This window comes from Kitasatospora sp. NPDC101801 (assembly GCF_044766665.1).
GTDB lineage: Bacteria > Actinomycetota > Actinomycetes > Streptomycetales > Streptomycetaceae > Kitasatospora.
This window is the reverse complement of sequence record NZ_JBIWML010000001.1, coordinates 510188-566889: the sequence shown is the minus strand read 5'-3', so window position 1 is coordinate 566889 and position 56702 is coordinate 510188. Positions and strand designations below refer to the sequence as shown.

General features: G+C 72.6%; 52 protein-coding genes (2 of these 52 running past the window's edge). 33 read left to right on the top strand and 19 right to left on the bottom strand.

What is annotated here, in order from left to right:
* A protein-coding gene (locus ACIRPK_RS02515) for a nitronate monooxygenase (RefSeq protein WP_403031799.1) crosses the window boundary here: on the top strand, positions 1–244 show its 3' portion. The gene continues 788 nt to the left of window position 1, outside the view; only the last 244 of its 1032 coding nucleotides appear in the window; the start codon falls outside the window, past its left edge; the stop codon is at positions 242–244.
* Here the strand turns inward: ACIRPK_RS02515 and ACIRPK_RS02510 are convergent.
* Together ACIRPK_RS02510 and ACIRPK_RS02505 are read right to left on the bottom strand one after the other, a co-directional pair.
* Positions 223–594 (bottom strand): MerR family transcriptional regulator, encoded by a 372-nt coding sequence (locus tag ACIRPK_RS02510; RefSeq protein ID WP_403031796.1) that lies wholly within the window; start codon positions 592–594, stop codon positions 223–225. The two genes, ACIRPK_RS02515 and ACIRPK_RS02510, sit on opposite strands and share 22 nt — an antisense overlap.
* A gap of 59 nt (positions 595–653) precedes the next feature.
* Positions 654–2096: an aminopeptidase P family protein gene (locus ACIRPK_RS02505; protein WP_403031793.1), complete on the bottom strand. Its 1443-nt coding sequence runs from the start codon at positions 2094–2096 to the stop codon at positions 654–656.
* A 258-nt stretch (positions 2097–2354) separates the two neighbouring features.
* Here ACIRPK_RS02505 and ACIRPK_RS02500 point away from each other — a divergent pair, with 258 nt between their 5' ends.
* The 7 genes from ACIRPK_RS02500 (at position 2355) to ACIRPK_RS02470 (ending at position 12550) form a co-directional block, all read left to right on the top strand.
* A complete protein-coding gene (locus tag ACIRPK_RS02500) occupies positions 2355–4091 on the top strand; it encodes an ABC transporter substrate-binding protein (RefSeq protein ID WP_403031790.1) in 1737 nt (578 codons plus the stop codon).
* 13 nt (positions 4092–4104) lie between these two features.
* Entirely contained in the window at positions 4105–5094 is a 990-nt protein-coding gene (locus ACIRPK_RS02495; protein ID WP_403031787.1) for an ABC transporter permease, read from the top strand.
* A complete protein-coding gene (locus ACIRPK_RS02490; RefSeq protein WP_403031784.1) occupies positions 5091–6080 on the top strand; it encodes an ABC transporter permease in 990 nt (329 codons plus the stop codon). The genes ACIRPK_RS02495 and ACIRPK_RS02490 overlap by 4 nt, the downstream gene beginning before the upstream one ends.
* The gene (locus ACIRPK_RS02485; RefSeq protein WP_403031781.1) at positions 6077–7075 is read left to right on the top strand and encodes an ABC transporter ATP-binding protein; all 999 of its coding nucleotides are present in this window, start codon (positions 6077–6079) and stop codon (positions 7073–7075) included. Before ACIRPK_RS02490 ends, ACIRPK_RS02485 begins: the two co-directional genes overlap by 4 nt.
* On the top strand, positions 7072–8052 hold the full coding sequence (locus ACIRPK_RS02480) for an ABC transporter ATP-binding protein (protein WP_403031778.1): 981 nt from the start codon (positions 7072–7074) through the stop codon (positions 8050–8052). Before ACIRPK_RS02485 ends, ACIRPK_RS02480 begins: the two co-directional genes overlap by 4 nt.
* A 127-nt stretch (positions 8053–8179) precedes the next feature.
* Positions 8180–10540: a collagenase gene (locus tag ACIRPK_RS02475; protein ID WP_403031775.1), complete on the top strand. Its 2361-nt coding sequence runs from the start codon at positions 8180–8182 to the stop codon at positions 10538–10540.
* A gap of 207 nt (positions 10541–10747) precedes the next feature.
* Positions 10748–12550 carry a glycoside hydrolase family 36 protein gene (locus tag ACIRPK_RS02470; RefSeq protein WP_403031772.1) on the top strand — a complete coding sequence of 601 codons (1803 nt, stop codon included), beginning with the start codon at positions 10748–10750 and terminating at the stop codon, positions 12548–12550.
* 141 nt (positions 12551–12691) lie between these two features.
* On the opposite strand, the gene ACIRPK_RS02465 is transcribed toward ACIRPK_RS02470, so the two are convergent.
* Entirely contained in the window at positions 12692–15073 is a 2382-nt protein-coding gene (locus ACIRPK_RS02465) for an immune inhibitor A domain-containing protein (RefSeq protein ID WP_403031769.1), read from the bottom strand.
* Positions 15074–15326: 253 nt separating this feature from the next.
* The gene (locus ACIRPK_RS02460; RefSeq protein ID WP_403031766.1) at positions 15327–17399 is read right to left on the bottom strand and encodes a prolyl oligopeptidase family serine peptidase; all 2073 of its coding nucleotides are present in this window, start codon (positions 17397–17399) and stop codon (positions 15327–15329) included.
* Between the two features lie 95 nt (positions 17400–17494).
* Here ACIRPK_RS02460 and ACIRPK_RS02455 point away from each other — a divergent pair, with 95 nt between their 5' ends.
* On the top strand, positions 17495–18664 hold the full coding sequence (locus ACIRPK_RS02455) for an aminotransferase class V-fold PLP-dependent enzyme (protein ID WP_403031764.1): 1170 nt from the start codon (positions 17495–17497) through the stop codon (positions 18662–18664).
* Between the two features lie 43 nt (positions 18665–18707).
* Here ACIRPK_RS02455 and ACIRPK_RS02450 read toward each other — a convergent pair whose 3' ends face one another.
* Both ACIRPK_RS02450 and ACIRPK_RS02445 read right to left on the bottom strand, forming a co-directional pair.
* Positions 18708–19034 (bottom strand): metalloregulator ArsR/SmtB family transcription factor, encoded by a 327-nt coding sequence (locus ACIRPK_RS02450; RefSeq protein WP_313068149.1) that lies wholly within the window; start codon positions 19032–19034, stop codon positions 18708–18710.
* Positions 19035–19087: 53 nt separating this feature from the next.
* Positions 19088–19462: a hypothetical protein gene (locus ACIRPK_RS02445; RefSeq protein WP_403031760.1), complete on the bottom strand. Its 375-nt coding sequence runs from the start codon at positions 19460–19462 to the stop codon at positions 19088–19090.
* Between the two features lie 496 nt (positions 19463–19958).
* On the opposite strand from ACIRPK_RS02445, the gene ACIRPK_RS02440 reads away from it, so the two are divergent.
* From ACIRPK_RS02440 to ACIRPK_RS02430, 3 genes are all read left to right on the top strand, one after another.
* Positions 19959–22823, top strand: coding sequence for a DEAD/DEAH box helicase (locus ACIRPK_RS02440; RefSeq protein WP_403031757.1), 2865 nt, complete (start codon positions 19959–19961; stop codon positions 22821–22823).
* Between the two features lie 203 nt (positions 22824–23026).
* Complete coding sequence (locus ACIRPK_RS02435; RefSeq protein ID WP_403031754.1) at positions 23027–24367, top strand: radical SAM protein; 1341 nt, start codon at positions 23027–23029, stop codon at positions 24365–24367.
* On the top strand, positions 24364–25380 hold the full coding sequence (locus ACIRPK_RS02430) for an aminotransferase class I/II-fold pyridoxal phosphate-dependent enzyme (protein ID WP_403031752.1): 1017 nt from the start codon (positions 24364–24366) through the stop codon (positions 25378–25380). Before ACIRPK_RS02435 ends, ACIRPK_RS02430 begins: the two co-directional genes overlap by 4 nt.
* A 6-nt stretch (positions 25381–25386) precedes the next feature.
* On the opposite strand, the gene ACIRPK_RS02425 is transcribed toward ACIRPK_RS02430, so the two are convergent.
* Positions 25387–26313 (bottom strand): 5'-3' exonuclease H3TH domain-containing protein, encoded by a 927-nt coding sequence (locus tag ACIRPK_RS02425; protein ID WP_403031749.1) that lies wholly within the window; start codon positions 26311–26313, stop codon positions 25387–25389.
* Positions 26314–26364: 51 nt separating this feature from the next.
* On the bottom strand, positions 26365–27402 hold the full coding sequence (locus tag ACIRPK_RS02420) for a cation diffusion facilitator family transporter (RefSeq protein ID WP_403031746.1): 1038 nt from the start codon (positions 27400–27402) through the stop codon (positions 26365–26367).
* Positions 27403–27609: 207 nt separating this feature from the next.
* Here ACIRPK_RS02420 and chrA point away from each other — a divergent pair, with 207 nt between their 5' ends.
* Positions 27610–28731, top strand: a complete 1122-nt coding sequence (gene chrA / locus ACIRPK_RS02415; RefSeq protein ID WP_403031743.1) for a chromate efflux transporter — start codon at positions 27610–27612, stop codon at positions 28729–28731.
* A 224-nt stretch (positions 28732–28955) separates the two neighbouring features.
* Here the strand turns inward: chrA and ACIRPK_RS02410 are convergent, their stop codons facing one another.
* Positions 28956–29660, bottom strand: a complete 705-nt coding sequence (locus ACIRPK_RS02410) for a gamma-glutamyl-gamma-aminobutyrate hydrolase family protein (RefSeq protein WP_403031740.1) — start codon at positions 29658–29660, stop codon at positions 28956–28958.
* Between the two features lie 189 nt (positions 29661–29849).
* On the opposite strand from ACIRPK_RS02410, the gene ACIRPK_RS02405 reads away from it, so the two are divergent.
* The gene (locus ACIRPK_RS02405; RefSeq protein ID WP_403031738.1) at positions 29850–30821 is read left to right on the top strand and encodes a DUF2510 domain-containing protein; all 972 of its coding nucleotides are present in this window, start codon (positions 29850–29852) and stop codon (positions 30819–30821) included.
* A gap of 85 nt (positions 30822–30906) precedes the next feature.
* Here ACIRPK_RS02405 and ACIRPK_RS02400 read toward each other — a convergent pair whose 3' ends face one another.
* Both ACIRPK_RS02400 and ACIRPK_RS02395 read right to left on the bottom strand, forming a co-directional pair.
* Positions 30907–32118 (bottom strand): amino acid deaminase/aldolase, encoded by a 1212-nt coding sequence (locus ACIRPK_RS02400; protein ID WP_403031735.1) that lies wholly within the window; start codon positions 32116–32118, stop codon positions 30907–30909.
* A gap of 41 nt (positions 32119–32159) precedes the next feature.
* Positions 32160–33050 carry a serine hydrolase gene (locus ACIRPK_RS02395; protein WP_403031732.1) on the bottom strand — a complete coding sequence of 297 codons (891 nt, stop codon included), beginning with the start codon at positions 33048–33050 and terminating at the stop codon, positions 32160–32162.
* Positions 33051–33144: 94 nt separating this feature from the next.
* Between ACIRPK_RS02395 and ACIRPK_RS02390 the strand changes: the two genes are divergently transcribed.
* Positions 33145–33849, top strand: coding sequence for an SseB family protein (locus tag ACIRPK_RS02390; RefSeq protein WP_403031730.1), 705 nt, complete (start codon positions 33145–33147; stop codon positions 33847–33849).
* Between the two features lie 429 nt (positions 33850–34278).
* On the opposite strand, the gene ACIRPK_RS02385 is transcribed toward ACIRPK_RS02390, so the two are convergent.
* The gene (locus tag ACIRPK_RS02385) at positions 34279–34638 is read right to left on the bottom strand and encodes a DUF1844 domain-containing protein (RefSeq protein ID WP_403031727.1); all 360 of its coding nucleotides are present in this window, start codon (positions 34636–34638) and stop codon (positions 34279–34281) included.
* Positions 34639–35119: 481 nt separating this feature from the next.
* On the opposite strand from ACIRPK_RS02385, the gene infC reads away from it, so the two are divergent.
* From infC to ACIRPK_RS02340, 9 genes are all read left to right on the top strand, one after another.
* Positions 35120–35881, top strand: coding sequence for a translation initiation factor IF-3 (infC, locus tag ACIRPK_RS02380; protein WP_403032718.1), 762 nt, complete (start codon positions 35120–35122; stop codon positions 35879–35881).
* A gap of 113 nt (positions 35882–35994) precedes the next feature.
* Complete coding sequence (rpmI, locus tag ACIRPK_RS02375) at positions 35995–36189, top strand: 50S ribosomal protein L35 (protein ID WP_184911858.1); 195 nt, start codon at positions 35995–35997, stop codon at positions 36187–36189.
* 105 nt (positions 36190–36294) lie between these two features.
* Entirely contained in the window at positions 36295–36681 is a 387-nt protein-coding gene (rplT, locus tag ACIRPK_RS02370) for a 50S ribosomal protein L20 (protein ID WP_184911856.1), read from the top strand.
* Positions 36682–36793: 112 nt separating this feature from the next.
* Positions 36794–37657: a TrmH family RNA methyltransferase gene (locus ACIRPK_RS02365; RefSeq protein WP_403031724.1), complete on the top strand. Its 864-nt coding sequence runs from the start codon at positions 36794–36796 to the stop codon at positions 37655–37657.
* Between the two features lie 58 nt (positions 37658–37715).
* On the top strand, positions 37716–38795 hold the full coding sequence (locus ACIRPK_RS02360; RefSeq protein ID WP_403031721.1) for an ATP-binding protein: 1080 nt from the start codon (positions 37716–37718) through the stop codon (positions 38793–38795).
* Positions 38796–38987: 192 nt separating this feature from the next.
* Positions 38988–40109: a phenylalanine--tRNA ligase subunit alpha gene (gene pheS, locus ACIRPK_RS02355; RefSeq protein ID WP_403031718.1), complete on the top strand. Its 1122-nt coding sequence runs from the start codon at positions 38988–38990 to the stop codon at positions 40107–40109.
* Entirely contained in the window at positions 40109–42622 is a 2514-nt protein-coding gene (gene pheT / locus ACIRPK_RS02350; RefSeq protein ID WP_403031716.1) for a phenylalanine--tRNA ligase subunit beta, read from the top strand. Before pheS ends, pheT begins: the two co-directional genes overlap by 1 nt.
* A 190-nt stretch (positions 42623–42812) precedes the next feature.
* Positions 42813–43616 carry a chitosanase gene (locus tag ACIRPK_RS02345; RefSeq protein WP_403031714.1) on the top strand — a complete coding sequence of 268 codons (804 nt, stop codon included), beginning with the start codon at positions 42813–42815 and terminating at the stop codon, positions 43614–43616.
* A 94-nt stretch (positions 43617–43710) separates the two neighbouring features.
* Positions 43711–44448 (top strand): DUF4328 domain-containing protein, encoded by a 738-nt coding sequence (locus ACIRPK_RS02340; RefSeq protein ID WP_403031711.1) that lies wholly within the window; start codon positions 43711–43713, stop codon positions 44446–44448.
* A 58-nt stretch (positions 44449–44506) separates the two neighbouring features.
* Here the strand turns inward: ACIRPK_RS02340 and ACIRPK_RS02335 are convergent, their stop codons facing one another.
* A complete protein-coding gene (locus ACIRPK_RS02335) occupies positions 44507–45145 on the bottom strand; it encodes an HNH endonuclease family protein (protein ID WP_403031709.1) in 639 nt (212 codons plus the stop codon).
* 210 nt (positions 45146–45355) lie between these two features.
* Here ACIRPK_RS02335 and ACIRPK_RS02330 point away from each other — a divergent pair, with 210 nt between their 5' ends.
* On the top strand, positions 45356–45535 hold the full coding sequence (locus ACIRPK_RS02330) for an antitoxin (protein WP_255359218.1): 180 nt from the start codon (positions 45356–45358) through the stop codon (positions 45533–45535).
* 61 nt (positions 45536–45596) lie between these two features.
* On the opposite strand, the gene ACIRPK_RS02325 is transcribed toward ACIRPK_RS02330, so the two are convergent.
* Complete coding sequence (locus ACIRPK_RS02325; protein ID WP_403031706.1) at positions 45597–46466, bottom strand: 3-hydroxybutyryl-CoA dehydrogenase; 870 nt, start codon at positions 46464–46466, stop codon at positions 45597–45599.
* Between the two features lie 272 nt (positions 46467–46738).
* Between ACIRPK_RS02325 and ACIRPK_RS02320 the strand changes: the two genes are divergently transcribed.
* The 3 genes from ACIRPK_RS02320 to ACIRPK_RS02310 all read left to right on the top strand — a co-directional run bounded on the left by ACIRPK_RS02320 (position 46739) and on the right by ACIRPK_RS02310 (position 49569).
* Entirely contained in the window at positions 46739–47557 is an 819-nt protein-coding gene (locus ACIRPK_RS02320; protein ID WP_403031703.1) for an SDR family NAD(P)-dependent oxidoreductase, read from the top strand.
* An 84-nt stretch (positions 47558–47641) separates the two neighbouring features.
* Positions 47642–48673: an SPFH domain-containing protein gene (locus tag ACIRPK_RS02315; RefSeq protein WP_403031700.1), complete on the top strand. Its 1032-nt coding sequence runs from the start codon at positions 47642–47644 to the stop codon at positions 48671–48673.
* Positions 48670–49569 (top strand): hypothetical protein, encoded by a 900-nt coding sequence (locus ACIRPK_RS02310; RefSeq protein WP_403031697.1) that lies wholly within the window; start codon positions 48670–48672, stop codon positions 49567–49569. Before ACIRPK_RS02315 ends, ACIRPK_RS02310 begins: the two co-directional genes overlap by 4 nt.
* A gap of 36 nt (positions 49570–49605) precedes the next feature.
* Here ACIRPK_RS02310 and ACIRPK_RS02305 read toward each other — a convergent pair whose 3' ends face one another.
* The gene (locus ACIRPK_RS02305; protein ID WP_403032715.1) at positions 49606–49704 is read right to left on the bottom strand and encodes a hypothetical protein; all 99 of its coding nucleotides are present in this window, start codon (positions 49702–49704) and stop codon (positions 49606–49608) included.
* Positions 49705–49712: 8 nt separating this feature from the next.
* On the bottom strand, positions 49713–49889 hold the full coding sequence (locus tag ACIRPK_RS02300) for a hypothetical protein (RefSeq protein WP_403032774.1): 177 nt from the start codon (positions 49887–49889) through the stop codon (positions 49713–49715).
* Here ACIRPK_RS02300 and ACIRPK_RS02295 point away from each other — a divergent pair.
* Positions 49867–50208: a nuclear transport factor 2 family protein gene (locus ACIRPK_RS02295; RefSeq protein ID WP_403032772.1), complete on the top strand. Its 342-nt coding sequence runs from the start codon at positions 49867–49869 to the stop codon at positions 50206–50208. The two genes, ACIRPK_RS02300 and ACIRPK_RS02295, sit on opposite strands and share 23 nt — an antisense overlap.
* Here the strand turns inward: ACIRPK_RS02295 and ACIRPK_RS02290 are convergent.
* Positions 50205–51578 (bottom strand): helix-turn-helix domain-containing protein, encoded by a 1374-nt coding sequence (locus ACIRPK_RS02290; protein WP_403031694.1) that lies wholly within the window; start codon positions 51576–51578, stop codon positions 50205–50207. The genes ACIRPK_RS02295 and ACIRPK_RS02290 overlap by 4 nt on opposite strands.
* A gap of 138 nt (positions 51579–51716) precedes the next feature.
* Between ACIRPK_RS02290 and ACIRPK_RS02285 the strand changes: the two genes are divergently transcribed.
* Positions 51717–53009: a M64 family metallopeptidase gene (locus tag ACIRPK_RS02285; RefSeq protein WP_403031691.1), complete on the top strand. Its 1293-nt coding sequence runs from the start codon at positions 51717–51719 to the stop codon at positions 53007–53009.
* On the opposite strand, the gene ACIRPK_RS02280 is transcribed toward ACIRPK_RS02285, so the two are convergent.
* A complete protein-coding gene (locus ACIRPK_RS02280) occupies positions 52999–53868 on the bottom strand; it encodes an arylamine N-acetyltransferase (RefSeq protein WP_403031688.1) in 870 nt (289 codons plus the stop codon). The two genes, ACIRPK_RS02285 and ACIRPK_RS02280, sit on opposite strands and share 11 nt — an antisense overlap.
* A gap of 18 nt (positions 53869–53886) precedes the next feature.
* On the opposite strand from ACIRPK_RS02280, the gene ACIRPK_RS02275 reads away from it, so the two are divergent.
* Positions 53887–54450, top strand: coding sequence for an HD domain-containing protein (locus ACIRPK_RS02275; protein ID WP_403031685.1), 564 nt, complete (start codon positions 53887–53889; stop codon positions 54448–54450).
* A gap of 7 nt (positions 54451–54457) precedes the next feature.
* Here ACIRPK_RS02275 and ACIRPK_RS02270 read toward each other — a convergent pair whose 3' ends face one another.
* Positions 54458–54970 (bottom strand): GNAT family N-acetyltransferase, encoded by a 513-nt coding sequence (locus ACIRPK_RS02270; protein WP_403031682.1) that lies wholly within the window; start codon positions 54968–54970, stop codon positions 54458–54460.
* A 52-nt stretch (positions 54971–55022) separates the two neighbouring features.
* Here ACIRPK_RS02270 and ACIRPK_RS02265 point away from each other — a divergent pair, with 52 nt between their 5' ends.
* The gene (locus ACIRPK_RS02265; protein ID WP_403032712.1) at positions 55023–56042 is read left to right on the top strand and encodes an endonuclease/exonuclease/phosphatase family protein; all 1020 of its coding nucleotides are present in this window, start codon (positions 55023–55025) and stop codon (positions 56040–56042) included.
* 12 nt (positions 56043–56054) lie between these two features.
* Positions 56055–56702 carry the 5' portion of a methyltransferase gene (locus ACIRPK_RS02260; RefSeq protein ID WP_403031679.1) on the top strand. The gene runs 510 nt beyond the window's last position, so 648 of the gene's 1158 nt are visible here — the first part of the coding sequence; the start codon lies at positions 56055–56057; the stop codon falls past the right edge of the window.

Here is a 56702-nt window from a genome sequence, read left to right as displayed (position 1 = left end):
GGCCTTCACCGGGCGCCCGGCCCGGGGCCTGCGGAACGCCTTCATCGACCGGTACGAGCCCTACGCCCCGGTCGGTTACCCCGAGGTGCACCACCTGACCCGCCCGCTGCGCGCGGCCGCCACCCGCCGGGGCGACCTGACGGCGATGCACCTCTGGGCGGGCACCGGTCACCGGCGGGCCCGGACCGGTCCGGCCGCCGCCCTGACCGCCGAACTGCTCGCTCAGGCCAACGCCGCGCGGTAGTACGCGATCTTGTCCCGGATCACCTGCTGCCGTCGGCGCAGGGTGGCGATCTGCTCCTCCACCTGGTCGTCGTGCGCGGCCAGCAGCGTCAGCCGGTCGGCGAAGGTGCCGTCCCCGGACCGCACCAGCTGCGCGAAGTGCAGCATCTCCGAGATCGGCATGCCGGTGTCCCGCAGGCACCGCAGCACGCCCAGCCAGGCCAGGTCCTCGGCGCTGAAACGCCGGTGCCCGCTGGCCGACCGCTGCACGTCGCCGAGCAGCCCGATCCTCTCGTAGTACCGCAGGGTGTCCAGGCTGAACCCGGACTCCTCGACCGCCTGAGCGGGCGTCAGATACGCAGCTGTGGTCATACCGCCATCATCACCCGGGGCGGAACGGGCCGGACAGACCCGTTCCGCCTGACGGACGGTCAGCCGAGGATGCTGCCCATCCACTCCTCGATGCCCGCGACGGTGCGGGGGAGCGCGCCGGACATCAGCCGGGCGCCGTCGGCGGTGATCACCAGGTCGTCCTCCACCCGGGCGCCGATGCCGCGGAGTTCGGCGGGGAGCGTCTCGTCGTCGGGCTGCAGGTAGAGGCCGGGCTCGACGGTGAGCACCTGGCCCTCCTCCAGGACGCCGTCGAGGTAGGTCTCGGCGCGGGCCTTGGCGCAGTCGTGGACGTCCAGGCCGAGCATGTGGCCGCTGGAGCAGAGGGTGTAGCGGCGGAACAGGCCGCTGTCCTCCTGGAGCGCCTCCTCGGCGGAGATCTTGAGGACGCCCCAGTCGGCCAGGCCCTCGGCGATCACCCGCATGCCGGCCCGGTGGAAGTCCCGGAAGCTGGCGCCGGGACGCAGGGTGGCGATGCCCGCCTCCTGGGCGGCCAGGACGAGCTCGTAGACCTGCCGCTGGACGGGGGAGAAGGTGCCGCTGAGCGGGATGGTGCGGGTGATGTCCGCGGTGTAGAGCGAGTCGACCTCCACGCCCGCGTCCAGCAGCAGCAGCTTCGAGGGGTCCAGCGCGCCGTCGTTGCGGATCCAGTGCAGCACACAGGCGTGCGCGCCGGAGGCGACGATGGTCTCGTAGCCGGTGCCGTTGCCCTCGGCGCGGGCCCGCAGGTTGAAGGTGCCCTCCAGCCAGCGCTCGCCCCGGCCGTGCCGGAGGGCGGCGGGCAGCGCGCGGACCACGTCCTCGAAGCCGGCGGTGGTGGCGTCCACCGAGAGCTGGAGCTGCTCGACCTCCCAGGCGTCCTTGACCAGCCGCAGCTCGGAGAGGGTGCCGGCGAGCGCGGTGTCGACGGCGGTGGGCAGCAGTGCCTCCAGCACCGGGTCGGCCCCGCCGAGCAGCCGGGTGACCGGCTGACTGCCGGTCAGCAGCTTCTCCAGGTCGTCCAGGTGGGCGGTCCGGATACCGGTGAGCTGCTCGGCCTCGTCCAGGTCGGGGCGGCGGCCGACCCAGAACTCGCCGTAGCGGCGGTCCCGGAAGAACTCGGAGCCGTACGGGCTGCCGCCGCCGCGCGGCGAGCGCGGGCGCAGGTAGAGCACCGGCTCGCCGTTCGGCTCGACCACCAGCACGTGGCCGACCTGGTCCTCGCCGGTCAGACCGGTGAGCCAGGCGTACGCGCTGTGCGGGCGGAACCGGTAGTCGCAGTCGTAGCTGCGCACCTTCAACTGCCCGGCCGGGACGATCAGCCGCTCGCCGGGGAAGGCGGCGGCGAGCCTGGCCCGGCGGCCGGGCATCACGGCGTAGCCGGGCACCCGGTCGCCGGCGGGCAGCGGGGTGGTGGCCCAGCCGGTCCCCATGAAGGCCTCCAGGGCGGCGGAGACGGGCAGGTCGTGGCTGCCGGTGTTCAGCGGGCGGGGGGCGGTGGTCACGTCTGCGACTCCTTCGGCGGGGTGGTCTGTCCGGATTCAGTGGTGTTGATGTCGTTGCGTGGGGCGGGAGTTGGAGCGGTTACCGGACACAGCTCGGTAACGGGCCGCCCGATCCCTTGCCAGTGCAATTTCACATTACTATGTTACGGGTCACACCTTGGAGCGGCTAGACCCCAGCGGTCGCCCTCTCGGTGGCCCCGGATCAGCCCCGGGGCGAACCAAGGCCGCAACTGTGGCCTCCCACTGCGGAGTTGCACTATGACCAGGCGTACCCATGCCGCCCTTGCAGCGGCGATCGCGGCAGCACTCACCCTCGGCCTCGGGGCGTGTACCAGCACCGGCGGAAGCAGCGACGACGGCAACCAGGGTGGTGTCACCACCGAGGGCAACGGCATCATCGGCGGGACGCCCGTCAAGGGCGGCACCCTGAACCTGCTGTCGAACGTCGACTTCGACCAGCTGGACCCGACCCGTAACTGGACCATGCCGGTGATGGACTTCGGCGTCCGCACCCTCTACCGCACCCTGACCACCTTCAAGGCGGCCCCGGGCGCCGAGGGTCTGAAGATCGAGCCCGACCTGGCCACCGACCTCGGCCAGTCGAGCGACGGCGGCAAGACCTGGACCTTCAAGCTGAAGGACGGCCTGAAGTACGAGGACGGCACGCCGATCGTCGCCGACGACATCAAGTACAACGTCGAGCGGTCCTACTCGCCCGAGCTGCCCGGTGGCCCGGACTACGCCCGGACCTACCTGGTCGCCCCGGCCGACTACAAGGGCCCGCTGGCCGGCCAGCGCCTGGGCAAGGAGTCGATGGAGGTCCCGGACGACAAGACCATCGTCTTCCACCTCCAGCGCCCGGTCGCGGAGTTCGGCTACACCGTCACGCTGCCGACCTTCTCGCCGGTGCCGAAGGCGAAGGAGGCCGGTGCCAACTACAGCAACCACCCGGTCTCCTCCGGCCCGTACAAGATCGAGTCGTACGACCGCGGCAAGCGCATGGTGCTGGTCCGCAACACCAACTGGGACCCGAAGAGCGACACGGTCCGCAAGGCGTACCCGGACAAGATCGTGGTGGACCAGACCCTCAAGGGCACCGGTGTGGCCGAGCGGCTGATCGCCGACCAGGGCGACGACCAGAGCGCGATCTCCTACGTCGACCTGGTGCCCTCCAAGATCAGCGAGGTGCTCACCAACCCGGAGATCAAGAAGCGGCTGATCTCGGAGAACGCGGGCTGCACCACCAAGCTCGACATGAACAACACCAAGGCGCCGTTCGACAACGCCAAGGTCCGCCTCGCGATGCAGTACGCGGTGGACAAGGAGGCCTTCGCGGCCGCGCAGGGCGGCCCGGCGTTCACCGACGTGGCCACCACCTACCTGCCGCCGGTGCTCACCCAGGGCGCGCCGGTCGACCACTTCCTGATCAAGCCGGGCGGCGACCCGGCGAAGGCCAAGGCGCTGCTGGCCGAGGCCGGTTTCGCGAACGGCTTCGCCACCGAGCTGGTCACCTCCACCGGTGGCAAGCAGCAGGCGGAGGCCATCCAGGCCGCGCTGAAGAAGGTCGGCGTCGAGATCACCATCACCACGGTCGACCCGACCGCGGTCAGCTCGATCACCGGTGACAAGACCAAGCAGCCCGGTCTCTCGATCGGCGGCTGGTGCCCCGACTACCCGTCGGCCGCCACCTTCCTGCCGATGATCTTCGACGGCCGCACCATCAAGGACAAGGGCAACCAGGGCAACGTCACCCGGTTCAACGACCCGGAGACCATCGCCGACCTGGACCGGATCGCCGCGATGAGCGACGTCCAGCAGGCCAACAAGGCGTGGCTGGAGCTGGACGCCAAGATCATGGACAAGTCCCCGGCCGTGCCGCTGGTCTGGGCCAAGAAGCCGCTGCTGGTCGGTTCCAACATCGCCGGCGCCTTCGCCCACCCGGTGTGGGCCGGTCAGCTCGACTTCGCCGTCATCGGCCTGAAGACCGCGAAGTAGTCGGGAGTACCCCATGACCGCCCCGCTCTCTCCGGCCGCGGCCGAGGGAGCGGGGGCGGCGGCCAGTCCCGCTGCCCCCGTCTCCACCGCCGACCGTCATCAACAGCCCGCCTCTCCCTGGCGGTTGGCCTGGCACCGGCTGCGTCGCCAGAAGGCCGCACTCACCGGCCTCGGCATCATCGTCTTCTTCATCCTGGCCGCGTTGCTGGCCCCGGTGCTCACCGCGATCAGCGGCAAGGGCCCGGCGGACACCGACAAGAGGGCCATCAACTCCTATCTCGGCGGACTACCCAAGGGCAGCTTCGGCGGGATGAGCCCCGACCACTGGCTCGGCGTCGAGCCGATGCTCGGCCGGGACATCTTCGCCCGGCTGCTCTACGGCGCCCAGATCAGTCTGCTGGTCGCCTTCGCCTCGGCGATCATGATCACCCTGATCGGGGTGACCCTGGGCATCCTGGCCGGCTACTTCGGCGGCCGGATCGACACCGCGATCTCCCGGTTCATGGACGTCATGATGTCCTTCCCCAGCCTGATCTTCATGATCGCGCTGCTCTCGGTGGCCCGGAACGTCAACCGGGTGCTGCTGCTGATCATCGTGATGGGCGTCTTCAGCTGGCCGTACATCGCCCGGGTGATCCGGGCCCAGACCCTCTCGCTGAAGCACCGCGAGTACGTCGAGGCGGCCCGCGCCAGCGGCACCAGGAGCGGCCGCATCCTGCTCACCGAGATCCTGCCCAACCTGTCCGGCACGATCATCGTCTACATCACGCTGGCCATCCCGGGCCTGATCGGCACCGAGGCCGCGCTGACCTTCCTGGGCGTGGGCGTCCGTCCGCCGACGCCGTCCTGGGGGCAGATGATCGCCGACTCGGTGCTCTACTACAAGGTCGACCCGATGTTCTTCATCCTGCCGAGCGCCTGCCTGTTCCTGGTGGTGCTGGGGTTCACCCTGCTCGGTGACGCGCTGCGCGACGCCCTGGACCCGAAGGGCGGCAAGTCGTGATCGGATTCCTGATCCGCCGGCTGCTCGGCATCGCGGCCACCCTGGTGGTGATCTGCGCGCTGACCTTCGCGGTGTTCTACCTGTTCCCCGCCGACCCGGCGGCCCAGTTCTGCGGCAAGGACTGCTCGACCGACCGGATCGAGATGGTCCGTCAGCAGATGGGCCTGGACGACTCGTTGCCGGTCCAGTTCGGCCGCTACCTGATCGGCATCTTCGCCGGCCAGACGCTCGGCAGCGGCCAGTACGCGGTCCAGTGCGACTTCCCCTGCTTCGGCTACTCGTTCCAGAGCGCCCAGCCGGTCTGGGACCTGATGATGGACCGGTTCCCGGTCAGTGCCTCGCTCGCGCTCGGCGCGGCGGTCTGCTGGCTGGCGCTCGGCCTGTCGGCCGGGGTGGTCTCCGCACTGAAGCGGAACACCTGGGTGGACCGCACCGTGATGATCGGCACCATCGGGATCGCCGCGCTGCCGGTCTACTTCACCGCGATGATCCTGCTCTACCTGGTGGTCACGGTGCTCGGCCTGATGCCGCTGCCCCGGTACATCGCCTTCGGCGAGGACCCGGTCGGCTGGGTGCGCAACCTGATCCTGCCGTGGATCACCCTGTCGCTGCTGTTCGCCGCGCTGTACGCCCGGATGACCCGCAACTCGGTGATCGAGACCATGGAGGAGCCGTTCGTCCGGACCGCCAGGGCCAAGGGCCTGCGTGAGCGCCGGGTGGTCACCAAGCACGGGCTGCGACCCGCGCTGACCCCGATCGCCACCATGCTCGGGATGGACCTCGGCGGCCTGCTCGCCGGAGCGCTGATCACCGAGTCGCTGTTCAGCCTGCCGGGCGTCGGCAAGCTGTTCGCGGACTCGCTGAACAAGTCCGACCAACCGGTGATCATGGGCGTCACGCTGCTGGCCTCCTTCTTCATCGTGACCTCCAACCTGGTGGTGGACCTGGTCTACGCCTGGATCGACCCGAGGGCGAGGCTGTCGTGACACCCCCCAGCAAGAGCACACCGCTGCTCGAAGTCACCGATCTCGAAGTCGAGTTCACCACCGCCGAAGGCGTGGTCAAGGCCGTCAAGGGCGTCGACTTCACGGTCGAGCGCGGGCGGACCCTGGGCATCGTCGGCGAGTCGGGCTCCGGCAAGTCCGTCACCTCGCTGGCCGTGATGGGCCTGCACCGGGATGCCAAGGTGACCGGGTCGGTCCGGTTCGACGGCACCGAACTGCTCGGCGCCCCGGACGAGACCGTCCGCAAGCTGCGCGGCCGCCGGATGGCGATGGTCTTCCAGGACGCGCTGACCGCGCTGCACCCGTACTTCACCATCGGTGACCAGATCGCCGAGGCGTACCGGGAGCACCACGGCGGCACCCGCAAGGCCGCGCTGGCCCGGGCGGTCGAGGTGCTCGGCGACGTCGGCATCCCCGAGCCGGCCCGCCGGGCGGGCGAGCACCCGCACCAGTTCTCCGGCGGCATGCGCCAGCGGGCGATGATCGCGCTCGCGCTGTCCTGCGAGCCGGACCTGATCATCGCGGACGAGCCCACCACCGCGCTGGACGTCACCGTCCAGGCCCAGGTGCTGGAGCTGCTGATGAAGCTCCAGCAGGACCGCGGCCTCGGCATCGTGATGATCACCCACGACCTCGGGGTGATCGCCCGGGTGGCCGACGAGGTGCTGGTGATGTACGGCGGCGCCGCCGCCGAACAGGCCTCCGCCGACGCGCTGTTCGCCACCCCCAGGCACCCGTACACCCGGGGGCTGCTGGACTCGCTGCCCCGGGTGGACGCGGTCGAGGGGGAGAGCCTGCGCTCGATCCCCGGCAGCCCGCCCTCGCTGCTCGCCCCGCCGGCCGGCTGCGCGTTCCACCCGCGCTGCCCGGTCTACGCCGCGAAGCCCAGTGAACTCTGCACCGCGGAGCGCCCGTTGCTCCGCCTGGTGGCGGAGGGGCACCGCAACGCCTGCCGATTCGACGGAGTGACGTCATGACCACCGAACCGCTGCTCACCGTCGAGGGCCTGGGGATGACCTTCCCCGGTCCGCGCTCCGGCCTCGGCCGCCGGGCCGGGATCAAGGCGGTCGACGACGTCAGCTTCGAGGTCCGCCCCGGCGAGACGCTCGGGCTGGTCGGCGAGTCCGGCTGCGGGAAGTCCACCACCGGGCGGATGCTGGTCCGGCTGCTCGACCCGACGGCCGGTCAGGTCGCCTTCCAGGGCAAGGACATCACCCGGACCACGCAGCGCGAACTGCGGCCGCTCCGCCGCAAGTTCCAGATGATCTTCCAGGACCCGTTCGCCTCGCTGAACCCGCGGCAGACCGTCCAGCAGATCATCGCCGCGCCGCTGCGGGCCCAGGACACCCCGGCCGCCGAGATCAACCGCGAGGTCCGCGACCTGGTCCAGCTGGTCGGCCTCGCCCCGGAGCACCTGGACCGCTACCCGCACCAGTTCTCCGGCGGCCAGGCCCAGCGGATCGGCATCGCCCGTGCGCTGGCCACCCGTCCCGAGCTGGTGGTCGCGGACGAACCGGTCTCCGCCCTGGACGTCTCCATCCAGGCCCAGATCGTCGGCCTGATGGAGCGGCTGCAACGCGAACTCGGCGTGGCCTACGTCTTCATCGCCCACGACCTGGCCGTGGTGAAGCACATCAGCCACCGGGTCGCGGTGATGTACCTGGGCCGGATCGTCGAGATCGGCGACCAGCGCGAGGTGTACGCCAACCCGGCGCACCCCTACACCAAGGCGCTGCTCTCGGCCGTCCCGCTGCCCGACCCGGCCGCCGAACGCTCCCGGGAACGGATCGTGCTGCTCGGCGACCCGCCGAGCCCGGCCAACCCGCCGAGCGGCTGCACCTTCCACCCGCGCTGCCCGAAGGCGCAGCAGATCTGCCGCACCGAGCGGCCCTTGCTCCGGATCACCCCGGCGGGCGGCAGCCGACAGGCCGCCTGCCACTTCCCCGAGGCCTGACGCTCCCCCGTCGGTCCTCCGCCGCGCCGCCGCCGCACACCCTCGTCCCACGCGGCGGCGGCGCGAGCTCCACGCACCGTCCCCACCCGGTGCGCCCCCACCTCTCCACCCCACTCGGAGAAGAACCATGGCAACTTCCTTCACCGCGCGCCGGGTCCTGCTCGCCGCCGTGCTCACCGCCACCCTGACGCTGCCCGCGATCCAGACCGGCCAGGCGCTCGCCCAGTCCCCGGTCGCCGCCCCGGCGGCCGCGACCGCGCCGGCACCCGTGGCACCGACCGGGTACGACGAGGTGGACCGGCTCGGCGACGCCACCGCCCGGGCCGGCACCGCGGCGCCCGCCCCCGGTGGCGGCTCGCTCGGCAGCGGACCGGTCCCCGGAATGCTGCCCGACCGGGTCGGCGCCCCCGCCCCGACCGCCGCCGAACTCGCCGCGAGCGGCACCGCCGCGACCACCGCCGCCGGGGTGCCGTGCACCCTGGCAGGGATGACCGGCCTGAGCCCGAACGCGCTCGCCGACTTCCTGACCGACCCGGCCGTCACGGTGGACGGCTGCCTGAAGAACTTCCTCTGGACCTGGGACGCCAGGTACACCACCACGATGGACGACGCCCACGTCCAGGCCGTCGCGCAGCGGATCGGCAAGCTCGCCGGCTCCGACGACGGCACCGGCGCGGCCCACCTCTACGAGCTGTGGACCTTCCTGCACGCCACGGTCTACTTCGACTTCAACCAGAACGGCATCGACGTCACCGACGCCGCCACGCTGGCCGCGATCCAGCAGGCCGTCACGGCGTACGGGAACAGCCCGCACGCCTTCGACGACACCGAGCTGGCCGGTGTGACCCTCCGTGAGATGACCACCACCGCAGGCTCGGTGGGGCTGCGTCAGAACAACCTCGGCCTGGCGAAGAAGGTGCTGGCCAAGTTCGCCCCCGGCACCAAGGTCGCCGACAGCTGGGCCTGGGGCACCGCCGGCCTGGCCGCGCTCAACCTCAGCTGGCTCGGCGTCTCCAACCAGGACCCGGCGTTCCTGCCGGTGGCTGCCGCCGACCCCTCCTTCCGGGCCGCCTTCCGGGCCTTCGCCGGGTACGGCCACCTCAAGGGCACCCAGAACGAGTGGCTGGCCCGGGACGCGGTCGGCGAGTACGGCCGGTTCGGCCAGATCGCCGCCCTGCGGGCCGGCACCACCGCCGAGATCGGCAGCCTGCTGGACCTCACCAAGGCCACCTTCGGCCAGTGGTCGGCGCCCTGGGTCAAGGTGGCCGGCTGGGCCAACTACTACGGGAACTGCGCCCAGTTCCGGGTCTGCACCAGCGACGTCGAGGCGAAGCTCTTCCCCTACACCTACAAGTACGACAACGGCGCCGTCTCGGTCCGCACCGCACTGGACCGGGCAACCGTGGACCAGATGTACTACGCCAGCAAGCAGGTGAAGACCCAGTTCTTCCGGGTGCTCGGCACCGACGTCCCGCTGGCCGGCGACCCGAACGCCACCCTTAACATCCAGCTGTACGCCACGCGTTCGGACTACGAGGTGTACCACCCGCTGCTGACCGGGATGGCCACCAACAACGGCGGCATCTACATCGAGCGCGGCGCCACCTTCTACACCTACCAGCGGACCACGGCGGAGTCGTACCTGACGCTGGAGGAGCTGTTCCGGCACGAGTACACCCACTACCTGAACGGCCGTTGGGCGGTGCCGGGTTACTTCGGTGACGCGCGCTGGTACGCGAAGGACCTGACCACCGCGATGGACGAGGGCACCGCCGAGTTCTTCGACGGCTCGACCCGGGACCAGGGCGTCAAGGTCCGCAGGTCGCTGGTGGCCAAGCTGGCCTCGGACGAGGCGGCCGGCATCCCGCGGCTCACCGTCGCCCAGGTGCTGCACGCGAGCTACGACGACACCCCGGCCTTCCACTTCTACAACTACGCCGGCACCTTCTACGAGTTCCTCTGGGCGAAGCACCCGGCCAAGCTCCGCGAGATGTACGGCTACCTGCGCGCCGACGACCCGGCCGGATTCGACGCCTGGCGCACCAGCACCGGCGCCGACCGGGGCCTGCAGGCCGAGTACGACGCCTTCCTGGACGCCCAGATCGCGATCGCCCCGAGCCTGTACGTGCCGAACACCTCGTTCAGCGCCAACGGCGCGCTGAAGTACGCCTACGCCGCCGAGGTGCAGTCCGCGATCGCCGCCGCCACCCAGAACACCCCGTCCTGCAAGGACAACGGGGACTGGGCGAACAAGCCGATGCGCTTCGTCTGCACCGGGGCGATCACCGCCAACCTGGCCGACGCGAACAACCCCGACCGGGTCTTCAACGACATGTCCTACACGGTCGACTACTTCCTGCTGAGCCGGACCAAGGGCGTCGCCGACAACCTGGACGACATGAACTGCTACTTCGGTGCGGTCAACGTCTGGCCCGGCGGTAAGGCCGGCACCGCCGACTACACCTGCGAGGGCCCGCTCCGCAGGTGACCCGAACCCCTGGTCGGGCGCGGCGGGGAACCGTAACGGCGGGCCGCGTCCGACCAGGCTCCACAACTCCCGTGCGGGGCAGCCGTTCGACCGCTTCCGCGGTTGCCCCGCACGGGTATCTGCACGCGGCTGTCCTCCCCGCAGCCACCCGCTCCCCATCAGGGCCCAGGCCCCGGTGGGGCTCTTTCACGTGAAAGGCCACACCTCGTGACCACCCAGACACCTCCCCCGCTCAGCTGGGACGGCAGCGCCCACCCCTCCGGCCGGACCGAGACCGCCTGCCCGGTGGAGACCGGCCTCGACCTCCCGGGCCTGCGGGTCAGAGCCACCGCCGTCGGTGCCGGGGAGCTCGCGGTGCGGGTCACCCCGCAGAACGTCCCCGGCGTGCTGCTGATCGAAGTCACCCCGGGGCGGTCGACCGACGGTGCGCCGGTCCGGGCCCGGGTGGAGTGGCGGCTGCCGTGCACCCGCGCCACCGGTTACTGGACGCCCGGCACCGGCACCCGCTGGCTGCCGCCGTCCTGGGCGCTGCCCCGGGTCGCCGCGCTGCCCAAGGGGGCGCCGGTCGGCAGCCTGGTCGGCACGGCGGACGCCGCGATCTGCACCTTCGCGGTCGGCGAGACGGTGCTGCCGGTCTCGATCGGCGAGGGCGCGGTGGAGGAGACCGGCGACTTCAGCTGGTGGGTCGAGCACGAGGGCCCGCTGCGGCTGCTGCTGGACCTGAGCGGACGTCACTTCGCCGACACCGTCCGGGGCGCGGCCGCCTGGTGGGGCACCGCGCTGCCGGCCCCGGTGGTGCCGGACGCCGCCTTCGAGCCGGTGTTCTGCACCTGGTACGCCCTGCACCTGGCGATGACCTCGGCCGACGTGGAGAAGCTGGCCGCGCTGGCCGCACCGCTCGGCTTCGGCTCGCTGATCGTCGACGACGGCTGGCAGACCGACGAGAACGGCCGCTCCTACGCCACCACCGGCGACTGGCAGCCCGCCCCGGGCGGCTTCCCCGACTTCGCCGGGCACGTCGCGCGGGTCCGTGCCCTGGGCCTCAACTACCTGCTCTGGTACGCCCTGCCGTTCGCCGGCGACCGCAGCGCGGCGATCGGCACGCTCGCCGGGCACACGCTGGCCCACCTGCCGACCCTGGAGACGTACGTCCTCGACCCGCGCAGCCCGCTGGTCCGGGCGCACCAGGTGGACCGGCTGGCGGCGGCGGTGGAGCGGTACGGGGTCGACGGCCTGAAGATCGACTTCGTCGACACCTTCCTGCGCGAGGCCACCTCCGCCTCCCCGGACCCGGACTGCACCGAGGTGGCCGAGGGCGTCCGCCGCCTGCTGGCCGAACTCGACGTCCGGCTGCGGGCGGTCCGGCCGGAGGTGCTGGTCGAGTACCGGCAGCAGTACATGGGCCCCGGCCTGTGGCCGTACTCGACCATGGTCCGGGCCATCGACTGCCCGCACAACGCCACCGAGAACCGCGCCCGCACCGCCGACCTGCGGCTCACCGCAGGCCCGTTGGCGGTGCACGCCGACCCGCTGACCTGGCACCCGGAGGAGGCGCCCGAGCAGATCGCGGTGCTGCTGCTCGCGGTGCTGTTCGCCACCCCTCAGGTCTCGGTGGACCTGGCGGTGCAGGGGCCCGGCCAGCTGGCCGCGCTGCGGTTCTGGCTCGCCGTCATGGCCGAGCACCGGGACCTGCTGCAGCGCTCCGAGTTCCGCCCGCACCGGCCCGAGCTCGGTTACCCGCTGATCGAGTCCCGGCGGGACGGCTCCCGGGCGTTCGGCCGGTACGCGCCGGTGCCGGTCGCGGTGCCGGGGGAGTGGGACCTGCTGCTGCTCGGCAACGCCGACCCCGACACGCTGGTCCGGCTGGTCTTCGACCGGGCCCCGGGCACGCTGGCGGTGCTGGTCCAGGACGCGATGGGGGGCGTCGTCGCCGAGGTGACCGTGACGGTGGAGAGCCTCGAACTCGGCCTGCACGTGCCGCTGGGCGGCCTGCTGACGCTCCGTCGCTGACCCACCCGGCCCGCCCACCCGGCGGGGGCCCTGTGCCTCCGCCGGGTGGGCGTTTCCACGCCCGCTCGCCGGCGGGCCCGGACGTGCCGGAGCCCCGGCCCGCAGGGTGTGCGGGCCGGGGCTCCGGGCTGTGCGGGTGGATCAGGAGGCGGGGCCGACCTTGATGGTGGTCAGCTTGCCGCCCTGGGTCTCCCGAACGACCTCGATCTTGGTGTTGGTGTTCGGGACGGCGACGCCCAGCTGCGGGATCGCCGGGTCGGAGTAGACCCCGGTCCGGTCGTTGAAGACCGGGATGCCGGGCTTCGCCGGGTACTTGGTGGCCACGCCCGCGCTGTGCAGGGTGAAGGCCGTGGTGGGGTTGCGCGAGAAGGTCGCGTCGTGGCTCTGCGCCCGGCCGTTGACCAGTACGCCGCCCTTGAACTTCATCGCCTGCGGCCGCGCGTCGATCGGCAGGATCAGGCCGCCGCCCAGGTGGTCCTTGGTGTTGTTGTCGAGGTAGCTGGTGTCCCAGAGCCAGATCAACACACCTTCCTGGTACGGGTAGTTGTCGATCACGCCGGCCTTGCCCTCGACACCGCTGTAGCCGAAGTTGTACGGCCCGGTCTGCAGGTAGGCGCCGTAGCCGACGTAGCGGCGGTTCTCCACCAGGTACGCCCGCGGGTGCTCGCTGACCGAGTCCTTGCCCTTGAGCGGGTTGAAGCCGTTCAGCACCCAGCCCTGGTTGCCGTTCTCCGCGCCGTCGTCGAGCAGGGTGGCACCGTCGGCGGTGATCTTCACGGCGTCGATCAGCACGCCCTTGCCGTGGGTGTTGTTGTCCGAGGTGACGTGGAAGCGCAGCTGCACGGTCTTGCCGAGGTAGGCGTCCAGCGGGATGTTCAGCTGCCGCCAGGCGTTCGAAGTTCCGCTCAGGCCGGGGGTGTTGGCGGTGGTGTTGCCGATCGGCGCACCGTCCACCGTGCCGCCCAGCGACTTCCAGGTCTTGCCGTTGTCGGCGCTGGCCTCGACCGAGAGGAAGTCGTAGTCCTGCTCGATGTCGTACCAGGTGGCCGCCGAGATCGCCGCCGAGCCGGTGCGACCGGTCAGGTCCACCGTCCGGGACAGCGAGTTGTCGATGGAGTCACCGGTGCCGCTGTACCACTGCGAGGCACCCTGGAACGGGTCGGCCAGCGTGGTGGTCTTGGTGGTCGGCGGCAGGTGCACCAGCACGGCCTGGGCCTGGTCGGTGTTGTAGCCGCTGACGCCGAGCGCGTGGCTGGACCGGGTCGCGGCCTGCGCCTCGTCGTAGTTGAGCCAGCCGAACTGCAGCTTGCTCCAGGCGTCCAGGTCACCGGGGTACTCGCCGGTGGTGTTCTTGCCGCGGCCCAGGTACGAGGCCGAGGACATCAGCGACCAGAAGCTGACGCTGTTGTCGCCGCCCGTGGTCGGGTAGAGGTCCGGCAGGCCGAGGTTGTGGCCGAACTCGTGGGCGAACAGGCCGACGCCGCTGTTCTCGCCGCCCTGCACGTAGTCGTAGGCGAAGATGCCGGTGTCGCCGACCGGCGCACCGCCGATCTTGTTGCCCTCCGGGCCGACCTGTCCCGTCGGGTCCGGCAGGGCCCAACTCCGGTGCGCCCACAGCGCGTCGGCGCCCTGGGCACCGCCGCCCCAGGTCTCGTCGACGCCCGCGTGCACCACGACCAGGTTGTCGATGTAGCCGTCCGGCTCGTCGAAGTTCCCGTCCTTGTCGAAGTCGTAGCGGTCGTGCACGTCGTACTGCTTGAGCTCGGCCTTGACGTCGGCGGCGGTCCGGCCCTTGGCCAGCTCGCCGTCGTACCAGGCCTTGGTGGCGTCCCGGATGAACTCCTGCGCCTGGGTCCAGGCGCCGTTGCCCTGCGGACCCTTGTTGCTGCCGTAGCGCGCCTCGTTGTACGGCAGGGTCACCCAGTCGGTGACGGTGCCCTCGAGGTCGTACCGGCCGGAGGACTGGGTGCGGTAGAAGTTCCGCATCGAGTTGGCGCCGGCCTTGTCGTCGAAGAACATCTGCTGGTAGTAGGCACGACTGAAGTCGTTCTTCCAGAAGGTGTGGGTGTCGCTCTTGTCGGGCTGCGGTATCACGTTGTGGGCCGGCCCGGGGGTGCCCGCGTAGCGCGGAACGCCGTTGTACAGCGTCGAGTTGTCGACCTGGTCGCCGAACTGGGCAAGGATCACGAAGACCTTGTCCTTGCGCTCCTGGGCGAGCTGGACGTAATCGTTGCCGATCTTGACCTTCTTGGGCGCGGTGCCCGCCGAGGTCTTCGCCAGTGAACCCTTGTTGAGCTGCTCCAGCGCCTTGGTGCGGAGCGCCTGCCGGGTCTTCTCCTGCGGCGCCAGCGGGCCCTCGGGAGCCTCCCTGCCCTCCGGGCCCACCTGGGCCTCGGCCGGCGCGTCCTGGGACTGCAGGGCGGGCTCGGGCTTCGGGGCGGCGTAGGCGTTGCCACTCAACAGGGTGGCGGCTATCGCACTGGTGGTCAGCGCAGCCGTGACGGCTGCGGACAGTCTGCGCAACTGACCGGTCCTTTCCGGACGAGGGTGGTCGGGTGAGCGAGGGTAATATTTCACATGTCATCCATCACATGGAAGCCCTGTGTACCGGTGGATCTCGCCGTCGGACCCACCGGTCGGTACCGCGACCGCCCGACCCCGGACCGGGGGCCCACCGGAGGAGTCGGCGGAGCGCCCGGACGGCGGGCCGGGACGCGGCAGGAACGGACCACGGCCCGGCACCGGGGGCGGGTGCCAGGCCGTGGGGTGCCGGGGATCAGCTCAGCGAGCTGCGCAGGAAGGCGAGTTCGGCCTCGCTGATCTGCTCGTTGACGCCGTTCGGGGTCATGTGGCTGACCGCGGGGAGCGGGAGCACCGAGTGCGGCCGGCCGGCCCTGGTGAGGGCCTGCGAGAGCAGCAGGGTGTGCGAGGGGTGGACGTTGTCGTCGGCCAGGCCGTGGATCAGCAGCAGCGGCCGGGTGAGTGACGGGGCGTCCGGGATCAGGCAGTCCGCGGCGTAGCCCTCCGGGTTGTCCTGCGGGAGGCCGAGGTAGCGCTCGGTGTAGGCGGTGTCGTAGAGCCGGAAGTCGGTGGGCGGGGCGCCCGCGCAGCCGGCGTGGAAGACGTCCGGGCGGCGGAGCACCGCGAGGGCGGCGAAGTACCCGCCGTAGGACCAGCCCCGGACGCCGACCCGGGTCAGGTCGAGGTCGGGGTGGGTGTCGGCCAGTGCCCGCAGGGCGGCGATCTGGTCGTCCAGCGCGACGGCGGAGAACCGGCGGAAGATCGCCCGGCTGAAGGAGGGCGAGACGAACGGGGTGCCCCGGTTGTCGGTGGTGACCACGGCGAAGCCCTGGTCGGCCCACCACTGGCGGGCCTGCCAGCGCCGCGGCTCGTTGGCCACCGCCTGGTGACCCGGTCCGCCGTACACGTCCAGCAGGACCGGCAGCCGACGGCCGGTCGGGTGGTTGCGCGGGTAGACCACGGCGGTGGGCAGGCCCAGTTCGGTGACCCGGGCCAGCTGCGGGGTGACCACGTGCGGGAACGGGGTGGCGCGGTCCGGCAGGGCGATCTCCTCGCCCCGGAAGTGCAGTCGGCGCTCGATGCCGGTGGGCCGGGCCGAGGTGAGCAGCAGGGTCTCGCCGGCCGCCACCGCGGAGTGCACGCCGGGGCCCTCGCTGAGCCGGGTGAGCGCGCCGGTGTCGGGGGCGAGCAGGAAGACGTGCTGGTCGACCGGGTCGTCCTGACCGGCCTCGACCAGGAGTTGGCCGCGCAGCCGGCCGACCACCCGGCGGACCTGGGTCCGCTCGTCGGTGAGGATCTTCCCGTCCAGGGCGACGCCCCGGGCGTCACCGCTCGGGGTGTCGGCGGCGGTGAGCAGCCGGCCGTCGGCCAGCCGGGCCGGCGTGCCGGGCAGGTCGTCCACCCAGAACTCGTCCACGGTGCGGGAGAGTTCGCTGGTCCGGCCGGTGGCCGGATCGGCGCTGAGCAGCAGCACGGTCTGCTGGAGCCGGTCGGCGACGGTGAGCAGCAGCTCGCCGTCCCCCTCCCAGTCGGCCGCGCAGACGTACGGGAAGGCGGCGGTGTCCCAGTCCAGCCGGACCCGGCCGCCGTCCAGGCCGAGCACCCAGAGCTGGAGGTCCACGTTGGGGCCGCCGGCCTGCGGGTAGGCGAAGCTCTCGGCGGCCAGTTCGGGACGGGTCGGATCGGCGAACCAGCGCAGCGGCAGGGCGGACTCGTCGATCCGGGCGGCCAGCAGGGCGCGGCCGTCCGGGGACCACCAGTGGCCCCGGGTGCGTCCGAGCTCCTCGGCGGCGGCGAACTCGGCGACGCCCCAGACACCTCCGTCGGCCGGGCTGAGCGGCTCGGCCCGGTCGGTCAGGTGCAGCGCGCCGCCGGTGACGTACGCCACCAGGCTGCCGTCGGCGTTCGGCCGGGGGTCGAAGGCCGGTCCGGCGACCGGGAGTTCGGTGCTGGAGCCGGCGTCCACCGTGGTCCGGAACAGTCGGCCGTCGAGCGCGAAGACGGCCACCGCGAGGTCGGCGGTGGCGGCGAAGGAGCCGATGCCGGGGGCCCAGAGCCGGAGCCGCTCGCGCAGCCGGCGCTCCAGGGCGGGCAGGTCGGCCGGGTCACCGGTGCGGTGCGGCGCCAGTACGGCGGGGTCGGCGACCAGGTGCTCCTGCCGGGTGACCGGGTCGAACAGCCAGAGCCGCTCGACCGGGTCCTCGGGGCCGGTGGAGCGCAGGAAGAGCAGCCGGGAACCGTCGGCGGCGAGCGTCACGGCGCGCGGGGCGCCGTAGCCGAAGCGGCCGGTCCGGGCGCTCAGGGCGAGGAAGGGGTCGGTGTGGGTCACGGGCCGATGGTTGCCGTGAGCAGGGGATTTCGGCTAGAAGTATGCAGTGTGAAATGTCACACACCATTAGGACGGCCGGGGAGCGGGAGACCAGGATGAGTATCGAACCACCACGCCAACTGTCGGGTGCGGGAGCCCTGTTCACGTTGGATCCGACGGTGGCCCACCTCAACCACGGCAGCTACGGCGCGGTGCCGCTGCCGGTGCAGCGGGTCCAGGCCAGGCTGCGGGCCGAGCAGGAGCAGGACCCGGACGGCTTCTTCCTGGAGCTCCCGGACCGGGTGGCCCGGGCCCGGGCCCGGGTCGCCACCGCGCTCGGCGCCCGCCCCGACCGGATCGCCCTGGTCACCAACGTCACCGAGGGGATCGCGGTGGTGCTGGACTCGCTGCCGCTCGGGGAGGGCGAGGAGATCCTGGTCACCGACCACGGCTACGGCGTGGTGACCAGGGCGGCCGAGCGGCGGGCGGCCGAGAGCGGCGCCCGGGTGCGGACCGTCCGGCTCTCGGTGCACACGCCCGACCAGGAGGCGGTCCGGGCCCGGATCCTGGCGGCGGTGGACGAGCGGACCAAGGTCGCCGTGCTCGACCTGGTCAGTTCGCCGACCGCCCGGCAGATCGCCGACCCGGTGCTGCTGGCCGCGCTGGCCGAGCGCGGGGTGACCACGGTGGTGGACGCCGCGCACGCGCCGGGGATGCTGCCGGTGGACCTCGGCGAGCAGGCCGGCGGCGCCGACTTCTGGATCGGCAACCTGCACAAGTGGGCGTTCGCGCCGAGGGCCTCGGCGGTGCTCGCGGTGCACGCTGCCTGGCGCTCGCGGATCCGGCCGCTGATGTTCTCCTGGGAGCACGACCGGGGCTTCCCCGGCCGGGTGGAGTGGCGCGGCACCTGCGACTACACCCCCTGGCTGGCCGCCCCGGCCGGCTTCGGGCTGCTGGACCAGCTCGGCGCCGAGCGGGTCAGGGCGCACAACGAGGCGCTGGCGGTCTACGGGCAGCAGCAGCTGGTGGAGCGGGCCGGACTGCGGGCGCTGCCCGCGATGCCGGGGCTGGCGATGCGGGCGGTCCGGCTGCCGCCGGGGTGCGGGGAGAGCGAGCACACCGCGAAGGCGCTGATGGTGGGCATCCGGCGACGGCTGGCCACCCGGGTGGCGATCCGGCCGTGGTCCGGCGGCGGGGTGCTGCGGATCAGCGCGCAGGTCTACAACCGGCCGGAGGAGTACCGCGCGCTGGCCGCCGGGATCGGTGAGCTGCTGGACGGCCGCTGACCGTCCGTCACCGCACCGCCCGTCAGCCGTGCCGGTCGGCGGGTCAGTCGGCGGCGCGGAGCTCGGCCAGCAGCTCGCCCCGGTCGGCGATCAGCTCGGTGAGGATCCGCCGGGCGGCCCGCATCAGGTCGGCCACGTCGCCGCCGGCCAGGGCGTAGACCACGGTCGAGCCCTCACGGGAGGCGGTGACCAGACCGGCCCGGCGGAGCTGGGCGAGCTGCTGGGACAGGCTGGACGGCTCGATGTCCAGCGCCACCACCAGGTCACGGACCGGCGTGGGCCCGGCCTGCAGCAGCTCCAGCACCCGGATCCGCACCGGGTGCCCGAGCATCCGGAACAGTTCGGCCTTCGCCTGGTACAGCTGGGGCACCGCAGCTCACCCCTCTCCCGGAGGCCCGTCCTCGGTCGGCGGCCGACCGCCGCTCAGAGCTCAAGGGTGGCCTCCAGCCGGCGGAGCTGGTGGCGGGCCATCGCCATGTTGGCCCGGGCCCGGTTGAGCGCGAGGTAGAGGAAGAGCCCGCGCCCGTTCGGCATGGTGAGCGGGCGGATCAGGTGGTACTGGGTGGTGAGGGTGATCAGCATGTCCTCGATCTCGTTGTCGTGCAGGTTGAGCATCTGCATGGTGCGCATCTTGGCCCGGACCAGGTCCGTGTTGCCCGCCGCCGCCACGTTGAGGTCGAGCTCGGTGTTGTCGCCGAGGGTGCCGAGCGCCATCCCGCTGTCGTAGTCGACCAGGGCGACGCCGATCGCGCCGTCGATGGTCATGGCTTCCTTGAGTGCGCTCTCCAGATTGGCCATCGGGATCCTCCAGTCGGCGAGGCCCGCATCGGAGGGCGGGCTCGGTGGGCACGACTGTAGGAAGCACGGCGGGTCCGCAGGCGATCTGCCCGGAGTTGGCCGAAGCGGAGCGGGAAGTGATCGTCTGTCAGCCAATTGAAGACTTCTGCAACTGAGAAGCTGACCCGATTCGCTACTCCGCGTGCACGGACGGCTGCGCCGGGTGGCCCGCCGGGCGGTGCGGCCGCAGTCGACGGAGCGCCAGGACGACAGGTCGGCACCGGGCGACCCGCCCGGCCCGCAACCCGGGTGAAAACGGTGCTGTTGATGTCCGTCCAGACGGGTAATGTCTGGCTGAGATGCTCGATCACCACACCCACCACAGCCGCTGCGCCCCCCGGTCGGCCACCGCCGCCCGGGCCCCGCAGCCGCAGGCGTCGCCGTCTGCGCCCCCGTCCCGCCCGGCCGGTCCCCGGCCCGGCAGCCAGCAGTCCCACGGGAAGAAGAGGTGACGCCGATGAACAGCGCCATGCCCGAACACCCGGAGACCCCCGGCACCGAGGAGCTCGGCCCGGCCGACGCCTACGCGGCCTTCCGCCGCCGGGCCAAGGAGCAGGCCACCATCCTCTACGGCTTCCAGCAGCTGTACGACTTCGAGCTGGACGAGTTCCAGCTGGAGGCGTGCCGCGCCCTGGAGGCCGGCGAGGGCGTGCTGGTCGCGGCCCCGACCGGCTCCGGTAAGACCATCGTCGGCGAGTTCGCCGTGCACCTGGCCCTGCAGTCCGGCCGGAAGTGCTTCTACACCACGCCGATCAAGGCGCTCTCGAACCAGAAGTTCGGCGACCTGGTGAAGCGCTACGGCGCCGACAAGGTCGGCCTGCTCACCGGTGACAACAGCGTCAACGGCGACGCCCCGGTGGTCGTGATGACCACCGAGGTGCTGCGCAACATGCTCTACGCGGGCTCCTCCGCACTCAACGGCCTCGGCTACGTGGTGATGGACGAGGTGCACTACCTGGCCGACCGGTTCCGCGGCGCGGTCTGGGAAGAGGTGATCATCCACCTGCCCGAGTCGGTGGTGCTGGCCTCGCTGTCCGCCACCGTCTCCAACGCCGAGGAGTTCGGCGACTGGCTGGACACCGTGCGCGGCGGCACCAAGGTGATCGTCTCCGAGCACCGCCCGGTGCCGCTCTGGCAGCACGTGATGGCGGGCAACCGGATGTACGACCTGTTCGCCAACCCTGACGTGGACGGCCGCCCCAAGAATGCCCCGCGCAACCCGGCGAAGGCGGTCAACCCCGAGCTGGTCCGGCTGGCCCGCTCCGAGGGCGACCGCGGCTCGCGCAACGACAAGTTCGCCCGCGGCCGGGGTCGTTCGATGCCCACCGGCCGGCCGAACCGGGTCTGGACGCCCGGCCGGGTCGACGTGATCGAACGCCTCGACGCCGAGGGCCTGCTGCCCGCGATCACCTTCATCTTCAGCCGGGCCGGCTGCGAGGCGGCCGTCCAGCAGTGCCTGACCTCCGGCCTGCGGCTGAACCGGGACAGCGACCGGGCCACCGTCCGGGCGATCGTCGAGGAGCGCTGCGCCGACATCCCCGACGAGGACCTGCACGTGCTCGGCTACTTCGAGTGGCTGGACGGGCTGGAGCGCGGCATCGCCGCCCACCACGCCGGGATGCTGCCCCGGTTCAAGGAGGTGGTCGAGGAGCTCTTCGTGAAGGGGCTGGTCAAGGCCGTCTTCGCGACCGAGACGCTGGCGCTGGGCATCAACATGCCCGCCCGCTCGGTGGTGATGGAGAAGCTGGTCAAGTGGAACGGCGAGACCCACGCCGACATCACCCCCGGCGAGTACACCCAGCTCACCGGCCGGGCCGGGCGGCGCGGCATCGACATCGAGGGCCACGCCGTGGTGCTCTGGCAGCGCGGCATCGACCCGGAGGCGCTGGCCGGCCTGGCCGGCACCCGGACGTACCCGCTGCGCTCCTCGTTCCGCCCCTCGTACAACATGGCGGTCAACCTGGTCGGCCAGTTCGGGCGGCATCGCTCGCGCGAGCTGCTGGAGACCTCGTTCGCCCAGTTCCAGGCGGACCGCGCGGTGGTCGGCATCGCCCGCCAGGTGCAGAAGAACGAGGACGGGCTGGAGGGCTACCGCGAGTCGATGACCTGTCACCTCGGTGACTTCGACGAGTACATGAACCTCCGTCGGACGCTCAAGGAGCGGGAGAACGAGCTCGCCCGCGAGGGCACCGGCCAGCGCCGGGCCGCCGCGATCGAGGCGATCGAGGCGCTCAAGCCGGGCGACGTGATCCACGTGCCGACCGGCAAGTTCGCCGGGCTCGCGCTGGTGCTCGACCCCGGCCTGCCGCCGGTCAGCCGCTCGCCCCGGACGGTCCGTCACCCGGACTACCAGGACGGCCCGCGCCCGGTGGTGCTCACCGCCGAGCGGCAGGTCAAGCGGCTCGCGATGATCGACTTCCCGTACCCGGTGACGGCGGTCGACCGGCTGAAGATCCCCAAGTCCTTCAACCCGCGCAGCCCGCAGTCCCGGCGCGATCTGGCCTCGGCCCTGCGCACCAAGGCGGGCCACCTGGAGCCCGAGCGGTTCCGCAAGGGCCGGGCGGCCGCGGCCGACGACCCGGAGATCGCCCGGCTGCGCGCCGAGCTGCGGCAGCACCCCTGCCACGGCTGCGACGAGCGCGAGGACCACGCCCGCTGGTCCGAGCGCTACCACCGCCTGCACCGGGACACCGAGCTGCTGGAGCGCCGGATGCGCTCCCGCACCCACACCATCGCCCGCACCTTCGACCGGGTCTGCGGCCTGCTCACCGACCTCGGCTACCTCAGTGGGGACACCGTCACCGAGGACGGCAAGCGCCTCGGCCGGCTCTACGGCGAGCTCGACCTGCTGGCCTCGGAGTGCATCCGCGAGGGCGTCTGGGCCGAGCTCAGCCCGCCCGAACTCGCGGCCTGCGCCTCGGCGTTGGTCTACGAGTCGCGGCAGTCCGACGACGCGGCGGCACCTCGGGTGCCGGAGGGCGCGAGCAAGGAGGCGCTCGGCCGGATGATCCGGATCTGGGGTCACCTGGACGCCCTGGAGGAGCAGCACAAGATCAACACGGCCGAGGGCGTCGGCCAGCGCGAACCCGACCTCGGCTTCGCCTGGGTCGCCTACCGCTGGGCGCTCGGCCACAACCTCGACCAGGTGCTCCGGGACGCCGACCTCCCGGCCGGCGACTTCGTCCGCTGGACCAAGCAGCTGATCGACGTGCTCGGCCAGATCCAGGACGCGGCGGGAGAGGACGCCAAGTTCCGCTCCACCGCCCGGAAGGCGGTGGACTCGCTCCGGCGCGGCATCATCGCCTACTCCTCGGTCGGGTAACAGTCGGCAGGTGCTCCAGGTCTACGGCCCCGAGGCTCGGGGAACTGCGCGGAGGTCCGGCGTGCGGGTCACACCGCACGGTGCCTGGCCACTGACGTACGGGTGACCTCTTCCAAGGTCGGCGTCGCAGTTCCCCGAGCCCCTGCGGGGCGCCGGGCGAAAGTGCTGAGCAGGTAGGAGGTCCGTTCCTGCATGATGACCGGATGAACCGCAGTGACCAGCGCTTCCACGTCATCGTGCTGTCGAACTTCGCGAAGGGCTTCGACAAGTACGCGTTCGCCTACGGCAAGGCGGGGATTCCGGAGAGTACCCATCCCGACCGGTTCCACCTGCTGACCCGCGCGGAGTTGGGGATCGGCGTCGGCAAGGCCGGACGCCTGCTGGGCCGGCTGGCCATTCCGGGCGACCGGCTGCTGGTGCTGGAAACCACGGTGGACCCGGACACCTTGCTGCCGAACACGTCGACCGGCCTCGGAGCGGAACTGCACGAGGCGAGCATCCGACTGTCGGCCGTGCACGAACTCGACCAGGCGGGCGACGAGTTCACGCTGCGCCCGACGACCGTCGAGGACGCGATGGCGGCCTCCCTGCACCTGCACGGGTCGGCGCAGCGTCGCTACGCGGACCTGCGACCGCGCACCGTCTCGGTGCTGCCGGTCGCCTCCGCCTGCCAGGCCCGGTGCTCGTTCTGTTTCTCCGCGGCCTCGATCTCCAGCGACCAGGCGCCGGCCCGGGTCCCGTGGGACACGGTCGCCCACTGGCTGGAGCGCGCCCGCGCGGCGGGTGCCGAGCGGGCGGTGATCACCGGCGGCGGGGAGCCCACGCTCATACCGTTCGACCAGCAACTGCGGCTGGTGTCCGCCTGCTCGGCGGTCTTCCCGAAGGTCGTCCTGATCACCAACGGGCACACCCTGGCGAAGGGCGGGCACGCCGACCGGGCCGACCGCTTGGCGGCCCTGGGCGCCGCCGGTCTGAGCGTGCTGGCGGTCTCCCGGCACCACCAGGACGAGGCGGTCAGCGAGCGGCTGATGATGCTGCGCACACCGGTGGGCTCGCTGGTCGACAGCTGGCGGGAGGAACGCGACCGCTGGCCGGGGCTGCGGATGCGGCTGATCTGCGTACTCCAGCACGGCGGTGTCGCCGACGAGGCCGGGGCTGCCGACTACCTCTCATGGGCCGCCGCTCTCGGCGTCGAGGAGGTCTGCTTCAAGGAGCTCTACGTCTCCACCAGCACCGAGTCGCTGTACTTCGACCGCGCCGCCAACACCTGGAGCCGGGAGCGCCAGGTCCCGCTGTCCGTGGTCACCCGGTTCGCCGAGCAGCACGGCTTCGAACTGGCGAGCCGCCTGCCCTGGGGTGCACCGGTCTACCACGGCAGCTGGGACGGCCGGCCGCTGCGGATCGCCGCCTACACCGAGCCCAGCCTGCTCTGGGAGCGGACCAACGGGATCGCCCGCAGCTGGAACGTGCTGGCCGACGGACGCTGTTACGCCTCCCTGGAGGACCGGGCCAGCGAGATCGTCCGGGAAGGGGCAGCGGTATGAGGTTCGACGGGTTCCAGGAGTTCCGGCAGCGGCAACTGGGCGCCGTCCCTTCCCTGTTGGACGTCGCCGAGACCAACGTGTACCGGGCGCTCGCTCCACTGCGACCGGAGCCGCCGGCCGACCCGAGGACGGTGCACCGGTGCGATCTGGCCCGGGCCTGGCTGCGGCGGTTCGAGCTGCCGGAGGACTGGTCCCGTCGCACCATGGTCTGCCGAGGGGTCCGGCACGGGCTCGACGTGGTGTTCCACTGGCTGCGCGCCGGGCAGGCGCGGCTGTGGCTGCCCACCGACGTCTACCCGGTCTACTTCGAGCTGGCCCGGGCTGCGGGCCTGGCACCCGGGTCCTACCCGACGCTGCCGTCCCCGGTCCTGCCGACCTCCCCGGCGGACGGCCGGCCCGAGTACCTGCTGCTCGCCAACCCCAGCAAGCCGCTCGGCCGGTACCTCTCCGAGGCCGAGTGCGACGCGGCCGTCTCGTGGTTGGCGGAATCACCGCACCGCCACCTGCTGATCGACAGCGTCTACGACCTGGGCGCCCCGTTCGCCGCCGGCACCCGGCGACTGCTGGGCACCGGCCGTGCGGTCCTGCTCCACTCGGTCACCAAGGGGTGGCTGTGGCCGCGCGCCTTCGGCGTGGTCCTGCTGGGTCCGGCGCAGGCCGAACTGGCCGAGGCGTTCCGGGCCGACCCGCCGACGCAGGCCCAACTGAGGCTCGCCGAACTGCTGTTGACCGAGCACGCCGAGCTGCCCCGGCAGGTCGCCGACGAACTGGCCGCCCGGGCCGAGCGGTTGTTCGGACGCCTGCCGGACGAGGTGCTCGGGGCGATCCCGGCGGCGAGCCGGACCTGCCCCGGCAACTACTTCTTCCCGGTGGACATCCCGGCGGAGACGCTCCGGCGCGAGTACGGCCTGCTCGCCCTGCCGGCCGGGGTGTTCGGGGAGAGCGGCTGGCCCGGCTCCGTCCTGACCAGCCTCGCCGACGCCTTCGGCCCGACCTCGGGCCCGGCGCGCTGAGCGTGCTCAGCGGGTGGCCGCGAGGGCGTCGAGCAGGCGGGTGAGCGAGGTGCCGAGGCCCCAGCGGGCGGAGAGGGCTTCCAGGGTCATCGGGTCGAGCGGTTCGCGAGGGAGCGTCAGGTTGAGGTCGGGGACCGGGACGTCGGTGGCCACCCGGACCACGGTGGGGGCGACGTCGAGGTAGGCGGCGCCTTCGAGCAGGTTCCTGCGGCGGGCCGGGGTGAGCTTGGAGAGCGGGTCGGCGGCGGCGGCGCGGATGCCGGCCAGGTCGCCGTACTCGTGGATGAGCTGGGCGGCGGTCTTCTCGCCGATGCCCTTCACCCCGGGCAGCCCGTCGCTCGGGTCACCGCGCAGGGCGGCCATGTCGGCGTACTGGGAGCCGGTCACGCCGTACTTCTCGCGCAGCGCGGCCTCGTCGATCAACTGGGCGTTGCCGACGCCCTTGACCGGGTAGAGCACGGTCACCTGCCGGGCGTCGTCGACCAGTTGGAACAGGTCGCGGTCACCGGTGACGATCTGCACCGGACCGCCCGCCCGGGTGGCCAGGGTGCCGATCACGTCGTCCGCCTCGTAGCCGGGTGAGCCGATCCGGGCCAGGCCGAGCGCGTCCAGCACCTGTTCGATCACCGGCACCTGGGGGGCCAGGATGTCGGGGATCTCCTCCTCGCCCTCGACCGAGGGCTCCGCCGCCAGCCGGTGCGTCTTGTAAGTGGGGATCAGGTCCACCCGCCACTGTGGGCGCCAGTCGGCGTCCATGCAGGCGACCAGCTGGTCGGGGTGGTGGTCCTGGACCAGCCGGGTGATGAAGTCCAGCAGGCCGCGCACGGCGTTCACCGGCTGCCCGTCGGGGGACTTCAGGGAATCCGGTACGCCGAAGTAGGCCCGGAAGTAGAGACTCGCCGAGTCGAGCAGCATCAGCCTGGGTGCGGTCATGGCCTCGATCATGCCGCACCCGGCTGACGGAACCTCAGCGGCACGGCCCGGTCAGTGCCGGTGCGGGCCGCTCCGGTGCACCGGGCCGTGCGAGTCGCCGCAGTGGTCGTCCCCCGGGCCGGCGCCGCCCGCCTCCACCGCCGAACGCCCTATGGCCAGCAGTTCCTGGCCCAGCTCCTCGCCGACGTGGTCGACCTGGAGGGTGGCGTGGGTGATCCGGTACTCGTCCCGCAGGGTGCGCTGCAGATCGCGGCGGACGGCGTGGCAGTCACCGCCGGGGGCCACCAGGATGTGCGCGGAGAGCGCGGGCTGGCCGGAGGTGATCTCCCAGATGTGCAGGTCGTGGATCTCCTCCACCTGGGAGGAGTCGATCAGCCGGTCGGCCACCGTGTCCGGGTCGATCCCGGCCGGCGCGGCCTCCAGGAAGATCCGCCCGGAGTCCCGGACCAGCCCGGTGCCCGCCTTCAGCATCAGCGCCACCACGATCAGCGAGGCGATCGAGTCCGCCCGGGTGAAGCCGGTGGTCACGATGACCAGACCGGCCACGGCGGTGGCGATGAAGGCGTACAGGTCGGTCAGCACGTGCTGGAAGGCGCCCTCGACGTTCAGCGAGCTGCGGTTGGCCTTCGACATGCACCAGGCCGCCCCGATGTTCACCACGACGCCGACCAGCGCGGTCACCAGCACCAGCGAACCGGTCACCTCCGGCGGGTCGAACAGCCGGCTGACCGCCTCGTAGCCGAGCCAGGCGGCGAGCAGCAGCAGGGTGATCCCGTTCGCCTGCGCGGACAGGATCTCGGCGCGCTTCAGCCCGTACGTGTACCCGCCGCGCGCCGGGCGCTGGGAGAGCCGCATCGCGATCAGCGCCAGCACGATCGAGGCCGCGTCGGTCAGCATGTGCGCCGCGTCCGAGATCAGCGCGAGCGACCGGGCGGCGAAACCGACCACCACCTCGCCGGCCATGAAGACCACGATCAGGGTCAGCGCACTGAGCAGCCACTTGCGGTCCGCGTCGGCGGAGATGCCGTGCGAGTGGCCCGCGTGGCCGCCCGGTCCTCCGTGGTCGTGGTCGTGCTCGTGGTTCGCCATCGAGATCCTTCCCCGAACGCACTGGAGCCAGGGCGGAGCCGCCCCGCACCGGAAGTGAACCGCAGATCGGACGAAGATCCAAAGGCTGCACTGGTGACCGTTGTCGTTCCCGTCGGGCACCCTCCGCTACGCCTCCCCGGCCGTTCATCAACCGGCCGGCCGCCTCCGCTAGGGTCTGCCCGCCACCGGGTGAACAGGAGAGCGGACGTGTCGGAGCATCAGGAGCGGATCTCGCTGCCCACCATCGCCCGGGAGTGGGGCCGGATCGGCTGCACCGGCTTCGGCGGTCCGCCCGCGCACATCCTGCTGCTCCGCCGGCTCTGTGTGGAGCGGCACGGCTGGCTGAGCCCGGACGAGTTCGAGGACGGCATCGCGACCACCAACCTGCTGCCCGGACCGGCCTCCACCCAGCTGGCGATCTTCACCGCCTGGCGGCTGCGCGGCCCGGCCGGCGCCCTGGTCGGCGGCGCCTGCTTCATCCTCCCGGGCCTGGCCCTGATCCTGGCGCTGGCCGCACTCTTCCTGGCGGACGACCCGCCGTCCTGGATGCTCGGCGCCGCCGCCGGAGCGGGCGCGGCGGTACCGGCCGTGGCGGTGCAGGCCGCCGTCGCCCTGGCGCCCGGCAGCCTGGCCCGGGCCGGTACGACCCGGGCGGGCCGGGCCCGCTGGATCGGGTACGCGCTCAGCGGCGCTGCCGCCGCACTGCTCGCCGGCCCCTGGCTGGTGCTCGTCCTGCTGGCCGCAGGGCTGGCCGAGGTCACCGTCCGGGGACAGCGGCCGGCGCTGCCCCTGCTGCTCGGCGCCCTGCCCGCGACCGGCGGCCTCGGCGCCCTGGCCTGGGTCGCGCTCAAGGTGGGGGCGCTCTCGTACGGCGGGGGCTTCGTGATCATCCCGCTGATGCGGTACGACGCGGTCGAGCGCTACCACTGGATGACGGACGGTCAGTTCCTGAACGCCGTCGCCCTCGGCCAGGTCACCCCGGGCCCGGTCGTCCAGACCATCGCGGTGGTCGGCTACGCGGCGGCCGGGCCGGCGGGCGGCCTGCTGGCGGCCCTGGTGGCCTTCGCCCCGTCGTTCCTGTTCGTCCTGCTCGGCGCCGCCCACTTCGACCGCCTCCGAGCCGACCACCGGGTCCAGGACTTCCTCACCGGCGCGGGCTCCGCCGTCACCGGGGCGATCGCCGGCTCGGCCGTGCCGCTCGCTCTCAGCCTGCAACTCCCTTGGCAGTACGTGCTCCTGGGGCTCGCCCTGCTCTGGCTGCTGGCGGCCCGCCGCTCCGTCGTCCCCTGCCTCCTGCTGGCCGGCCTGGCGGGGGCGATCCTGTTCTGAATCTGGGCAGGGTGCTCAGCGGTCGACTGTCCAGGGGCTCGGGGCCCTGCTGTTGTGCGGCTCCGCCGCGTGGGCGAGGAGATCCGGCGTGCGGGTCACTGCGAGAGTGCCTGACCACCCACGCGACGATCACCTTTTTTCGAGGCCGGCGTCGCCCACGCGGCTGAGCCGCAGAGCCCCGAGCTCCCCGGTAGTGCAACCTCGGGACGTGCGAAATGGCCGAGCTAGACCACCGCAGGTACCCGCGCCGCCTCGACCAGCGCCTGCATCACCCGGAGGTCGTCCCCCTGCTCCGGGTGCCACTGGACGCCGAGGACGAAGCCGGGGCCCTCGATCCCCTCGACGGTGCCGTCCTCGGCCAGGGCGTTGACCAGCAGCCCCTCGCCGAGCCGGTCGACCGCCTGGTGGTGCGAGGTCGGGACCTCGACCGCCGGCTCGGGGAGCAGCTCCGCGAGCCGGGTGCCGGCCAGCGGCCGGACCGGGTGGGAGCCGTAGCGGTTGGCGTCGGGGAGGTGGCGCTCGCCGCCCTCCAGGTGCTGCACCAGGGTGCCCCCGCAGACCACGTTGAGCAGCTGCATGCCCCGGCAGATGCCGAGCAGCGGCAGCCCGGCGGCCAGCGCGGCCCGCAGCAGGGCGGCCTCCCAGAGGTCCCGCTCGGGTGCGGTGGCCCGGGTCCTCGGGTGCGGCCGGGCGCCGTAGAGGGCGGGGTTGACGTCGGGGCCGCCGGAGATGACCAGGCCGTCCAGCCGGGCCAGCAGACCGGGTGCGGTCTCGGGGGAGTCGGGCGGCAGCAGGACGGCGGTGCCACCGGCGCGCTGCACCAGCTGCGGGTACCACTCGGGAAGCAGCACCGCCCGCTGGGCGTCCCAGGGGCCCCACGTCGCGTCGTTGACGTAGGTGCTGACTCCGATCAGGGGTCTGTTGGTCATGGCCCGGATTCTGCACCGTCGGGGCCGGTCGCGGTGGCCGATTCGCCGTCAGGTCGCCCGGTCGCCGGAGGCTCCGTCAGGTCGGCCGAGCGGGGCCGACAGCTTTCTTACCGGAATCTCATCGGAAAACGGCCGGAACAGGGGTCGAGTTGATACCGCGTTTATCTTCGGGCGCCTAGATTCGGTGCCGTGAGCGAGCAGATTCCCGCCGGGTGGTACCCGGACCCGCAGGACACCACGAGCGACCCCCGGCCGGAGCGCTGGTGGGACGGCCAGGGCTGGACGGCCGGCACCCGGCCCGCCCCGGCGGACAGCCCCGAGGGGCCGACGGTGCTGGAGGGCGAGGTGCTGGTGAGCGGGCCGACGGTCCGCTACCCGGAGCCGCCCCCGCTCGCGCCGGTCGACGGCGTGCCGTCGGCCCGACGGAAGCCCGCCAAGCCGGTGCTGGTGGCGGTCGCGGTGGCCGCGCTGGCGGGGCTGCTGGTCGGTTCCGGCGGCACGTACCTGGCGATGGACGGCCGGTCCGACCGGCAGGCGTCGCACAGGGTCCGCGAGGACGTCCGCCCCGGCGGCGGGGGCGGTGACAGCGCCGAGGGCGGCAACGGCACTCCGAAGGCGCCGGACAACCCCGGCGGCAGCGGCAAGGGCCGGAACTCCGGTCTGGCGGTGGACGCGGTCAACCGGATCAGCCTGTCGATCCCGAGCGGCTGGACCGGCGGCACCACCAAGGCCGGGTACGCGGGCCTGAGCATCGGCTCGTACACCTGCGCCTCCGGCACCGGCGAGTGCTCGCTGGGCGGGGTGTCGACCGGTCAGCTCAAGGGCACCGACCCCAAGCAGGCAGCCGAGCAGGACATCACCACGGCGGCCGAGGACTCGTACGGCAAGATCAAGTCGCACGAGCAGCTGAAGTCCGAGCCGATCGCGGTCGACGGCCGGGACGGCTGGCTGGTCCGCTGGAAGGTGGACGCGCCCGAGGGCAACGACGGCTACGTGCAGACGGTGGTCTTCCCGACCGCCGACGGCAAGGCGCTCGCCTCGGTGCACCTGGGCTTCGACATCGACGACAAGGCTCCCCAGCTGACCCAGATGGACAAGATCGTGGAGAGCATCAAGGCGTTCACCGGCCAGCTCGACGGCGGCGGTGGCACCAAGGCCTGACCGGCCGACGGTCCGGGCCCCCACCCCTCGGGGTGGGGGCCCGGGTGCGTCAGGGTGACGGTGGGGCAGCCCGGACGGGGCCGGGTCAGAGGAAGGTGCGCCCCTCGCCCCGGTAGGTCGGCACGGCGTCCACCACCCGGTCGCCCTGGATCAGCTGCAACTCCGCGAAGCGCTCGCAGAGTTCGCCCGCCTTGGCATGCCGGAACCAGACCCGGTCGCCGATCCGCAGGTCGTCCGCCGCCGAGCCGAGCAGCGGCGTCTGCACCTCGCCCGCCCCCTCCTGGGGGTCGTACTTCAGGCCCGGCGGCAGGTAGGGCACCGGCGAGCGGTCGGGGCCGGCCGCGCCGGAGGCGGGGTAGCCGCCGCCGAGCACCGTGACCACGCCGAGCCCGGGCCGGCGGACCACCGGCTGGGCGAAGAGGGCAGCCGGACGCCCTTGGAACGAACGGTAGTTGTCGAACAGTCGGGGCACGTACAGGCCGGACCCGGCAGCCACCTCGGTCACCGCGCGCTCGGCCACCGTGCTCTCCACGCTGCCCGTGCCGCCGCCGTTCACGAACTCCAACTCGGTCACCTGGCGCAGCCGTCGCACCACGGCGGCCCGCCGCACGGCCAGCTCGCGCCGGGCCTTGGCCTGCATCGCCTGGATCACCCGGGAGCGCACCGGGCGCCCCGCGATCAGGTCGCCGACACCCGCGATGTGCCCCTCGTACGCCATCAGGCCGACCACCCGGAACCCCGGTCGCTGCTGCACCAGTTCGGCGAACGCGCCGAGCGCCTCGGGCGTCCGCAGCGGTGCCCGGCGGGCCCCCACCCGGAGCCTGCCGCCGAGCAGTTGGAGCGAGGTGTCCAGTTCCAGGCAGACCCGGACCTCCTCGCTGCCGGTCCGGGCGGCGTCGATCAGGTCCAGCTGCGCGGGGTCGTCCAGCAGCACCGTGACGGCGGCCGCCAGCTTGGGGTCGCCGGTCAGCTCGGCGAAGCCGGACCGGTCGGCCGACGGGTAGGCGAGCAGGATGTCCTCGAAGCCCTCCCGGGCCAGCCAGATCGACTCGGCCAGGGTGAAGCTCATCACCCCGGCGAAGCCGTCCATCGCCAGTACCCGCTCCAGCAGCGCCCGGCAGCGCACCGATTTGCTGGCCACCCGGATCGGCTTGCCGTTCGCCCGGCGGACCAGGTCGGCGGCGTTGGCGTCGAAGGCGTCCAGGTCCACGACCGCCAGCGGCGCGTCGAGGTGCGCGGTGGCCCGGTCGTAGCGGGCTCGGTCGGCGGCGAGGCCGGGAACGGCGTGGTTGACCATGCGCGCAGACTGCCACACGTCCGTACTGATGGGTAGGGGTGTCAGCCCGTCAGCTCGGCGGTCAGCGCACCGGTGGCCGCCCCGGCCAGCGACTCCACGGTGTCGATCCCGCTCTGCTGGTCCGCCGAACCCTCGCTGAGCACCGCCACCAACAGTTCCCGCCCGTCGTGGGTGACCCGCCCGATGCTGTTCACCACCCAGAGCCCGGTGGCGGTGCGCGCCAGCCAACCGTTCTTCAGGGTGTACGCGCCGTCCTGGTCGGCGGCCGAGACGCCCCAGTCCTGATCGGTGGCGACCTGGCCCATCAGGCCCTGGAGGTACGCCCGCCGGTCGGCGCTCAGCGGCGATCCGGTGCCGAACACCACCTGGAGCAGCCGGAGTTGGTCGGTGGCGGTGGTCTCGGTCAGCCCCCAGTGGCCGTCCGGGCCGGCCGTGGTGGCGGTCAGCCCGAAGACCTGGTTCGCGGCGTCCAGCCCGGTCGCCTCGCCCACCGCCGTATAGAGGGTGTCGGCGGCGTCGTTGTCGCTCTGCTCGATCATCAGCGCTGCGGTCGCCTGCTCACCGGCCGTCAACTCCCGTCCCGCCTGCTGCCGTTGCCAGAGCAGCGCGGCCAGGATGTCCGCCTTGACGATGCTCGCGGTGACGAACGACCCGGTCCCGTACGAAGCGCTCACCCCGCTCGCGGTGTCCAGCACCGCGACGGACACCGGGCCCTGTGCGGCCACGGCGGCTGCGGCGGCCCGGACGGCGGGGGCGGGGTCGGTGGGAGCGGGGGAGGTCGAGGCGACGGTGGATCGGACGTCCGCCACCGGGGTCGACAGGCTCGGCGGGGCCTGGAGGAGGTGGAGCGCCAGGGCGGCCAGGGCGAGCACCAGGGCTGCCGCCAGGGTGCGGAGGGTGCGTCGCTTCGGGGTCCGGTGAGTGCCTGCCATGCCGTCGAGGTTCGGCGCCGCCGATGGGGCCCGGCTGAGCCGGGGGTGAGCGGCGGCTGAGAATCCGCCGGCCCGGTTGGCATACGCTCAGCGGGTGGACCAGAAGAACATCCCGAACCCCGGATTCGCCGACGACGACGGCACCGCCGACCCGCGCCTGAGCGCCGCCCTGGCCGCCTGGGCGGCCGACCGGACCGGACCGGCCGCCGAGTCCGAGCTGCTGGCCGCCCTGACGGCCGGTCGGCTGATGGTCCCGATCGTGGCCCTGCTCGGCGAGGTGGAGACCGACGCCAACGGGCTCAAGCACGAGAAGACCAGTGACATGGCCGTCCCGCTGATCGAGGCCGCCGACGGACGCCGGGCGCTGCCCGCCTTCACCTCGCTGGAGACGCTGGCCCGCTGGCGCGCCGACGCCCGGCCGGCGCCGGTGGCCGGGCCGCAGGCCGCGATGGTCGCCTACTCCGAGCGGGCCGACACCCTCCTGATCGACCCGGCCGGTCCGGTGTCGTACCCCGTCGACGGGGCCCGGCTGCGGGCGCTGGCCGAGAACCGGCGCTACCTGCCGCCGGTCGAGGACCCGGACGTGCAGGCTGCGGTCGCGGCGCTGGTCGCGGCCGAACCGGCGGTCCTGCGGTCGGAACTGCGCCCCGGCACCGAGACGGACGCGGTGCTCGCCCTCGCCCTCGCCGACGGCACCCCGGTCCAGGAGCTCGCCCAGCGCCTCGCCACCGCCCTCGCGGCCGACCCGGTCCTCCGGGTCCGGCTCAACCGGGGGCTGGACCTGGCACTGCTGCGCTGAACCTCTTGCCTGCGCCCCGGGTCCAGGAGCTCGGGGCTGCGCCTTTGGCGGGGCGTCCCGTTGCACTACCCAGGGACTCGGGGGCTGCGCCCTTGGCAGGGCGTCCGGTTGCACTACCCAGGGGCTCGGGGCTGCACTTTTGGCAGGCGCTCAGCGGTCGACTACCCAGGGGCTCGGGGCTGCACTTTTGGCAGGCGCTCAGCCGTCAACTACCCAGGGGCTCGGGGAACTGCGAGGAGATCTGGCGTTCGGGTCACTGCGAAAGTCCCTGACCACCTACGCGACGATCACCTTGCACTAGGTCGGCGTCGCAGTTCCCCGAGCCCCTGACTCCGTAGCGGGCTGACCACCTGCCAAAAGGTCGGCGTCGCCCGCGCGGCGGAGCCGCACATCAGCAGCGCCCCGAGCCCCTGGCGGTGAGCCTGTGGCTCAGCTGTAGACCGGCCCGGTGAACTTCTCGCCCGGGCCGGAGCCGGGGGCGTCCGGGACGAGGGAGGCCTCGCGGAAGGCGAGCTGCAGGGAGCGCAGGCCGTCGCGGAGGGGCCCGGCGTGGAAGTTGCTGATCTCGGGGGCACCGGCGGTGACCAGGCCGGCCAGGGCGGTGATCAGCTTGCGGGCCTCGTCGAGGTCCTTGTCCTTCTCGCCGCCCTCGGCGAGCCCGCACTTGACGGCGGCCGCGCTCATCAGGTGCACCGCCACGGTGGTGATCACCTCGACCGCGGGGACCTCGGCGATGTCGCGGGTGAGATCGTCGAAGCCGATCTCGTCGTTGGGGGTGCTGTCGCTCACGGGGGCTCACTTCTCAGTGGAAACGGGTACACCTGGGAGCGTACAGAGGAGCGGCCCGCCCTCCGGCCACCGGCCCGGAGGCCCGGAATACCACCCTCGGCGGAAACGCTGTATGCTTCGAGACTGACCGGCCAGGAGACCGCAAGGTAGCCCGGCCAGCAAGTGGAGGCTCCACTCACAGGAGGCCCGAGAGGGCAACCGCGAAAGTCTCCCACCCGATCGTCCTCGCGGTCGACGGGTCCGGTCCGCGACACCTGAGCCGCAAGGTTCCAGCGAGTCGCCGAGCAGCGCCCTTCGAAAGAAGGTGCCGCCCCCGGTTGTGTGGAGCCCCGCTTGTGTACCGAGCGGGGCTTTTTTCGTGTCGCGGTGCGTACGCCAGTGGGCAGCGCAGCACGAATGAAGCCCCGCCCAGTGGTCGAGTCCACTACGTGCGACCGCCGTCCGACGGCCGCAGCGCAGAAGGTGCAACCTAGGAGGCCCCATCAGCACCGAGCCCCGCATCAACGACCGGATTCGCGTCCCCGAGGTGCGACTCGTCGGTCCCAGCGGCGAGCAGGTCGGCATCGTGCCGCTTGCCAAGGCGCTGGAGCTCGCGCAGGAGTACGACCTCGACCTGGTCGAGGTCGCGGCGACCGCCCGGCCGCCGGTGTGCAAGCTCATGGACTACGGCAAGTTCAAGTACGAGTCGGCCATGAAGGCCCGTGAGGCGCGCAAGAACCAGGCGCACACGGTCATCAAGGAGATGAAGCTCCGGCCGAAGATTGACCCGCACGACTATGACACCAAGAAGGGTCACGTCGTCCGGTTCCTCAAGCAGGGTGACAAGGTCAAGATCACGATCATGTTCCGTGGTCGCGAGCAGTCCCGCCCCGAGCTGGGCTTCCGACTGCTGCAGCGACTGGCGAACGACGTCCAGGACCTGGGCTTCGTGGAGTCGTCGGCCAAGCAGGACGGCCGAAACATGATCATGGTTCTTGGCCCGCACAAGAAGAAGACCGAGGCGATGGCCGAGGCCCGTGCGATCGCGGACGCCCGCAAGGCGGAGCGTCAGGGTCGCACCGGTCTTCCGGACGACGCCCTGGACGACGCCGACGACGCCGCTCTCGAGGCCGAGAACGCGGCGCTCGAGGCGGAGGCGGACGAGGACGACGACACCGATGAGGTGGACGTCGACGAGACCGCCGAGGTCGAGGCCGAGGCCAGCGAGGTCGAGAAGCCGGCCGAGACCACTCAGGACGCCTGAGCGGTTCGGTCAACGAGGTAGTGGGGCGGCCCGCCCCACCCACCAGATCCATCCAGTCCCCGCCCGGGCGGTAACGCGCGGGCGGGGGCGGACCGACGAGGAGATACGGCGACATGCCGAAGCAAAAGACCCACAGCGGCGCCAGCAAGCGCTTCAAGATCAGCGGCTCCGGCAAGGTGCTGCGCGAGCGTGCCGGCCGTCGCCACCTGCTCGAGCACAAGCCGTCGACGCTGACCCGCAAGCTGGCCGGCACCGTCGTGGTTTCCCCCGCCGACGCGAAGAAGATCAAGAAGCTTCTCGGCAAGTGATCGCCTCCTGCGGCCGATGGCCGCGGGACCCCGGCTGATCCTTTCCGACCCATTCGTTTACGGACCGCGTGAAGTAGTCCGTGGTCCAACCCAAGGAGTAATGAAGTGGCACGCGTCAAGCGGGCAGTAAACGCCCACAAGAAGCGCCGGGTCATCCTCGAGCGGGCCAGCGGTTACCGTGGCCAGCGGTCGCGCCTGTACCGCAAGGCCAAGGAGCAGGTCACCCACTCGCTCGTTTACAACTACAACGACCGCAAGAAGCGCAAGGGTGACTTCCGTCAGCTCTGGATCCAGCGCATCAACGCTGCGGCCCGTGCCAACGGCATCACGTACAACCGCTTCGTGCAGGGTCTGAAGATCGCGAACGTCGAGATCGACCGCAAGATGCTGGCCGAGCTGGCCGTCAACGACCCGGGCGCGTTCGCCACGCTCGTCGAGGTCGCCCAGAAGGCGCTGCCCGAGGACGTCAACGCCCCGCGCGTCGCGGCCTGACTCGATCCGGTTCCGGATCGGCAGCACAGCTGACACACCCAGACCCGCAGGTTCGCCTGCGGGTCTGCGTGTTTCCAGCCCCCTGACACACCGTCACCCCAGAGACGAGACCATGCAGAGCACCGAACCCCCCCTGCTCACCTCCCTGCGTTCGCCCCGCGTGATCGCCGCCCGCAAGCTGGCCAAGCGCAACCAGCGGAGCAAGGAGCGGCGCTTCCTGGCCGAGGGCCCGCAGGCGGTGCGGGAGGCGGTCGCGTACGGGCGGCTGGACTCGGGGGAGCACGCGGTGGTGGAGATCTACCTCACCCTGGAGGCGGCCGAGCGGCACGCGGAGATCGTGGACGCGGCGCTGGCCGAGGGCCTGCCGGTGCTCACCGCGACCGACGAGGTGATCGGTGAGATCTGTGACACCGTCACCCCGCAGGGCATCGTGGCGCTCTGCCGGTTCCTGGACACCCCGTTCGAGCATGTGCTCGCGATGGAGCCGCAGCTGGTCGCCGTGCTGGCGCACGTGCGCGACCCCGGCAACGCGGGCACCGTGCTGCGGACCGCCGACGCGGCGGGGGCGGACGCGGTGATCCTCACCGACGCCTCGGTGGACCCGTACAACCCGAAGGCGGTCCGGGCCTCGGTGGGCAGTCTGTTCCACCTGCCGTTCGCGGTCGGGGTGCCGGTCGAGCAGGCGGTCGCCCGGCTGCGCGAGGCCGGCGTCCGGGTACTGGCCGCCGACGGCGCGGGGGACCGCGACCTCGACCAGGAGCTGGACGAGGGCACCCTCGGCGCGCCCGGGGCCTGGGTCTTCGGCAACGAGGCCTGGGGCCTGCCGGAGGAGACCCGCGCACTCGCGGACGAGGTGGTGCGCGTGCCCATCCACGGACACGCCGAGAGCCTCAATCTCGCCACGGCCGCCGCCGTGTGCCTGTACGCCTCCGCGCGCGCCCAGCGGTCCCCCGGAGGGTGTCGCGCCAAGGGGTAGGGGCGCTAGGGTCGGACAGTGGGGGCACGTACACAGTGGGTAAGCGGGGAGGCAACCCATGGTCGGCACCGAACTGGACTTGGACGACCTGCCGGACGGGCTGGTGATCGCCGACGCGTCCGGTGCGGTGGTCCGTTTCAACCGGGCCGCCGCCCGGCTGACCGGCGTCCGGCCCGAGGCGGTGCTCGGCGTGCCGTTGGAGCAGGCGCTGCCGCTGGAGGACCTGGACGGCCGCCGCTGGTGGCCGCTGACCGACCCGTACGGCGGCCTGCCGATCCGGACCGGGCAGCCGGAGCGGAACCTGCTGCTGCCCGGCGGCCGGGAGGTGCTGGTCTCCGCCCGGTACGTCCGGGAGTCGCCGCGCGGGCCGGTCCGGCAGGTGGTGGTGGCGCTGCGCGGCACCGAGGCGCGCCGGCGGACGGAGCGCAGCCATGCCGAGCTGATCGCCACCGTGGCGCACGAGCTGCGCTCCCCGCTGACGAGCGTGAAGGGCTTCACCAAGACGCTGCTGGCGAAGTGGGAGCGCTTCACCGACGGCCAGAAGCGGGTGATGCTGGAGACGGTGGACGCGGACGCGGACCGGGTCACCCGGCTGATCGCCGAGCTGCTGGACATCTCCCGGATCGACGCCGGGCGGCTGGAGCTGCACAAGCAGGTGGTGGACCTGCCGGCCGCGGTCCGGCGGCACGTGGACGGCAAGCTGGCGGCGGGCATCGCCGCCGACCGCTTCGACATCCGGATCGAGCAGCCGCTCACCCAGCTCTGGGCGGACCCGGACAAACTCGACCAGGTGCTGGCCAACCTGCTGGAAAATGCCGTGCGCCACGGTGAGGGGACTGTCACGATCGAGGTGGCGGCCGCCAAGGAAGTGGTGGAGAGCGCCGGTCGGGAACGAGTCCTGGAAGGGACGGCGGTGACGGTGAGCGACGAGGGCAGCGGGATTCCGGAGGAGTCCATGCCGCGCGTCTTCACCCGCTTCTGGCGCGGCTCCAAGCGCGGCGGCACCGGCCTCGGCCTCTACATCGTCAAGGGCATCGTGGAGGCCCACGGCGGCACCATCCGGATCAGCCGGGCGCCCTCCGGCGGCGCCTGCTTCCGATTTATCCTGCCCGCCGGAGTGCCCGACTTCATGCTCTGAGGAAGTCCGGCCCGGCGGGCGGTTCGCAGGCTGCGACTACACTCGACCTTTGCGTTGTGTGACGCCCTGCGCGGCTGTGCCGCGGACACCCCTCCTGATCGTCTCGGGACCGGCTGCCCGTGTCCCGGCCACGCAGTGCGTAGCGCACGGGCGAGGCACCCCTTCACGAGCAGGAGCACGGGAAAGATAGCGATGTCGGCACCCAATAGTTCGTACGACCCGGTAGAGGTCGAGGCACTCAAGCCCGAAGAGGTCGAGCGCGCCCGGGACGAGGCCCTCGCGGCCTTCGCCGCGGCCGGCACCCTCGAGGAGCTCAAGCAGGCCAAGGTCGCGCACACCGGTGACCGCTCGGCCCTGTCGCTCGCCAACCGCGAGATCGGCGCGCTGCCCCCGCAGGCCAAGGCGGCGGCCGGCAAGCTGATCGGCCAGGCCCGCGGCGCGGTCAACCAGGCGCTGGCGAAGCGTCAGGTCGAGCTGGAGGCGGAGCGGGACGCCCGCGTGCTGGTCGAGGAGGCGGTGGACGTCACGCTGCCGTACGACCGCACCCCGCGCGGCGCCCGGCACCCGCTCACCACGCTGGCCGAGCGGATCGAGGACACCTTCGTGGCGATGGGCTACGAGGTGGCCTCGGGCCCCGAGGTCGAGGCCGAGTGGCTCAACTTCGACGCGCTCAACCTGCACGAGGACCACCCGGCCCGGTCGATGCAGGACACCTTCTTCGTGCAGGCCCCGGACGGCTCCGCCGACTCCGGCGTGGTGCTGCGCACCCAGACCTCCCCGGTGCAGATCCGCACCATGCTCGACCGCGAGCCGCCGCTGTACGCGGTGAGCCCCGGCCGGGTGTACCGGACGGACGAGCTGGACGCCACCCACACCCCGGTGTTCCGCCAGGTCGAGGCCATCGCGGTGGACGAGGGCATCACCTTCGCCGACCTCAAGGGCACCATCGAGCTGCTGGTCGAGAAGCTGATCGGTGGCGGCCTGGAGCTGCGCTGGCGGCCCTCGTACTTCCCGTTCACCGAGCCGAGCGCCGAGATCGACCTGCAGTGCTTCGTCTGCCGGGGCGAGAGCGTCGGCAACCCGGACCGCCCCTGCCGGACCTGCTCCTCCGAGGGCTGGATCGAGCTCGGCGGCTGCGGCGTGGTCAACCCGCGCGTGCTGGTCGCCTGCGGGGTGGACCCGCAGCGCTACAGCGGCTTCGCGTTCGGCCTTGGCCTGGAGCGCATTCTGATGAACCGCCACAACGTCGCCGACATGCGCGACATGGTCGAGGGTGACGTCCGTTTCACCCTCCCGTTCGGGATGGAGATCTGATGCGCGTCCCGCTCTCCTGGCTGCGTGAGTACGTCGACCTTCCGGCGGGTGAGACCGGCCGTGACGTCGCGGCCCGCCTGGTCCGGGCCGGTCTGGAGGTCGAGACGGTCGAGCAGATCGGCGCCGACCTCAAGGGTCCGCTGGTGGTCGGTCAGGTGCTCTCGATCGAGGAGCTGGCCGGCTTCAAGAAGCCGATCCGGCACTGCTTCGTGAACGTCGGCGACGCCAACGGCACCGGCGAGCCGCAGGAGATCGTCTGCGGCGCGACCAACTTCGCCGTCGGCGACAAGGTCGTCGTGGTGCTCCCGGGCGCGGTGCTGCCCGGCCCGTTCCCGATCGCCGCCCGGCAGACCTACGGCCACACCTCGGCCGGCATGATCTGCTCGGCCCGCGAGCTGGGCATGGGCGACGACCACAACGGCATCATCGTGCTCCCGCCGGAGTACGAGCCCGGCACCGACGCGATCGAGCTGCTCCAGCTGGTCGACGAGGTGCTGGACATCGCGGTCACCCCCGACCGCGGCTACTGCCTCTCGATGCGCGGCGTGGCCCGGGAGGCCGCCGCCGCGTACGGGCTGCCGCTGGCCGACCCGGCGCTGCTCGACGTGCCGCCGGCCAACTCCTACGGCTACCTGGTCAAGGTGGCCGACCCGGTCGGCTGCGACCGCTTCGTGGCCCGCACCGTCACCGGGGTGGACCCGGCCGCGCAGTCGCCGCTCTGGCTCCAGCGCCGGCTGCAGAAGTCGGGCATCCGCCCGATCTCGCTGACCGTCGACATCACCAACTACGTGATGCTGGAGGTCGGTCAGCCGCTGCACGCCTACGACCGCAGCCGGGTGGACGGGCCGATCCAGGTCCGTCGCGCGGCCGAGGGCGAGACCCTCACCACGCTGGACGGCACCACCAGGAAGCTGTCCGCCGAGGACCTGCTGATCTGTGACAACTCCGGCCCGATCGGGCTGGCGGGTGTGATGGGCGGCGCCTCGACCGAGATCGTCGACCCGGTGACGGACCCGGAGACCGGTGTCACCACCGGTTCGACCGAGATCATCATCGAGGCGGCGCACTTCGAGCCGGTCACCATCGCCCGTTCGGCGAAGCGGCACAAGCTGCCCTCCGAGGCGTCCAAGCGCTTCGAGCGCGGCGTCGACCCGGAGGCCGCCCGGGCCGCCGCGCAGCGCGCGGTGGACCTGCTGGTGCTGATCGCCGGCGGCACCGCCGAGGCGGGCGTCACCGACATCGCGGCGTCCTTCCCGGTGCGCACCATCGCGATCGACGCGGACCTGCCGGACCGGGTCGCGGGCACCCAGTACGGCCGCGAGACCGTCACCCGGCGGCTGCAGGAGATCGGTGCCACCGTCGCGGGCGCCGACATCCTGGAGGTCACCCCGCCGAGCTGGCGGCCCGACCTGACCGACCCGTACGACCTGGCGGAGGAGGTCATCCGGCTCGAGGGGTACGACAACGTTCCCGCCCGGATGCCGATGGTGCCGCCGGGCCGCGGGCTGACCGAGGCCCAGCGCTTCCACCGCCGGACCGGCGTGGCACTGGCCGCGGCGGGCTTCGTCGAGGTGAACACCTACCCGTTCATCGGCGAGGCCGCGCTGGACGCGCTCGGCCTGGACGCCGCCGACGCCCGTCGACGGACCGTCAAGCTGGTCAACCCGCTGAACGACGAGGAGCCCTCGCTCCGCACCTCGCTGCTGCCTGGCCTGCTCGGCGCGCTGCGGCGGAACGTCGGCCGGGGCAACACCGATCTGGCGATCTTCGAGCAGGGCACGGTCTTCCTGCCCAAGCCGGAGCTCAAGGTGGCGCCGCGACTGCCCGTCGACCGCCGTCCGACCACCGAGCAGCTGGCCGAGCTGGACGCGGCGCTGCCGCACCAGCCGCGCCGGGTCGCCGTCGCGCTGGCCGGTGAGCGGCTGCCGTCCGGCTGGTGGGGCAGGGGCGCCGGGGCCTCCTGGGCGGACGCCGTCGAGGCGGCCCGTACGGTGGCCCGCGCCGCCGGGGTCGAACTGACGGTCCGCCAGGCGCAGTACGCGCCCTGGCACCCGGGCCGGTGCGCCGAGCTCTCGGTGGCCGGCACCGTGGTCGGCCACGCCGGTGAGCTGCACCCGCGGGTCATCAAGGCGCTGCACCTGCCGGAGCGCACCTGCGCGATGGAGGTCGACCTGGACCTGCTGGGCGCCGACCTGTCCGGCCGGGTCTCCGGCCCGCCGGTCTCCGGCTACCCGGTGGCCACCCAGGACGTGGCGCTGATCGTCGACACCGCCGTCCCCGCCGCCGAGGTGGAGACCGCGCTGCGCGACGGGGCGGGCGAACTGCTGGAGTCCCTCCGGCTGTTCGACGTCTTCACCGGTGAGCAGGCGGGTGCGGGCAAGAAGTCGCTGGCGTACACGCTCCGGTTCCGTGCCCTCGACCGGACGCTGACGGCCGAGGAGGCCACGGCCGCCCGCGAGTCGGCGGTGGCGGCCGCCGCGGCCCGTACGGGCGCGGTGCTGCGCGGCGCCTGACGTTCAACCGCAGGTCAGCAGGGCTCCACCCCCGGTCCTCCGGAGGGTGGGGCCCTGTTTCGTTGCGCGCTCAACTGCCGGATTTTTGGTGCAAGTTGCCGCCGGACTCTTGCGGTCCGGGTGCCGGACGCGCTTCAATCCTCACCAGTTAGGAAAGTTTCCTAATCCCCCCGGCTTACGGAGCGCCCCCATGTACGCGCTGAACCGTCGTACCGCCCTCACCGGCCTGCTGGCCGCCACCGTCTCGCTGACCCTGCTCGGCGGCACCTCGCAGGCCGCCGGCGTCGGCCTGGACGACCCCGCGAAGAAGGAGATCGCGATGAAGCTGGTCTCCAGCGCGGAGAACTCCTCGCTGGACTGGAAGTCCCAGTACAAGTACATCGAGGACATCGGTGACGGCCGAGGCTACACCGCCGGCATCATCGGCTTCTGTTCCGGTACCGGAGACATGCTCGACCTGGTCGAGTACTACACCCAGGTCAAGCCCGGCAACATCCTGGCCAAGTACCTGCCCGCCCTGCGCAAGGTGGACGGCACCGAGTCGCACGCCGGCCTCGGCTCGGCCTTCGAGAAGGACTGGGCGACCGCCGCCAAGGACAGCACCTTCCAGCAGGCCCAGAACCACGAGCGCGACCGGGTCTACTTCAACCCGGCGGTCAGCCAGGGCAAGGCCGACGGCCTGCGCGCGCTGGGCCAGTTCGCGTACTACGACGCCATCGTGATGCACGGCAACGGCGGCGACTCCACCAGCTTCGGCAACATCCGCAAGCGGGCCCTGGCCAAGGCCAAGACCCCGGCCCAGGGCGGCGACGAGACCACCTACCTGAACGCCTTCCTGGACGCCCGGAAGTGGGCGATGCAGCAGGAGGAGGCGCACTCCGACACCAGCCGGGTGGACACCGCCCAGCGGGTCTTCCTGAAGGCGAAGAACTTCGACCTCAACCCGCCGCTCAAGTGGAAGGTCTACGGCGACAGCTTCAGCATCAACAGCTGACGGATAACGTTTGGAAATCCGGCCGGGAGCTGTGATCCGATGTCCGCTGCGATCCCGCCACCCGGTGGGCACCAGAGACTGGACACCTCCGATCATGCACTCCGACGCCACCACCCCCGCGCAGCCGCCCCGGCGGCAGGGCCCGCCACCCGCCCTGACGGCGTACCGGTCGCCGCGCGGCCTCGCGCTGGCGGCCTCGGTCCTGGTCGGGGTGGTGGCCCTCGCCGACCTGCTGGACGCCGCGATGGCCTTCGTGGTCCGCGGTGACTACCAACGGCTCGTCGACGAGCAGGGGGCCGGGGACGTCGCGCTCAACAGCGCGGTGGTGTGGGCGGGAACGTCCATGCTGGAGGTCGTGGCGCTGGTGGCGGCCGGCGTGGTCTTCGCCTGCTGGTTCGTCCGGATCCGGAAGAACGCTGAGCTGCTGGCCCCGCAGGCTCCGCACCGTCGGGGTGCGGGCTGGGTGGTCTGGGGCTGGATCGTCCCGGTGGTCTCGTTCTGGTTCCCGTTCCAGATCGCCCGGGACTGCTGGCGGGCGAGCACCCCGAAGGGTGACCCGTGGGGTTCGGAGCTGCTGCTGCGCCTCTGGTGGGCGGCGTGGCTGCTGTCGCTGGCCGTCGGCCAGCTCGCCCAGCGGCTCGTCAGTGCCGCAGAGACGCCGGAGGCGTACGTCACCGGCTTCGGGGTGACCGTGGTGGCCGACCTGGTGGACGTGGTCGCCGCGGTGCCGGCGATCCTGGTGCTGCGCAGGCTGACGGCGCTTCAGGACGCCAAGGCGGTCCGGGCCGCAGCGGAGTTCCGACCGGCGGCCGCCTGGCAGTGGCAGGCCTGACGGGCGGTCGATCGGGGGCGTGGGCTTGTGGGAGCCCGCGCCCCCGATCTCCTTTTCCTCAGCAGCCGTTGAGCACGGAGGTGAGGGCCGACTTCTCGGCACTGTCGACGGTGAGGTGGTAGTAGTACTTCACCTGCACCCAGGCACGCACGTAGGTGCAGCGGTACGCGGTGCGCGGCGGCAGCCAGGTGGACGGGTCCTGGTCGCTCTTGCTCTGGTTGCTGTTGTCGGTGACCGCGATCAGCTGAGGCCGGGTCAGGTCGTTGGCGAAGGCCTGCCGCTGCGCGGTGGTCCAGGCCCAGGCGCCGGAGCGCCACGCCTCGGCGAGCGGGACCATGTGGTCGATGTCGATGTCGCTGGAGGCGGTCTCGGTGATGTCGTCGTACTGGCTGTACCAGGAGCCCGAGGTGGCGGCGCAGGTGGAGCTGGTGACCACGTTGACGCCGTCCCGCTTGAGCACGGTCTCACGGGTGTCGCAGGAGCCGGAGACGGTGCTCCAGTGCGGGAAGAGCGCGCGGTCGTAGGTCGAGGCGTGCGAGTCGGCGGCGACGGTCAGGCCGGCCAGGTAGGTCCGGGCGGTGGCGGCCGACACCGGCGTCGGCAGGGCGGCCTGAGCAGGGGCGGCGATGCCGAACAGGGCGGCCGAGGCCAGGACGGCGGCACCGGCCGCAGCGGCGGCGCGACGAACTCGGGACATGGCGAACTCCAGTACTCGACGGGGGAGTTGGACCACCCGACGGGTCGGGTGGCGGCGCCCCGCCATCATGGAGGGCCTCTGGTTTACGCGGGTAGACCCGGGAGGTAAATTTCTGACGGTGACTCTTCACCGAAGCCGCCTGCGGATGCGGCCGGCCGGGGCAGCGGTGATCCTTGGAGGGTCCGATCGCTGCACAGGAAGGACCGAGCCGTGTTCGAAAAGCTGAAGAGCATGATCAAGGGCCACGAGGACACCGTGCGGACGGGAGTCGACAAGGCGGGCGACGCCGTCGACGAGAAGACCGGCGGCAAGTACAGCGGCCAGGTCGACACCGCCCAGCAGAAGCTCAACGAACAGCTCGGCACCCAGGAGCCGCCCGCACCGCAGTAGCCCGCACGCGCCGGGGCCCCGTACCGATCGCGGTACGGGGCCCCGGCGCGTGCGGGTGGGGTCAGGCGTTCACGGTGTAGTCGTAGAAGCCGCGGCCGGACTTGCGGCCGAGCAGGCGGGCGTCGACCATCCGGGAGAGCAGCGGGGGAGCGGCGTAGAGCTGCTCCTTGTACTCGTCGTACATGCTGTCGGCGATCGACAGGATGGTGTCCAGGCCGATCAGGTCGCAGAGCCGGAGCGGGCCCATCGGGTGGGCGCAGCCGGCCTCCATGCCCTTGTCGATGTCGGCGGCGGTGGCGACGCCCGACTCGAACATCCGGACGGCCGACAGCAGGTACGGCACCAGCAGCGCGTTGACCACGAAGCCGGCCCGGTCGCGGGCCCGGATCGGCTCCTTGCCGAGCACCTGGACGGCGAAGTTCTCGGTCCTGGCGGTGGTCTCGGCGGAGGTGGTGAGGGTCGGGATGACCTCGACCAGGCGCTGGACCGGGGCGGGGTTGAAGAAGTGCAGGCCGATCACCTGCTCCGGGCGGGAGGTGGCGGCGGCCAGCTTCACGATCGGGATGGAGGAGGTGTTGGAGGCCAGGATGGCGTCCCGGCGCTCGACCACCTGGTCCAGGGTCTGGAAGATCTTGTTCTTGATCTCCTCCTGCTCCGCCACCGCCTCGACCACCAGGTCGCGGTCGGCGAAGTCGCCCAGGTCGGTGGTGAAGGCGATCCGGGAGAGGGTCTCGGCGCGCTGCTCCTCCGTCAGCTTCCCGCGCTGGACGGCGGTCTGGAGCGAGTTGGTGAGCCTGGTCCGGCCGAGCTCCAGGGCCTCCCCGGTGGCCTCCGAGACCAGCACGTCCAGGCCCGAGCGGGCGAAGACCTCAGCGATGCCCGACCCCATGAGGCCGCAGCCGACTACTCCGACGCGCGCGATGTCACTCACTCAGTTGCCCTCTTCACGGTGGAGCTGGGGGTGCCCAGCATGCGGTACGGCGGAGGCGCGCCGGTGTCGTGGCCGTACACGCCGCCCGGACGACGGTACTACCCGGCTACCGGTGAGTTCATCTCCGGTCCGGGATCTGGTGCCGGTCGGATGGTACGGGTACGAATGCTGAGCCGATCGGCTGACAAGCGGCCCGGTCGGCCCCGGTGGTCCGGTCCGGGCGCCCGGAAGGCCCGAAGAATACGGAGCAGTCGAGGAGGGAGCACGTCAGCATGCCTACGGGATCACTCGCAGGGCAGGTCGCGCTGGTCACCGGGGCGGGCCGCGGGATCGGGCGGGAGATCGCCATCGGGCTGGCCGCCGAGGGAATGGCGGTGGGGCTGGTCGGCCGCAACCACGGGGTGCTGGTGGAGACCCTCAAGCAGTGCGTCCGGCACGGCGCACGCGGGGTCGCGGTGACGGCGGACGTGACCAGGCCGGGCGCCGTCCGGGAGGCGGTCCGGGCGGTCGAGCGCGACCTCGGGCCGGTGGACCTGCTGGTCAACAACGCCGGTCAGGTGGACCGGGACGAGGTGCCGCTCTGGGAGACCGACCCGGTCCAGTGGTGGCAGGTGGTGGAGACCAACCTGCGCGGTCCGTACAACCTGCTGCGCAGCGTGCTGCCGGGGATGGTCGAGCGGGGCCGGGGACGGGTGGTGAACCTCAACTCCGGGTTCGCACTGAGGCCGGACGGCCACTACACCGCGTACGCCACCTCGAAGGGCGCCCTGCTGCAGCTCTCCGACAACATCGCCGACTCGCTGGCCGCGCACCGGGTGGTGGTGCTGGACATCAGCCCGGGGGCGGTGGAGACCGAGATGACCGCCGGGATGCCGATGTTCAAGGACATGAAGGCGTGGGGGAGCATCCCGTACATGGTGGCGGTCACCGTGGACGCGGCCCGGGGGCGGTTCGACGCGCTGCACGGCCGGTTCATCCACGCGGGCCGGGACAACCTGGAGCTGCTGGTGGGCCGTGCCGAGGAGATCCGGGAGGCGGACGCCAGGACGCTGCGGCTGCGGGCCTACGGCGAGGAGGACCCGCTCGGCTGAGAAGCCTTTTTCGTCCCATTGACGATAAGGCGGGCGGCGCCTTATCGTCATGGGGACGATTAAAGCTGTCCAGAGGGGGACCCCATGGCCGACATCACCAGGCGCTTCGGCTTCCGGCATCTGCGGGCCGCGCCGACCTCGCACGTCCGGCACCTGAGTGGCGGGAAGCTCGCCCACGACGGCACCGGGCTGGCGTTCTGGTTCCGGCCGCGCACCGCCGCGATCTCCGAAGTGCCCGCCGACGACCGTGAGCTGGCGATGCTGTTCCACGCCGGCACGGCCGACTTCCAGGACCTCACGGTGCAGGCCGCCGTGACCTACCGGATCGTGGACGCCGCGGTGGCCGCGACCCGGGTGGACTTCGGCATCGACCCGGACACCGGCCGCTGGCGGGCCGAGCCGCTGGACCAGCTCGGCACCCTGCTGACCGACATCGCCCAGCAGTACGCGCTGGAGCTGATCGCCCGCACCTCGCTCGCCGAGGCGCTGGCCGACGGCATCACCGCGCTGCGGCACCGGATCGCCGAGGGCCTGGCCGACGAGCAGCGGCTGTCCGAGACCGGCCTCTCGGTGGTCGCGGTGCGGATCACCGCGCTGCGGCCGGAGGCCGAGATGGAGCGCGCGCTGCGCACCCCGACCCGCGAGCAGGTCCAGCAGGACGCCGACCGGGCCACCTACGAGCGGCGCGCGGTGGCGGTCGAGCGGGAGCGCGCGATCGCCGAGAACGAGCTCGCCAGCCAGATCGAACTCGCCCGGCGGGAAGAGCAGTTGGTCGAGCAGCAGGGCGCCAACGCCCGCCGGCTGGCCGAGCAGAACGCGGCCGCCGACGGCATCAGGGCCGAGGCCGAGGCGGTCCGCCGCACCCGGCTCGCCGCCGCCGAGGCGGAGGCGGCCCGGATCCTGGCCAGTGCGCAGGCCGACTCCGACCGCGACCTCGGCGCCGCGAAGGCCGAGGCGGAGGCCGCCTGGCTGACCGCGCACCAGCAGGCCGGCCCGGAGGTGCTGCGCGCGCTCGCGCTGATCAGGCTGGCCGAGCACCTGCCGAACATCGACAGCATCACGCTCACCCCCGACGTGCTGACCGGCCTGCTGACCAGGCTCGGCACCGACCGGTGAGCCTGGCGCCCCGGGTGGTGCTGGTGCACCGCCGCACCGAGTACGAGGAGTTGCTCGCCCGGCACGGCTCGCGCGGGCAGGCGTCGTTCTTCACCGGTTCACGCGGCCGCTCGCTGGCCGAGGTGGAGGAGCGCCACCACCGTTCGCTGGCCGCGCTCGCCGAGGTGGCGGGCGCGGTGCCGCTGGACTGGCGGCGCAGCCGGGTCGAGCGGACGGACCTGGACCGCTTCCTGTTCGGGCCCGAGGACCTGGTGGTCGTGGTCGGCCAGGACGGGCTGGTGGCCAACGCCGCCAAGTACCTCAGCGGCCAGCCGGTGATCGGCGTCGACACCGAGCCCGGACGCAACCCCGGCGTGCTGGTCCGGCACCGGCCCGACCAGGCCGGGCGGCTGCTCCGGGCCGCCGCCGGCCCGGGTGCGGAGCGGCAGTTGGAGGAGCGCACGATGGTGGAGGCGGTCGCCGACGACACCCAGCGGCTGCTCGCGCTGAACGAGGTCTACCTCGGCCAGAGCGGCCACCAGACCTCGCGCTACCGGCTCGCCGTCGGGGGTGGTCCCGAGGAGGCGCAGGCGTCCTCCGGGGTGCTGGTCGGCACCGGGACGGGGGCGACCGGCTGGTGCCGCTCGGCCGCACTGGAGCGGGCCGGCGCGCTGCCGCCGCCCGGGCCGACCGCGTCCGCGCTGGCCTGGTTCGTCCGGGAGGCCTGGCCCTCGCCCACCACGGGCACCGCGCAGGTGCAGGGCCTGCTCGCCCCGGGCGAGGCACTGACCCTGACGGTCGAGTCGGACCGGCTGATCGCCTTCGGGGACGGCGTGGAGTCGGACGCGCTCCAGCTGAGCTGGGGTCAGACCGTCCGGGTGGGGGTGGCGGCGCAGCGGCTGCGGCTGTTCGTCTGACGGGCGGTCAGGGGCCAGGCCCCGGGTGAACGGGGTTCAGCGCGGGCGCAGCCCGTCGAAGAGCACCTCGAAGATCCGCTCCCGGGCCGCCGGGTCCGCCCCGAGCTGCTCCATCGTCGCGCCGGTGCCGACCAGCAGGGCGATCAGCTCCGGCAGGCCCAGCTCCGGGCGGACCGCCCCGGCCCGCTGCGCCCGGCCGGCAGCTCGGCCAGCCGGGCCTGGATCTCCGCACTCGACTCCCGCAGCGACGCGTGCGCGTCCACCCCGGCCGCGGCGAGCGCCAGGGCGAACTCGTTCTTGCCCGCGGACCGGTCGATCACCAGCCGGAAGCAGGCGAAGAACGCGGTGCTCGCGGAGCGGTTCGCGCAGGTCGCCGCGGACTCGCCGGTGCGGTTGACCGCGACGAACGTGGTGGTCCGGGAGACCGAGGACCCGGAGGTGATCGTCGCCGAGTTCGACTACCTGGTGCACCACCGGGTGACCGGGCGGGACTTCTCGGCCGGCACCATCCAGGTGCTGCGGGTCCGCGACGGACTCATCGTCAGCAGCCGGGACCACCACGACCACCTGGCCCTCGCCGTGGCCGGCGGCGAGCTGTCGCAGCTGGTGGCGGCGCTGGAGGGAGACGTGACCGGTTAGCCGGTGGAGTCCCCCGGGCCGCTCCGGGGGAAGGCCGGGGGCTGGGCCGGGCCGGGGCCCAGGGTGGTGGTGCCGGGGGCGGCCCGGTGGCCGAGGCCGGTGCGGTAGACGTCCAGGGCGAGGCCGGTCCGGCCGGTGCGGCGGTACAGGTCGCCGAGCAGGCGGCAGAGGTCGGCCAGGTCGCCCGCCGCGCCGGTCTGTTCGAGCAGCGAGAGGGCGCGGACGTAGTGCTCCTCGGCCTCCGGGGCGCCCTGCTCCTCGGCGATCAGGCCGAGCAGGCGGTGCGCCCCGGCGGCGTGCACGGCGCCCCGGTGCGGGCCGAGCCGGTCGAGCAGGGCGTGCAGCAGCAGGCCGGCCTCCTGGAGGCGGCCCCGGCGGCGGAGCACGTCGGCGAGCTCCACGTCCACCTGGTGGGTGAAGAGTTCGGCCTGCTGGACGGTCAACATCTCGCGGGCGGTGCGGAGTTCGTGCTCGGCCTGCGCCAACTGGCCCGCCTGGGCGTGCACGTAGCCGCGCATCCAGTGGCACTTGGCCAGGTCGGAGCTGAGCCGCAGCCGCTGGTAGAGCTGCTGGGCGCGGGCCAGCGAGGTGTCCGCCTCGGTGATCCGCCCCGCCGCGATCAGGGTCCGGGCGACGCTCCGGTGCAGCCCGGCGACCAGCGCCGGGTCGGTGGCGGTGGGGGCCAGTGCGAGGGCCAGTTCGGCGGCCTGGGCGGCCCGGGTGTGCGCGCCCATGTCCATGTACGGGCCGATGACCGCCGCGTAGAGCAGCAGCAGGGCGTCCGGATCGGGCAGGCCGGCGGCGTTCAGCTGGTCGATCGCGGTCTCCAGCAGGTAGCAGGAGTACCGGAGTTCACCGGAGAGCAGGTACGCCACCGCGCGGCCCCGGACGGCGGCGGCGCGCTGCGGCAGCGGCTGGTCGGCGAGCAGCTGCTCGGCGGCCTCGAAGTGTTCCCTGGCCTGCTCCAGCCGCCCGCTCTCCAGCGCGCACTCGCCGAGCCCGAGCAGGGCGGCGGGGCGGACGGCGGTGATCTCCTCCCGCTCGGCCCGCTCCAGCACGGCGGCGAAGCCCTCGCCGGCCGGCCCTGGCCGGCCGGCCGCGAGCAGCGCCTGGGCCTCGGTCAGGGCGAGCCGCAGCTCGGTGGCCAGCTGGGCCGGACGGCCGGTGGCCAGCTCGTCCTGGGTGACACCGAGTCGCTCGGCCAGGTAGCGCAGGGCCGCCTCCGAGGGGCGGACCCGGCCGGCCTCCAGGGTGGAGACGTAGGCGGCGGTGTAGCCGTCGCCGGCCAGCGCCCGCTGGGTGAGTCCGCGTTCCCGGCGCAGCTGTTGCAGCCGCTGCCCGATCGCGGCGGCGTCGGTCCGCACCGTCATGCCCACGTCCTCCCAGGTCGGCCGCCGTGCCGGCGGCCCGTGCTGTCCGCCCCATTGTCGGGGTCCCGGCGGGTGGCCTACATTAACTCACCACTTAAGTCTGATTAACCATCAACTTACCTCCCTGGGGGGACCCTCGTGCACCGCAGCAGAATCAGCACCCTCGCGCTGACCGGCGCGCTCGCCCTGGCCGCGCTCGGCAGCACCCCCGCCTCGGCGGCCCCGGCCCCGGTGACCCGCCCCGGCCACCAGGTCGAGAGCTTCGCCGAGGACGGCACCATCTCCCGCGCCGAGGCCCCGGGCGGCTCCCCGTTCGCCGCCGCGCGCGGCCTGGCGGCGACCGAGGCGGCCGGGGTGACGCCGATCGTGCAGAACGGCAGCACCGCGACCCGGCTCGACATCGTGATGGTGGGCGACGGCTACACCGCCGACCAGCAGGCCAAGTTCCGGGCCGACGCCACCGCCAAGTGGCAGGAGATCTCGGCGGTCGAGCCCTACCGGACCTACCGGGGCCTGTTCAACGTCTGGGCCGTGGAGGCCGTCTCGGCCGAGTCCGGGGTGAGCGGCGACCCGGACAAGGCCACCGTGCGGAAGACCGCGCTCGGCTCGTACTTCTGGTGCGACGACGTCGAGCGGCTGCTCTGTGTGGACACCGACGCGGTGGAGCGGTACGCCGCCAAGGCCCCGCAGGCCGACCTGGTGGTCGTGGTGGCCAACAGCGCCAAGTACGGCGGCGCGGGCTACAACGACGTGGTCTCCCCGCTCGGTTACTCCGGCATCGCCACCGTGGCGGGCGGCAACGCGCTGTCCGGGCAGATAGCCGTGCACGAGACCGGGCACTCGCTCGGCAAGCTGGCCGACGAGTACTTCTACGAGGGCCAGGGCAGCTACCCGGGCAAGGAGCCGACCGAGGTCAACATCTCCCAGCAGACGGCGGCCCAGCTGCGCCGCAGCCACACCAAGTGGTACCGCTGGCTCGGCCAGACCTCCCCGGACGGCGGCACCGTCGGCGCGTACCTGGGCGGCGGCTACTACCCGCAGGGGCTGTACCGGCCGACCGACAACTCGATCATGCGGTCGCTGGGCCGGGAGTTCAACCTCCCCGGCCGGGAGGCGATGATCGCCGGGTTCTACCGCTACGCCAGCACGCTGGGCAGCAGCACACCGACCTCGGCCAAGCTCACCACCGCCGACCGGCTGAGCGTCGAACTGCCCGCGCCCGGCACCCGGTTGCGCTGGTACCTGGACGGCCGTGAGCTGACCGGGCTGCGCGACCGCACCGCGCTCGCCCTCACCGAGCTCAGGCTGACCGGTCCCAAGAGCCGCCCACACCAGCTCACCGCCATGGCCACCGACCCGACCACGGCCGTCCGTGACCCCGAGCTGCGGGCCGGCCTGACCGACTCGCTCAGCTGGCAGGTCACCCGCTGACCGGCCCCGCCGCGACCGCCCGCTCGGCCGCCCGGATCAGGTGGGCGGCGTGCACCTTGCGCCACAGGCGGTCGCGGTCGGCCCGGGTGAGGTCGGTCAGGGTGAGGCCGAAGACGTCCGCGAGTGCGGCGAACCAGTCGGCGGGCTCCAGGAGTTCGCGCTCGCTGCGCCCGGCGGCGTCGGTGCGCACCAGCACCAGGCCGCGCAGCCCGTCCGAGCCGCCCGCGTCCCGGCGCAGCGCGCAGGCCACCCGGGCGAACGGGGAGTCCGGCGCGGTGGAGAGCCAGCTGTGCCGTTCCCGGAAGTCGGCCGGCCCGGCGGGTTCCGGCCGGAAGTCCATGCCGGGGAAGGCGCCCCGCGGGTCGTGCTCGAAGCGCCAGCCGCCCGGCTCGGCCGCCGAGGGCAGCAGGCCGAAGGTGAACGGTCCCTGACGGTACGTCCCCTCGGCCAGCGGCAGCGGCTCGTGCAGCGCCTCGCCGAGCCCGGCGTCCGCGAACCAGAGCCGCTGCTCGCACTCCACCGTCAGCGCCAGGTGGTTGGCGTTCGCCCCGGCCGGGACGGTCGGATCGTTCTGCACCCCACCGACGTGCCAGGTCACCCGGTAGCCCAGCGCGGTCAGCAGCGCCGCGAACGCCCCGTTCAGGTGGAAGCAGTATCCGCCCCGCCCGGCCAGGATCCGCCGCACCGACTCGACCGGCTCGATCGTGGTCGGCCGGCCCAACTGGATCTCCAGCGTCTCGTACGGCACCCGCTCGACCTGGGCCCGGTGCAGGGCGAACAACCCCTCCACCGTGGGGCGCCCCGGCCGCGCCACCCCGAGCCGGCGCAGGTACCCGTCGACCATCTCGTCAGTCAGCATGCGGGCACACTAATCGGTATGACCATCAGCCGATCGGCACTCCGAGAACTCCCGCCCGGCGTCGAGGACCTGTACGTCGAACTGGCCGCCCCGCCCCGCCTGGTGGCGCACCTGCGGCTGGTGCACGACGTGGCGGTCCAGCTGCTGACCGGCTTCGCCGAGCGCTGGCCGGAGCTCACCGTGGACGCCGAAGCGGTCCGGTTCGGCGCGGCCACCCACGACCTGGGCAAGGTCCGCCACCCGGAGGAGCTCAGCACGCCCGGCTCGCTGCACGAACCCGCCGGGGAGCGGCTTCTGGTGGAGCTCGGGTACCCGCCGTCGGCGGCCCGGTTCGCCGGTTCGCACGGCTCCTGGACGCGCCCCGGCGTCAGCACCGAGGAACTCCTGGTCAGCCTCGCCGACAAGGTCTGGAAGAACAGCCGGATCACCGGACTGGAGGACCTGGTCGGAGCCCGGATCGCCGCCGCCACCGGGCAGCAGCCGTGGGAGGTCTTCCTGCACCTGGACGACCTGCTCGGCGCGATCGGGGCGGGGGCCGACCGGCGGCTCGCCCACCAGGCGGCGCACCCGTTGGCCGGGTGAGGGTTGGTCAGGTCAGCTCGTCGGCCAGCAGGTCCATCAGCAGGCCGTCGTGCCAGACCCCGTCCGAGCCTCGCTCGTAGGCCCGCAGCACGCCGACCGGGCGGAAGCCGACCTTGGCGTAGCAGCGGATCGCGGCGGCGTTGTCGGCGGCCGGGTCGATCACCAGGCGGTGGTAGTCGAGGGTGCAGGTGAGGTGACGGGCCAGCACCCGGACGGCGTCGGTGCCCAGGCCATGACCGTGCACGGCGGGGTCGAGGAAGATGTCGATGCCCGCGTGCCGGTAGTCCGGCTCGTTCTCCGCGTACCACTGGACGGCGCCGACCACCCGGCCCGCGTGCTCGATCGCGAACACCTCGGTCCCCGGGTCGGCCAGGTCCGCGGCCACCTCGGCGGGCAGGTCGCCCGTCCCCCGCCAGCGGGCGAACACCTCCGGGGTGGCCCGGATCGCGGCCAGCGGGACGACGTCCTCGGCGGTGGCGGGGCGCAGCGTGACGGCGACGCCGTACAACGTGGTCGACATGGACCGGACGTTACCCGCCCGGGCCGGAACCGGCGCGCCCGTTTCTGACCTCCTGTCAGCCGTGGACACGGGGACCTGGCGGCGCGGGCGGTGGGTGGCGGGAGCGGCCGTCCTGGTGACGGCGCTGCTGGTGCGGCCCGCCCTGCTGCCGAACCGGCCGGGGCACCTGGGCAGCCTGCTGGAGACCTTCCTGCCCTGGCTCGGACTGGCCCTGCCGGTGCTGCTGCCGGCCGCGCTGCTCCGCCGCTCCGCCACGGCGGGCCTGGCGGTCACGCTCGCGCTGCTGGTCTGGACGGTGCGGTTCCTCCCGCCCGCCGCCGACGGGGGCCGGACCGGGCTGACGGCGGTTCAGCACAACGTGGACGACGCCAACCCCGACCCGGCCGGCACCGCCCGGACCCTGGCCGACAGCGGGGCGGACCTGGTCGCCCTGGAGGAGCTGCTCCCGGAGCGACTGCCCGACTACCAGGCGGTCCTGGGCGCCGACCGCCCGTACCGCGCGGTCGAGGGCACCGTCGGCCTCTGGTCCAGGTACCCGCTCACCGACGTCCGGCCGGTCGACCTCAAGCCCCGCGCCCTGACCGCCGACTGGCGCCGGGCGCTCCGGGCCACCCTGCACACCGGGGCGGGCGAGACGGCGGTGTACGTGGTCCATCTGCCCTCGGTCCGGCTCGGCCCCGGCGGCTACGGCACCGACCGCCGGGACGAGAGCGCCCGACTGCTGGCCGCCGTGCTCGCGGCCGAACCGCTGCCCCGGGTGATCCTGCTCGGCGACCTCAACGGCGCCTTGGACGACCGTGGCCTGGCCCCGGTCACCCGGCTGCTCGGGGAGAACGGCCGCCGGGAGTTCAGCTGGCCCCGGAGCTTCCCGCTGGCGCGGATCGACCACGTGCTGACCCGGGGCGCGAAGGTGTCCGGCAGCCGGACCCTGCCACCCACCCCGAGCGACCATCTGCCGGTGGCGGCGCGGATCGACCTGGGGCCGCCCCGTCCGGGCCGCGCCGGCCCGGTGGCGGAGCCGAACGAGTCACAGCCGGGCCGATCCGGAAGGGGACCGCCCCGGCTCGGATAGCCTGGGCCGACGATGGAAAGTTTCACGACGTCATGGGGCGAGTTCGAGCTGAGCCGCTTCCCCGAGGACCAGCGCGACCGCCTCCGGGCCTGGGACGCCGCCGACGAGTACCTGCTCCGGCAGCTGCACGGGATCGACGGCGCACCGCCGGTGGACCTGAGCGGGCGGGTGGTGCTGCTCGGCGACCGCTGGGGCGCCCTGGCCACCGCGCTCGCCGCGCACCGGCCGACCCAGATCTCCGACTCCTGGCTCGGCCGCCGGGCCACCGCCGACAACCTGGCCCGCAACGGCGCCGAGCCGGGCGCGGTCGAGCTGCTGACCACCCAGGACCCGCCGCCCGAGCGGATCGACGTGCTGCTGGTCCGGGTGCCGAAGAGCCTGGCGCTGCTGGAGGACCAGCTGCACCGGCTGGCGCCCGCCGTCCACTCCGGCACGGTGGTGATCGGGGCCGGCATGGTGACCGAGATCCACACCTCCACGCTGCACCTGTTCGAGCGGATCCTCGGCCCGACCAGGACCTCACTGGCAGTCAGGAAGGCCCGGCTGATCCACTGCACGCCCGACCCGGCGCTGCCCAGGGCCGCCAGCCCGTGGCCGATCAGCTACGCCCTCCCCGACGGCATCGGCCCGGTCTCCGGCCGGACCGTCACCAACCACGCG

Bases quoted from the DNA above. Each gene is read 5' to 3' on its own strand.
- ACIRPK_RS02510 (WP_403031796.1), bottom strand. From the start codon at position 594: ATGACCACAGCTGCGTATCTGACGCCCGCTCAGGCGGTCGAGGAGTCC.
- ACIRPK_RS02500 (WP_403031790.1), top strand. From the start codon at position 2,355: ATGACCAGGCGTACCCATGCCGCCCTTGCAGCGGCGATCGCGGCAGCA.
- ACIRPK_RS02495 (WP_403031787.1), top strand. From the start codon at position 4,105: ATGACCGCCCCGCTCTCTCCGGCCGCGGCCGAGGGAGCGGGGGCGGCG.
- ACIRPK_RS02480 (WP_403031778.1), top strand. From the start codon at position 7,072: ATGACCACCGAACCGCTGCTCACCGTCGAGGGCCTGGGGATGACCTTC.
- ACIRPK_RS02475 (WP_403031775.1), top strand. From the start codon at position 8,180: ATGGCAACTTCCTTCACCGCGCGCCGGGTCCTGCTCGCCGCCGTGCTC.
- ACIRPK_RS02455 (WP_403031764.1), top strand. From the start codon at position 17,495: ATGAGTATCGAACCACCACGCCAACTGTCGGGTGCGGGAGCCCTGTTC.
- ACIRPK_RS02445 (WP_403031760.1), bottom strand. From the start codon at position 19,462: ATGGCCAATCTGGAGAGCGCACTCAAGGAAGCCATGACCATCGACGGC.
- ACIRPK_RS02440 (WP_403031757.1), top strand. From the start codon at position 19,959: ATGAACAGCGCCATGCCCGAACACCCGGAGACCCCCGGCACCGAGGAG.
- ACIRPK_RS02435 (WP_403031754.1), top strand. From the start codon at position 23,027: ATGAACCGCAGTGACCAGCGCTTCCACGTCATCGTGCTGTCGAACTTC.
- ACIRPK_RS02430 (WP_403031752.1), top strand. From the start codon at position 24,364: ATGAGGTTCGACGGGTTCCAGGAGTTCCGGCAGCGGCAACTGGGCGCC.
- ACIRPK_RS02425 (WP_403031749.1), bottom strand. From the start codon at position 26,313: ATGACCGCACCCAGGCTGATGCTGCTCGACTCGGCGAGTCTCTACTTC.
- ACIRPK_RS02420 (WP_403031746.1), bottom strand. From the start codon at position 27,402: ATGGCGAACCACGAGCACGACCACGACCACGGAGGACCGGGCGGCCAC.
- ACIRPK_RS02410 (WP_403031740.1), bottom strand. From the start codon at position 29,660: ATGACCAACAGACCCCTGATCGGAGTCAGCACCTACGTCAACGACGCG.
- ACIRPK_RS02400 (WP_403031735.1), bottom strand. From the start codon at position 32,118: ATGGTCAACCACGCCGTTCCCGGCCTCGCCGCCGACCGAGCCCGCTAC.
- ACIRPK_RS02395 (WP_403031732.1), bottom strand. From the start codon at position 33,050: ATGGCAGGCACTCACCGGACCCCGAAGCGACGCACCCTCCGCACCCTG.
- rpmI (WP_184911858.1), top strand. From the start codon at position 35,995: ATGCCGAAGCAAAAGACCCACAGCGGCGCCAGCAAGCGCTTCAAGATC.
- ACIRPK_RS02365 (WP_403031724.1), top strand. From the start codon at position 36,794: ATGCAGAGCACCGAACCCCCCCTGCTCACCTCCCTGCGTTCGCCCCGC.
- ACIRPK_RS02360 (WP_403031721.1), top strand. From the start codon at position 37,716: ATGGTCGGCACCGAACTGGACTTGGACGACCTGCCGGACGGGCTGGTG.
- pheS (WP_403031718.1), top strand. From the start codon at position 38,988: ATGTCGGCACCCAATAGTTCGTACGACCCGGTAGAGGTCGAGGCACTC.
- pheT (WP_403031716.1), top strand. From the start codon at position 40,109: ATGCGCGTCCCGCTCTCCTGGCTGCGTGAGTACGTCGACCTTCCGGCG.
- ACIRPK_RS02345 (WP_403031714.1), top strand. From the start codon at position 42,813: ATGTACGCGCTGAACCGTCGTACCGCCCTCACCGGCCTGCTGGCCGCC.
- ACIRPK_RS02340 (WP_403031711.1), top strand. From the start codon at position 43,711: ATGCACTCCGACGCCACCACCCCCGCGCAGCCGCCCCGGCGGCAGGGC.
- ACIRPK_RS02335 (WP_403031709.1), bottom strand. From the start codon at position 45,145: ATGTCCCGAGTTCGTCGCGCCGCCGCTGCGGCCGGTGCCGCCGTCCTG.
- ACIRPK_RS02320 (WP_403031703.1), top strand. From the start codon at position 46,739: ATGCCTACGGGATCACTCGCAGGGCAGGTCGCGCTGGTCACCGGGGCG.
- ACIRPK_RS02315 (WP_403031700.1), top strand. From the start codon at position 47,642: ATGGCCGACATCACCAGGCGCTTCGGCTTCCGGCATCTGCGGGCCGCG.
- ACIRPK_RS02290 (WP_403031694.1), bottom strand. From the start codon at position 51,578: ATGACGGTGCGGACCGACGCCGCCGCGATCGGGCAGCGGCTGCAACAG.
- ACIRPK_RS02280 (WP_403031688.1), bottom strand. From the start codon at position 53,868: ATGCTGACTGACGAGATGGTCGACGGGTACCTGCGCCGGCTCGGGGTG.
- ACIRPK_RS02275 (WP_403031685.1), top strand. From the start codon at position 53,887: ATGACCATCAGCCGATCGGCACTCCGAGAACTCCCGCCCGGCGTCGAG.
- ACIRPK_RS02270 (WP_403031682.1), bottom strand. From the start codon at position 54,970: ATGTCGACCACGTTGTACGGCGTCGCCGTCACGCTGCGCCCCGCCACC.